Source organism: Mesorhizobium sp. M1E.F.Ca.ET.045.02.1.1 (genome assembly GCF_003952485.1).
Lineage (GTDB): Bacteria > Pseudomonadota > Alphaproteobacteria > Rhizobiales > Rhizobiaceae > Mesorhizobium.
The window spans coordinates 748,727-804,101 of the sequence record NZ_CP034447.1 but is presented as its reverse complement, the minus strand read 5'-3'; the positions used below and the strand labels follow the sequence as shown (position 1 = coordinate 804,101).

Below are 55,375 nucleotides of genomic sequence, written 5' to 3'. Positions count from 1 at the left end.
TGGGTGTTTCTCTGGAAAGGCACGTTCGGCTTTATCGAAAAAGGCGTTTCGATTCTCGGGCTGGTCACACTGTGTTTTGTGGTCGGCGCGGTGATGCTTAAGCCCGGTTGGGGTCAGGTCGCGGCGGGCGCTATTCCCACTGTGCCAAACCATGACGCGGCCAATTACTGGTTCATGGCCGTCAGCATTCTTGGGGCGTCAATTTCGCCTTATCTATTCATGTTTTACTCCTCGGGAGCGATCGAGGACCGGTGGGACGAAAGCTATCTCGGGGCCAATCGCGCCATTGCGGCGATGGGTATGAGCTTTGGCGGCACGATTTCCGTCAGCGTGCTGATCGTCGCCGCGCTTGTGCTTTCCCCACACGGCATAGACCAGGTGGACGACTACCATCAGTTGCCGCTGATCCTGATCCCGATATTCGGCTTCTGGGGCTTTGTCCTGTTCATTGCTTCGCTCGGTATAGCTTGCTTCGGTGCTGTGCTCGAAGTTGGACTGCAGCAGGCCTATCTCATGGCCCAAGGTTTCGGCTGGACATGGGGCGAGGACCAGAAACCGCGCGACAATCCTGGCTTCAGCACGGTTTACACGGTGGCGTTGTTTCTCAGCGCCCTACCGATTGCGGCCGGCCTTGACCCGCTGAAGCTCACGATCTTCTCAATGGCGCTGACGGCTGCCAGCCTGCCTCTCAGCGTGATTCCCTTCCTCTTCCTGATGAACGACAAGCGCTATGTCGGCAAGCATCGCAATGGGATGGTCTCGAATGCCGCGGTCATCTTTGTTATTGCGCTTGGCTTCGTGCTGGCGATTGTGGCGATCCCCTTGCAAATATTCGGAGGCACGTGATGGATCTGGTCCGCGACATTTTGGACAAGCAAGTGATCGACCGCGAGCAGGTCAAGATCGGCAAGGTCGATGGCCTGGTGGCGGAACTGAGGCCAGGCAAGCCACCAAGGATCGTTGCGATCGAACTAGGATCGATTGCGCTGGCACGCCGGCTAGGTGCACGGCCCGGACGCTGGATGGCGGGACTGTCGGCAAGGCTGGGCGGCAAACGCCACGGCGAGCCGCATCGGATCGCCTGGAACAAGGTGCGCGACATCGGCATCGATATCGAGTTCGACATCGACGTCCGCGAGACGGCAATCTTCGATTGGCAAAACTGGTTGCGCGACCACGTCGTCGGCCGCATCCCGGGAGCAGGCTGATGGCCACAACCATCAATCTCGAGCGGCTGGTTGGCCGATGCGTGTTATCGCCACGCGGGAAAAGCATCGGCTACATCGAGGAGATTCTCGCCGAAAAGGACGGGCACGATCTCGTCATTACCGAATTCCATATCGGCATCTACGCCGCATTCGAGCGACTTTCCGCTTCCGCGATAGGCGCGGCAGTGCTCGATGCATTTCGGTTACGCCGTGACGGTGGCTTTTATCGAATTCCTTGGGACAAGATCGATATATCCAACCCCACGCAGCCGAGGCTTTTGTGTCCGATGGCGGACCTTGCCCGCATGAAAGGGGACATCGGACAGTCGCAAGATCAAAAGAAGTCCCGCAAAAGCCAGGCAAAGCGCTAGCGCACGAGGCTCGCCACAACGAAGACCGCCGCTGCAATAAAAACCAACGCGGCAATCACCAGCAATGGCCAGTTGCTGCCGGGCCGGGCTTCGACTTCATCCTCCATCGGTCGCACGGCATCGGCAAAGCTAGCTTCGTTCTTGAATCGCGGAGCGTTCTCTGGAGGCTTATGTCCAGCGAGGTTTGGCGCATCTGCCGCTTCTGCGTCGGTACTGAGAGGCGCGGCGGCAGGGTCAAATCCCGGAGTCTTGTCAGGCCCAGCCTGAGCATGGGCATTCTCTGCCGGCGTTTGACGTGGCGGTGTTGCCATGGACGGCTCCTTTGCAGTCAAACTTCGGTTCGGCCCCGCGGTTCCAATCTCCTGCGAATATTTGAACCCGACCCCATGGAATTGCCGGAACATGCCTTTGGCGGGGGCGTTGAATTGCCGGACGACGACCCTCGAGGGGAGCTATTGAAAGATTAGCCGAATGTATCCCTTTGCTTCCTTCCATGATCTGGCCGCGGGCAGAGGCGACGGCCTTCGCCCCGAGCTTGTCCGAATGCTGAAGATACGCGCCGCGCTGGCAGGGTCAGATGTGCTGCAGCTTAACGCCAAGCGCGGGGACGGTTTCGAACAAGCGGGGCCAAATCCCGTTGGAGATATCGAAAGTGCGCTTCCGGACGGCGTTTTGCGTTATCCCGCCGACGTCAAGACGAAACATCCGTCGAAACGCCGGCGCCGATCTCGATGACGCGAAGCGGTGTCTGCTCCCGTCCACTTGTACGAATCCAGAGACCGGCCAGGAACAACGCTACTCCGCCATAAATCAGGCCAGACGGGATCCACATCACGAGGCCCGCAAGCTGCTGGTCTTCGAGGGGTGCAAGACCCCACAAGCTTGAGCCGACTGCATTTTCGGAATACCAAAGCCGCGGCGAGACCACAAGCAAGGCCCCGAGCAGGCCGGTATGCAACGAGGTCAAAAAAGATGTATGACCGCGCTGCCGCAAGCATGTCTTCGGCGCGGGTGAGGCAGCAGTGCCCACCAGAATAAAAGACCGGTGCCGAAAAAGCTGGCATGCTGCGCATAGTGCCAGAGACCGTTTTGCAATGCAGCCTCGAAAAGCGCCGGCACATGCCACACCCATATCGCGACGCCATGCAGAATGGTGGCGATTAGGGGTCGACTCATGAAGATCCAGATCGCCCCAAGCATGCGTATATGCCCGGCTGCGCGGAGCGCCTGGCGTAATCGCATGGGTAGGGCCCATATCATTGGCGCCGCTGGACATGAAGCAATTACGAGGGGCGCCGCCACCGCCATCAGCAATTCGTGTTCAATCATGTGAGCGGTGAACAGCCGCTCGCCCAATGCATGAAGCGGGCTCACCAAGGCTCCCACCAATGCGACCCAGCCGGCGGCGAACAGTAGGGCTTGCCGAAAACGCAAAGGGCGAGCGCGCCCGCTCCGTTGCCATAGCCGGATGGCGCCTACGACATAAAGCAATGCGACTGCCGCCAATGCAAAGATAATGGAAAGCGTGAACGTCCAGCCGGCATCTGGGCCGCCTGGGCCATAACAGAGCGAGGTCGAGAAGAGAGAATCGAAGCTCATCGCCTGCAGCCGTCAATGCTAGGGGGACAACCGTGAGCGCGGCGGCCGCCACGATATTTTTGTCGCAATCCGCAATGGGTCGGCGCCACTCTATGATTGGGAAGCCTGATCACCGTTCATCATCCTTGGCGCATTTGTTGAACACGCCTCAACGCGCGAAAGGCATAGAAGTGCCAAGCACAAAACACCGCCCTGGGGCGATTTCAGTCAGATCCAAACATGCAGGCTCCGCAGGGTAGGCTGCTAGCCTTGTCTGAAGGATCAAGCACGCGAACCAAGCGCCCTTGTCGACCTCGACGCCGGCAATGGCGGCGTCACCCCGGCCATCCGCTTAGCTATCGCCGAGCGCCACCAACATCGATCTGGAACTAGCAGCGCCATGTCGGGTTTTGATTGATGCGCGGTCACTGCATCGGGACCGAGTTCTTGGAGTAATGCGATGGGCGACATCGGCGCCGAACTCCGCGAAAAACAGACAATTAGGCTGGAAAAAGGGCCATTTCAGAGATATCTGCGCACAATTGGGCCCGGCGTTATTGCAGGCGCTGCAGACGATGATCCTTCGGGTATCGGCACTTACGGCCAAGCGGGTGCTCAGCTTGGGTTCAATATTGGCTGGACAATGATATTCACCTTTCCGCTCATGGCCGCGATCCAGGAGATTGCGGCGCGGATTGGCCGGACGACAGGTCGAGGTATCTCTGGAAACCTCTCTCGACACTATCCTGCAGAACTAATGTATTTTGTGGTCTCCTTGTTGTTCGTTGCCAATGTTATCAATATTGGCGCGGACCTGAGCGCGATGGCGGACGCGCTCCAATTGCTGGTGGGTGGCCCCAGTTCGCTCTACGTGGTTGGGTTCGGCTTGGCATCTATTGCTGCAATCGTCTTTCTCGACTACAGCCGGTATGTCACGGTGTTGAAATGGACGACGCTCAGCCTCTTCGCCTACGTTGTGGCCGCGTTCATGGCGCACATCCCCTGGAGAGAGGCGCTTAAAGGCATTCTCGTCCCGCACGTAGAATGGAATGGGTCCTTTTTCACCACGTTTCTTGCCATTCTGGGTACCACGATTTCCCCTTATCTTTTCTTCTGGCAGTCGTCGCAAGAGGTGGAAGAGGAGACGGTGGACCCGAAAGCCAAGCCGTTGAAATGCGCGCCATGGCAAGCATCTGGCGCCTTCCTGCGTATTCGCGCAGACACTTTGGTCGGCATGGCATTTTCGAACGTGATAGCGATCGCGATCATCGTTACAGCGGCCGCCACCTTACACAAGGCGGGAGTTACCGAGATCAATTCCTCGACCGACGCTGCCAAAGCGCTGGAGCCGGTTGCAGGCAAGTTCGCGCTTATGGTCTTCGCGACCGGCATCATTGGCACCGGACTACTTGCGGTGCCGATTCTCGCAGGTTCGGCGGCATTCGCCGTGGGCGAAGCGTGCCGATGGCCGGTGGGGCTGGAGCGACAGCCCAAGGAGGCGATTGCGTTTAATACGACATTGGCTGCGGCGGCCATGCTCGGAATGGCTATCATCTTCACACCGATCGATCCAATCAAGGCGCTGTATTGGAGTGCTGTCATCAACGGCATATGCGCGGTTCCGTTGATGGTCGTCATGATGCAAATGACTGGGCGCTCCGACGTGATGGGCGAGTTCCCTGTGCAGGGTTGGCTACGGGCTCTCGGATGGCTCGCGACCAGCACGATGGTCATTTCCGTGCTTGGCCTCGCGCTTCAATGGATAGTTTGAAATGGCGCTAACCGAGTCTCGCTTGCGCCTATGAATGCAACGTGGGGCCTGCTCGGGGCTCACTGCATGTTCGTTTGCTGCAGGGGGGTAGGACCGCCGCCACACGGTCGCGACGGCGGTCTCCCCACGATGCTTGACCGTCTCGGATTCCGCACAGCAGGTTTGGTTTCTCCTCCCGTGACGGGGCAAACCGCTGTTGCCTGGCGTACAAGCAACTTCCCTCCGTTTTCCGCGTTGGAACATCCGAGGGCACCTTTAAGGTTCGGAGAATCCCATGATCGTGTCCAGTGCCAGCGCGCTCGAAATCGAGTCAAGCCAGCCCACGCAACCGCATCAGTGCGGCACAGCAGCCTCCGATCTTTCCAATGAGCTAAATAGAGACCGTCGATGCCAGCCCTCGGAGTGACGCCCGGCCTTTCAACAGGAGTCAAACATGAGACATCAAACACTAAATCAGCTACAAGCAATTGCCGACGTTAACTCGCTGGCGCCAACATCAATTATGACCAGAACGCAACGGATTGAGCGCTGGGCAGATCTTCTTGATGAACGTCCCGTGCGAATCCTCGGAATGCTGACCGGCACCGAATATTTGCCAGCGGAGGCCCGAGAACTAGCACGGGCAGATGGTTCCCCCATTACCGTTGCATTCGAAGATCCTTTGCTGCGTGCTGCAGGTCTCAAAAATGACACTTATGGAGAAGCCAAGCGCTTCTTCGAACTGAGCGACTGGCAACTGCATGACATAGTCTGTAGTTGCCATGCTGGTACCCTGACAGAAGGCAAATCTGCCGCCGCGACGGTCCGGCGGAGCCTCAACGGGCGCAGATTTCTTGTTTGGCTGAGATATGTGCTCATGCACTGAGGGTGTCGCTGGATACGACATGTCGGCGTTGTCGGGCGCGGCGAGGATTAGGCCAAGGTCGGTTGAACCCTCTTTTGAAATAGGCGGGGTAAAACTCACTGATGCGAGGATCAGCGCGCGAACAACGGCAATCGCCACAACGGCGGTTCTTAATAGCAAGCCTGTAGCAGACTCGCGCGATAGGACCGGTCACTGAGATGCGCGGCCGGTCAATCGTTGCTCGCCACGGAATTTGGCCCCTGTCGTCCGTTCGCAGGGGAACTGTTCTTCCCTCTGCCGGTTATTTGAATCTCACCCAGCGGAGATGCGAGCCATGGACCACACAAACCACGTAAGGCTAACAAACGCCGAACTCACCCCGGACATCCTCGAAGGCGCAGCCATCTATGGGCCCCAGGACGAGAAGATCGGCTCTGTCGATCATGTCCACGGTAGCCAGGTCGTCATCGATGTCGGCGGCTTTCTCGGGATTGGCGCCAAGCCTGTTGCCGTTGCCGTAAACCAGCTCGACTTCATGCGCGACGAAGACGGTAACGTCCACGCTGTGACCTCGTGGACGAAGGACCAGCTCAAGGACATGCCGGAACACCGCGATTAGGAGGTCAATATGACTACCCCGCGCCACGGTGCTCCAGGCACCACCGAACAGAAACCGCGCTGGGAGGGCCCGCCGGAAAACCGGCCTCCGGGCTATCTGCCAGCCAAAGACGATCCAGACGAAGATCGCGATGCCGCCGGCGAAAACCTCAAGGACCCTGACAAACGCGATCTCGGAGATGCGCTGAAAACGAAACGAAACAAATAGGAGGCATGCATGCCACGCGGAGACAAGTCGAAATACACCGACAAGCAGGAACGCAAGGCCGATCATATCGCCGAAGGTTACGAGAAGCGCGGTATTTCGGAAAAGGAGGCCGAGCGGCGCGCCTGGGCGACCGTCAACAAGGACGATGGCGGTGGCAAAAAGGAAGGCGGCTCCGGCAGGGGCAAGCACACCGGAAATCCAGCCGCTCATAAGGGCGGAAGGAAGGGTGGCGCCGCCTCAGCCAATCGCTCGGCTTCCGAACGCTCGGCGTCAGCAAAGAAGGCGGCGAGAACAAGAGCGCATCAATGACGATCATGCTTCCCGCTGACGCCACCGCACTCGGAACGCAGCGTCTTCGACGATCTGAAAAGCCCCGGATACGACAAGGATCTCCTTGAGATCGCGGAACTCCTGATCGACAATAGCCGCCCAGAAACGTGCCGGGTGCCAATCCCTTTTCGTGGAGCGTGAAGCCACGCTTGAGCGCTTCGAAAACCAATAGCTTCATCGCGTTTGAGTTTTGGCCCGCGTCCACATTCTGCATTCGACCGGCACATAAGGAAAGCCCGTCGCCTATTGTGGGGAACGTTGGCGACGGGCTTTTGCTGCTTGAGGCGGCCACATCCTGAAGAAAAATCGACCGCTTGGTGGATCAATTCACAGGAGCGTTCTCGGTTCCATTTAATGAGTCGAATTTTCAACTGAGACACGCCGCGTCGGATGCTGAGATCGGGCGTCAGGGACATCCCGAAAAGCAGACGGTCGAGCCGCAACCGCAGCTTCGACTATTCCCTGGCGTGAGCGAAAAAGCGAATTGCCGGCCAACCGGCGATCGTCTCCCGCAGTTTGCTGAAAAGCTTTCCATCTTCGTTTGTGGCGGCCCGGACCTGCACGGCAACCCAGCTGGCTTTCATGGTGGCGCCGACATGACAATGGCAAACAATGGCATGCAACTGCCATTCCGATAGTTCGAAAAAACGCCTCGCCTCGCCATAGGTGTCCCCCTTCAAACCCTGCGCGCGCAAGATTGGATCAGCGAAAGCGATGCTAAGCGGAGATTCGGTACATTGTGCTTTGTCTCGTACATCCAGCCTCATGTACTCGGTGCCGGGCAGTGCTCCCAGGCACCGGTCGGGATCGCGCTCGAGAAGTGCGGCCCAGTGTTCCAATCGCTGGCTCCGCGTCATCGCCGGGCATGCTGCATCGATCTCCGCGACTGCATTTAGTTCTTCGCGTGTTTGGTGTCTCATGGCCGTCTCCTGTTCGTGAGCCGCTCTGCCTGCTGCAAAGCGCGCCACAGGTAGGAGTAGCCCAGTTCGTCCCTATGGCGCTCGAACCTCCATTTCATCGGAAAGTTCCCCGCCACAAAAAATTTGTTCCAGAGGAGCCCTAAGTGAAGCCATTTCATCCTGGCAGCCGCAGTCCCTAGCGGCGCCGTCTTCGTCGGCGAACACGGCAGTTGGAACCGCCATCGCTTCAACGTCTACGGCGTCGTCTTTTTCAGCGAGGGTCACCCGAACGGGATGGCGAGGGACGTGGTGACCAGCTTCCTCGACGACAAGGGCGAGGCGCGAGGTCGTCCGGTCGGTGTCGCCGTCAGAAGTTCGGTGCTGGCGGTGAGTCCACGACCTGGCGTAGACCACAGTCGCAGCGCAGGCCGAAGCCGGCAACCTGCCGGTTGGCAAAGGCCCTGGAAATCGCGGCTGACCGCTTCGGCTCCTTCGTCACGGGTCTCAATACCGGTTGATAGCGGAATCCTTCGGAAAGTTGTGGCCCGCCGAAAAGATCGCTTTGGGCGGCGGGCGCCGCAAGCATTGTACTAAACCTCGTCGAACTGGTTCCCTTCCTTTGACGGGTCTCGTGACAGCTCGCACTCCTCTTCCTCGTCGGGCAGGGCTTTGTCACTGTTCTGGTGGCGTTGTCGTCGTCTTCTTCGGGAAGCGTTCCTTCTGTTTCCCAAACCGCGACGACGCTGTCTGGAAGCACCTTGCTGCCTTCCAGGACGTCCCAGTCGTGGTGTTCGATGGTCGGGGCCTACCTCGCCCTGCTGCAGGGATCTTTGCTTGTTACGCGGTTCTATAAAAGTCTCCGACGATTGATGATTCGTGCGGTTAGCTCGATGGATGAATCCGCCCACCCGGCCGGTTCTTTCGTCCTCTGATCGGGGACGGTGGAACGGCAAGGCTTCGACCGACTTATGGTAGGGAAGTCGGGGGTTCCATGCAGCGTAAACTCGATCTCAGAAGCGGCACTCCTGTCTGGTCTGCCTACCGATCGCCGTCCGTGCCCATGGGCCGCCTAGCCCGCGACGTGAAAGCCGACGTGCTGATCGTCGGCATGGGGATCAGCGGCGCTATGATGGCCGAAGCGCTGACGCGTGATGCGCTTTCCGTCATCTGCATCGACAGGCGTGGGCCTTTGCAAGGATCGACGGCCGCGACAACTGCATTGGTACAGTTCGAAATCGATCAGCCGCTGACGAAGCTGTCGAAGATGATCGGCGGCGCTGCTGCCCAGCAGGCATGGCGGCGTTCGCGGCTTGCTGTGATCAACCTTGAAGGGCGGATAGCGGAACTCTGCATCCGCTGCAGCCAGGTGAGCACCCAGTCACTTTACCTGGCTGGCACTACGCTCGGTCCAACGGACCTGCGCAAGGAAGCTGAGGCACGTCGGCGAGCCGGTATCGGCGCATCGTTTCTAATCCGTGCACGGTTGCGGGATGAATTCGGCATTGATCGTGGCGGCGCCATTCTCAGCCACGACAATCTGGCGCTTGATCCGCGAAAGCTTACTGCCGGTCTGCTGCTGGCCGCGCTCAACAGAAAGGCGCGCTTGTACGCTCCAGCCGAGGCGATGGCGATCGAGCACAATCGCCTTGGCGTAGCCGTAGTCACGCGCCAGGGGCCCACAATCACAGCTCGCCATCTCATTCTGACGACCGGCTATGAGCTGCTCGATGTCGTGCCGGCCGTCAGCCACAAAATCATTTCGACATGGGCGATCGCGACCCGGCAACAACCAGGAAAGATTTGGCCAGGCGCTGCTATGATCTGGGAAGCCTCCGACCCGTATCTCTATGTCCGTGCGACGGACGATGGGCGTGTGATTTGCGGCGGCGAGGACGAGGATTTCACTGATGAAGAGCGCCGCAACGCACTAACGGACAAAAAGGCAGCGCAGCTCTCGAAGAAGCTCAAGCGGATTTTCCCGTTGCTCGACACCAAGGCGGAGTTCGCCTGGAGCGGATCGTTCGGCGCGATAGGCACCGGGCTGCCGATCATCGGTGCATTACCCGACCATCCTCGCATACATGCGGTGATGGGCTATGGCGGCAATGGCATCCTCTTTTCACAGATCGCTTCTGAGGTCGTCTCGGCGTCGATCAAGGGCGGAGAAGATACGGATGCGGACCTGTTCGCGTTCAAGGCTTAATTCCGGGATCACTGCCGACGCAATCACCGCCGCATTGGCGAGGGGCCTTTGATCGCGGTCTCGTCGATTTGTTCGAATGTGCACTGGCGAGGCGCCTTGTCCGGCCGCCACCGTAAGAGCTTGGTTCCGTGCCGGAAGCGCTCGCCAGTGATGTGGTCGAAGCGAACCTCGACGACCAACTCCGGCTGCACAGGTTCCCATTGCCCGCTGCGATCGGTGCTCCAGCGGCTCGGACCGCCCGGCGCCTTGCCGGTGAAACCTGGCTCGCCGCGCAACGCCTCGAGCTTCTCCGTTATCGCCGCACGCTCGTCATTGCCGATAGTCGCGGTGAAACCGACATGGTCAAGTAAACCGCGCTCATTATAGAGGCCAAGTAGCAGCGACCCGACCTGCCGCTTGCTGTTCAGGTAGCGAAACCCGCCCACCACGCAGTCGGCGGTGCGCAGCCGCTTGACCTTGACCATCGCGCGCTCACCCGGCTGATAGCGCTCGGCCAGCGCCTTGGCGACGACACCATCGGTCGAGCCATGACCAGCGCCTTGCAGCCATCGTTTTGCAGTCGCCAGAGCCGTAGTGGCGGGCGATAGTCGCAAAGAGTTCTTGTCTGCTTTCACCACGAAATCCTCGATTGCTGCTCTCCGCTCCACCAAGTCTTTCTCTATGAGGATCTTGCCGTCCGATGCGACGAGCATATCGAACAGGATCAGTTGCGCTGGCGTTTCCAAGCTCAGCTTGCGGATTCGACTTTGCGCAGGATGCAGTCGCATCTGCAGCGCATCGAACGAAGCATGCCCGTCGACCTCAATCACGATCTCGCCATCGACGACGAAATTTTCCGCGTCGAGGTCACCCAACAGCGCTGTCAATTCCGGGAAATACCGGCCCAGCGGCTTGCCGGATTTTGCCCTGAGATCCACGACCTTGCTGCCCTTGAAGGCGAGGCAACGAAAGCCATCCCATTTCGGCTCATACTGCCAAGATCCATTCCCTTCCGGCAGCGCATCGGCTGTCCGCGCCTCCATTGGAGGCGTGTCGAGAGGCAGAGGGAACCGGTTGCCGGACGCCTTTACCACCGCTCTTCGGTGTGGTGATGCGGCAGGTCGATGCCGAAGGCTGGGCTTGCCGTCGCCAGAAAGGCAGGCATCAATTGGGGAACTCTTCATCCAGGACTCGCAAACCCTCCTGGTATTTTGATGTCGCGGCTCCAGTCTGGCGCGCCTGCCGGAGATTGTCGACAAGGTCTGCCCGCTTGACCGGGAGTGCCAACGGATTGGCAGCTGCCCTACGTATGAAAGCGAGATCGTCTTCGTCGGATCTTCTGGTGAGCGCATCTACAGCCGACACGATCGATGGTCCGAGGCCGATCCTTTCGAGGCGATCGCGATTCCAGCCGTCGCCCTTCTCCAGAACATCACGCAGGTAGGCAACAGCCTTCTGATCAACCGTTTCGACGGCGTCCGCAACCCGGCGGCAATGTTCGATGAAGGGTTGTCCGGTCTTGTCTGTCTGACCAGCGTGAGCCTGTTCGGCGATTTTTGCCGCACGATAAAGCACGCTCATAGCTTCGATCCTGCATTTGCCTCTTGCATCTAACCGAGAATATGGCCGCCGGTTCCATACGCTGCACGGCTCGCATTTCCTTCCGAGGGAGAGCTGTCATCGCCGTTGCAGGAACGAAGCCCGGTGCATCGCGTTTGTCGGCAGAGCAGGACCGAAATGGGTAACCGCTATGGTCAAGGTTGAACGCCGGCGGCTAGCCGCCGCTCTGATTGCGCGCGCGACGGCGTCCTGATGTCTGCGCCCGGACTGGCCTACGGTCCGTTGGGTGACAGGTGCATGCATCTTTGCGTCGACATGCAGCGCCTCTTTGCCGAACCATCGCCTTGGGCGACGCCTTGGATCACCCGTGTCTTGCCGCGGGTCGAAAGTCTTGTCGAACGACGCGCCGCCCAGACCGTATTTACCCGTTTCCTCCCAGCTCGCAAACCAGGCCAAGGCATCGGTACCTGGAAGCGCTACTATCAACGTTGGGCGTCAATGACCCTGGGGGAGATTGGCTTCGAAATGGCCGATCTTCTGCCGTCGCTGGCGCACCACTGTCCACCCGCAGCCATTATTGACAAGCACGTCTACTCGCCTTGGTTCGAGGGCAAGCTCACGAGTCTTCTGACGGAGAGGAAAACTGACACGTTGGTGATCACCGGCGGCGAGACCGACGTATGTGTGCTCGCCACCGTATTGGGAGCGATCGACTTCGGCTTCCGTGTGGTGCTGGTAACCGACGCGCTGTGTAGCTCGTCCGACGCCACCCATGATGCACTGCTGACGGTCTATCACCAGCGGTTTGCACAGCAGGTCGAAACGGTGGAAATGGAGACGATCCTGTCAAGCTGGACTTGATGCAAAAGTCGAGATTCCGCCTCCCGGGCTGATTGCGAAACATTTTGACACGTCAATGCTTCGCGACCGCACGTGTCGACGGAGCGCAAAGGCGCTTGGAGTGTCTAGACGGCCCCGTGACTGTTGAAATCCAGTTGTCCGGTGCCGCTAAGCGCCTGCGGCGACCCGGTTGAGGACTACAAATCTCAAAACACGTCGCGTGAACCGTCCGGGTTCGGTTCGCCTAGTTCTCGCTACAGGCGACCGAGGAAAACCAGGATAATGATGATCAGCAACACCAATCCCAAACCTCCGCCCCCATAGTAACCGGTGCCGTAAAACGGACTGCCACCGAGGCTGCTGAAGCCGCCAATCAATAGAAGAATCAGTATAACTATCAAAATTGTGCCGAGACTCATGGGACTCTCTCTCTCTCTCTCTCTCTCTGTTTGCGCGCCCGTGCATCCTGAGCGCACTGCTTCACTGTTGATCAGAATATTAACTCAATGCGCGGTTGTGGGTGGCGCCATTTTCAATAGTCGCCGCCGAGCTGCTTTTGCACGCGCTTGCCCGGCCCGGATGCGGCTGCAAAGCGCAAGACTGACCGCGAGCCCGTGGTTGTCGTCGAGCATGGCCTTTGCCTGCTTAAGGGAGAGTTCGGCTCGCTTCGCGCGCAACCTTGCGACTGCCATTTCCAGGCTCAAAAGTTCAACCATCATGTATCCTCGTTGCTAGGCCTTCGATTAGAAAACCCTCACTTTCCGCTTAGGTTCCGCTTGCCGCGAGGGGGCGCATGTACGGCATCCCTCATAGCGTGCGGGATTGGATGGTTCCGAAAGTGACCACGACACCAAACGGGATTTAGAAGGGCGCTGTTTGTCCAGTCGACAGCACCGCTTCGTTTCAACAGCACCGGCGCCAGCCTGACGGGGGATCAGGCCCCGTGTCGAGCGCACTAGGAACTGTTTCCCCGTTCTCCAGTTTGGAAACTGAAGGGACATTTCCCCAAACAGGAGATCAGCATGAAACGGCTTCTTATCGCGTCAGCCATGATGGCGTTGTCCGCCGGCCTTGCTTTCGCGCAGTCGAGCAACTCGACGAGCGGATCCTCGTCCGCTACGACAACAATGCCGACCGACCAGAGTACGGATTCAACAACCACCAAGTCGACCAATCCGAATTCGGCGAAGGACTGCGCGCCCGGCCAGCAGACCGGCAGTGCGAAGCAAGCAGCGCCCGGCCAGCAGGATACCGACGCCAAGACGGCGGCGCCGGGCCAGATGAAAACGACGACAGAAGGTTGCTAACAGCGCTTTGTCGATTGCTTGAACAAACGCACTCGAGACGCGTTGAAGTAAACTCTGGCCACTCCCGCTGGCTCCGGCCGGCGGGCTTTCTTCTTGTTCGGAACAAGCAAATCGGATGGCTGTTGGTTTCTTAGCAGTGCGCGGGTGCCTAGGAGCGCGCTGCCTCGGGTCGCCTCTTGACGGCCCGAGAGCCCGACCGGTCCCTCAAACGGGCGGACTCGCCCACATTTAATCGAGGCGTTTGGCACATGTACTGAAAGAAAGACCGCCGGGCTGGGAACTCCAATCCTAGCCCGGCGAAGTTCCTGATCCCCATCAGGACACCGGTGGAGGAATACCTCTTCAGCGCAATACCGGTGCCAACATTCTGATCCCGACGTGGGACAGGCGAGCGCTCCGTTTCGGGGCCGTCTGGAAACAAAGGCTGGCGCGATCGCTTTGGCGTCATGCCCTCCACCTCGATTAGCAAAACTGCCTATGACCGGGAGAGCAGAACCTTGCCCGTGTGGTTTGTGGCCACTGGCAAGCGATACGACTTTGAAGGTGTACCGACGACGACTTTTGCGGCGCTGGATGCCTTGCCCCTGAAGCGGGAACGGCCGGCTGGCCAGCTCAGGAAAGCCGCCGGACCGACCGGCGCGGCGAGATTTATAAAACCGCGCGCGGTTGGCCGGATTTTTATTAACGCTCGCCAAACATTCCGTCATGCGAACGAAGGACCCTTCATAGATGATCACCGAAGTGCCATTTTTGGACGGATCCTGGCATTCATCTTGCAGCGCCATCCTTTTTCGGGAGGCTGATGCGATGGCTCTTTCACCTGAACTGTTCGACCAAGACATGATCCTTAATTGCCCAATCTGCAATCGGGCGATGGTCAGGAAGGGTTACTGGATCAAGAGCGTCAAGGCATTCACCTGCGACGGATGCCATAACGAGATGCGGCTTACCTACGGGCAGAAAATTGCAATCTTCGAGCGACCGGCAGGCGGCTGCCAAGCGCTAGCGGCCCTGCAATGCTGGCGGTAGGCCGATATGCGAAGCATGTGAACGAAGGACGCTGGCGCCCTCGGAATTCGCGGTTCTACCTATAGCTAGCCAAACTCCGCCTCGAGGTTCTGCTACAATCCCGAATGGCCGTCCGAATGGTAGTTGTCCTGGCGCTTCTTTTCGCCTTCGCATACGGATTCGCGAAACTCGTGGAACGCTATGGCGGCGTTTGGCGATCGGCCCCCGCCGTGTGAGCAATTGGCTGATTGCCCCAGCCCGAACGCGCCGCATCCAGAGCCCGAATCTAAGCCGAGTTAGCAGCCGGCCCTTAGCGGACGTCGTGGACTCTGAAACAAAAGCCGGGTCGGATCGTTTGCAATGCGCCAGACCACGGTTGCGCCATGCCATCTACCTCGATCAGCAAAACGGAATACGACCCGGCCAACAGAATTCTTTCGGTGTGGTTCGTGGCCAGCGGCAAACGCTACGCGTTTGAGGGTGTGCCACCAGAGACCGTCGCGGCATTCCGAGCAGCCTTCGCCAAGGGCCGCTTTTTCAACCGCCACATCCGCAATCACTTCCGGTATCGTCGAATTTCAGGCGATGATGATCCCTGATGCACGGGTCGCGACCCCTACTAGGCGTCCATCCCCAGCGGCTTGTGGCTCGGTTGCTCGTGCCAGATGGCCTGCCGTAGATCGGGCCGCTCAACCGCCTGACCAAAAACCGGGCACTTGTTGAAATGATCGGCTTCACTGCCCATTTCCCTTCCGTGCCGCGTTCCGATGATCGGTGGGTCAAGCTGCGAAAGGTTCGTCATGTTGCATTGTCCGAGAGAGGCGTCTTCTGCTTCGGCGGAACGTAGCGTGTTACAAGCCTGACGGTGTCAGCATTCACGGTGACTGGTATGCCCAGATTCACCGTGACCCTGCCTTCGTCGACGTGGGTGACATCGCCCACCAGTTCGATCGGCTGTCCCTTAGTCACCTTCGATGTTCGGTCAACAACGGAATGCGGCTGCCCGTAGGATGGGATCGATACGCTCACCCGATCTTCCGTGACCCGCTTGCGAACAGTTGCGATGATGGCGACCTCGTCGCCGACGTGGATGCTGTTCTTCGCCATGGACATGAGTCTGGCGCGGGCGGCCGCTTCGTCAAGCAGATGCTAATATTTTCGCATGTACATGGAACAGACCTCCGCGATTGCTGGTTGTAGCTGGCAGCGGTCATGTCCGCTCCTGGGTCGCTAGAGAAGCTCGTCGCCGTATGTCCGGCGACGGGCTTTTAAGCTAAGGCTAAAATTAGTAGTGCCAGTTTGAAAACCGGCGCATAATGGATGTCTGCCCCGCGATCCGGGGTAAGGGGCCCGGCCTGTACGTCCCCTAGTCAACCCCGACTCCCCGACAGGCCGGGTACCGTTGGCTCCCAGCTCCTTGGGCGGCCAGTTACGGCGCTTGTCATCTGGCAAGCAATGAGGAATATAATCCTCGCCGGTGCGGTGACCTCATTTCGGAGATCGCCTTGACGATGCAAGAAGCCAGGCACTGGCATGTCGGTCGATTGCCTACCTGTAGGCGGAAGGCTGTTGTTGAATCGCCGAACTGGTGAGGCGACTCAAAACGGACCAACCTTGCGTGCATTGGGATCGGCCCGGCACGGCTGGCGGGGTAGGCCAGCACACGCCGGACCTGACCAGCAAAGGCTCGCATCGCACCGGCTGAGGTGGAGGTTATCAGCCGCCGCCAATCTATCCGCCATACAAACGAAGGATACTTTAGCGCGAGAGTACGTAGATGGTGAGGGAATCACATTGACATTTGCAGCTGCGCTTTCTGGCTTTGCACATATCGATTATGCAACATCTGCGCATCTTCAGAACCGTAAGCCGAGCCGCCGGGTGAGCAAATCTTCAAGCTGGATGCTGCACCTTCGACCCATCCGTCAAAGATGAATCGCAATATATTATTCCCAATGCGCCCCTTATCGATGGCTTTGAGACTAAGGGCGAGAAGCCAGACTTCAGTCGCAACGCGAAGAGATTGGCCACAGGATCGACCGACGTCATCAGTTAGTTGACCAACCAACCCGCCATCGATCCTGCGCCCCAAAAGAAATGGAACCGACCACGCACCTCGGGCCTTTGCCTCTGAACGGACGCAGGAAGGAGCCTCATCATGAACCATCACGAAAACAGTGTCCTGGAAGCTGGCTGGCTCTTGGCGGTCCCGTTTTCGCTAGCCGTTGCCGTGTTGGTCGCAGGATTGGTGTTGAGCTAGTGAATAACACCAAGGACGCGCCCGCACACACCTAACCTAACAACGCTCGCCGGCCGTCAAAAAAACCCGGGGTCGCGCCTCTGCCGCGGTGCAGAATCAAGGCGGCCGCTACCGCCGCGCTTTCCGCCATGCCGCCGCGGCATCAGCCTCGCTACAAAATCAGCGCTCGCTACTACCCGTGGAAATCGCTATCCGGTCGTGACTCCTGACGCCGACTTTTCTCAAACAGGGCAAGCTTGGCCGCATAGCCAAGCCGCACCCTGGTCTTGCAGGCATCGCATCTGAACAGGCTCACTGCCTTGGTACGAACACAGCGGAGCCGATGTCTTCAGTTCGTCTGAAATTGCGTTGCTGCGCCGCGTATTCGACAGGTTGAAAGGTGAGCATCAATCTCTGGAGCGACGGGAAGCGCTCGCCTCCCGATCGTATCGCCCTCAAGGCACGGACAGATGGCCGTCGCATGCCGGAATCGCTCGCCACGGCAACGGCTCGCGGCTACGCGCGACCAGGGCGCGCCATGGAACCTAGTGCCCTTCGCCGACTTATGACTAAGGCGGGGGCGCGACCCACGAGTGCCATGGCCGACGTTCGAAACCGTATTTCATCTGCCCGCGAGAACGAGACAAGCTCGCCGAAAGGGGAGGCGCGTAACCGCTTCATCATTGTCATCGGCGCGTCGGCGGGCGGAGTCGAACCGCTGAAGAGGATCGTCGGCGACCTGCCCGCCGATCTGCCGGCAGCCGTGTTCGTCGTGCTGCATGTCGGCCAGGTCAGCTACCTGCCGGAAATCCTTGACCGCGCGGGTACGCTGAAGGCTTTGGTGGCCAAGAACGGCGCGACCTTCAGGACCGGCAATATCTATGTGGCGCCACCCGGCTTCCACCTCCTTCTGCATGGCGATCACATGATGCTGCGGCGGGGCCCGCGCGAAAACCTCGCCCGGCCAGCGATAGACCCGCTGTTCCGCTCGGCGGCGCTGAGCTACGGCGCCAGCGTCATCGGCGTGCTGCTCTCCGGTTCGCTCGCCGACGGCACCGCCGGCTTGAGGGCCATCAAGGCTGTCGGAGGGCTTACGGTCGTCCAGCACCCGAAGGACACGCTGGTTCCTTCCATGGTGGAGAGCGCGCTGCACTATGTCGAGGTCGACCATTGCCTGCCGGCCGCGAAGCTTGGCGGCTTGCTGGCGAACCTGGCCGCCGAACCAGCCGGTGAAACCCTCCCGGCGCCACCGGGGGTGAGGCTGGAAGCGGCAATCGCCGCTCAGGAGCATTCGACCATGAAAAATGAAGATCGACTTGGCGAACTGTCGGTGTTTACATGCCCGGAATGCCACGGGCCGCTGTGGGAGATCGAAGACGGTGACATGCTGCGCTATCGGTGCCATACCGGGCACGCCTTTACCGCCGACGCGGTGATGGAAGCGCAGGCGATCGAGGCCGACGAGATCTTGTGGAGCCTGCTGCGATCGCACCAGCAGCGGGCAGAGTTTGCCCGGCGCATGGCCGAGCGACAAAAGACGCAGCATCGCTCCGAACTCGCCAGCGAGTTTGGCAAGCGAGCCAAGGAATACGAAGCGGATGCCGCTCTGATCGAGCGTATTCTCGAAAGCAGGCGGGTGCAGGCAACAGACAATGGCGCAGGCGGCGAGGAAGGCAAGCACACGCAAAGCAAGGGCTAGCTTATGCGAGGCCGAGAAAGAGCCCGCGCCCATCATCGGCATCGGAGCGTCGGCGGGCGGCATCGGAGCACTGCAGACATTCTTTCCGGAAGTGCCGGCCGACAGCGGCTTTGCCTATGTCGTGATCCAGCATCTCGACGCCGAGCATGAAAGCGTTCTCGCCAGCATCATCCAGCGCTCAACCGCGATCGAGACGCAGACTGCGGCCGAGGGCTTGGAGATCAAGCCGAACCACATCTACGTGACCCCTCCCGGCGTCTCGGTGACGATCGAGAACCAGCGTTTTCACGTGGTCAGAATGACCACCACGCGCGCCAGACGCACGCCGATCGACGATTTCTTCACCTCGCTGGCGCAGGACCAGGCGGAGAATGCGGCCGGGATCATTCTTTCCGGAACGGGCAGCGACGGCACCATCGGCCTGAGGGCGATCAAGGAGCGCGACGGGCTGACGCTGGCGCAGGAAAGCGCCGAATATGACGGCATGATGCGCAGCGCCGTCCAGAGCGGCCTCGTCGACATGGTGCTTCCCGCGGAAGAAATGGCCGCGAAGCTGGTCGGCTATTTCAGCCATGCCAACCGCACCGAAAGCGAGCGCGACCGCCGCAAGCGCGAGGTGGCCGAACAGCTTTCGCGCATCGCGGCGCTGCTTCGCACACGCACCGGCCACGATTTCAGCGGCTACAAGGACAATACCATCCTGCGGCGCATCCAGCGCCGCATGCAGGTGCTGCAGATCGACGATCCGACCACCTTCTACGAGCGGCTTCGCGAAGAGCCGCAGCAGGTCGACCTTCTGTTCCAGGATCTGCTGATCGGCGTGACCAGCTTCTTCCGCGACACACAGGCCTTCGAATCGCTCGAACGCTTCGTCATCCCCAAACTTTTCGAGGATCGCAAGCCGGACGAGACGATCAGGGTTTGGGTTCCGGGCTGCGCCACCGGCGAGGAAGCCTATTCGATCGCCATGCTTTTGAAGGAGAGCGCGCCGCGCGGAGCTGCCTCCCCCAACCTGCAGATCTTTGCCACCGACATCGACGAGCGCGCGCTGGAAGTTGCGCGCGCCGGCCGCTATCCGGCGACGATCGCGACCGACGTGACGCCGAAGCGGCTGAAGGAATTCTTCTCGCGCGAGGACGGCACCTATCGCGTTTCCGCCGAATTGCGTGAAGTCTGCCTGTTTTCGGCGCACAATCTGTTGCGCGACCCGCCCTTTTCCAAGCTCGACCTGATCGCCTGCCGGAACCTCTTGATCTACATGGGACCGGAACTGCAGGAGAAGATCGTCCCGATCTTCCACTACGCGCTGCGCAACAACGGCTATCTCTTTCTTGGTTCCTCGGAAAACGTCACGCGCCACGCGCGCCTGTTCTCGACCATCGATAAGGCGAGCCGCATCTTCCAGAAGCGTGGCGGGGTCGCGATGCAGCGGCTGCCGGAGTTCCCGCTGGCTGCCGCTGCCAGGCAGGCGCCCCCTCTTGCGCGCCGGGGGGCCACGGCGGCAACCTTGCGAGAGGTTGCGGAACGGGTTCTCGTCGAACGCTATGCGCCCGCCTATGTGGTCATCAACGCCGACGGCGAGGTGATGCACAGCTCGGGAGGCACGGGCAAATATCTGGAGCTCGCGGCCGGCGCTCCCGATCACAACGTCTTCTCCATGGCGCGGCGCGGGCTGCGCATGGATCTAAGGGCGGCGCTCCACAAGGCGGTCAGCACCGGACACGTAGCCGTCCAGAACAAGATCAGCATCGGCACCAATGGCGGACGCCAGACGATCAGCCTCGCGGTGCAGCCGCTGCCGGCCGATGGCTCGTCCGAACCGCTCTACATGCTGGTCTTCCGGGATGTCGGCGGAATCACGCCGGAAACCGAGGACGAGCCCGTCCACACCACCGACGACGTCGAAAGCGCCAATGTCAGCCAGCTCGAAAAGGAGCTGCGGGAAACCAGGGAGCGGCTGCAGATCACCACGGAGGAGCTCGAGTCCTCCAATGAGGAGTTGAAGTCCTCCAACGAGGAGCTGTCCTCGATCAATGAGGAGCTGCAGTCGTCCAACGAGGAACTGGAAACCTCCAAGGAAGAGCTGCAGTCGATCAACGAGGAGCTGCAGACCGTCAATGCTGAGCTCAACATCCGCGTCGACGAGCTCAGCCGCGCCAACAACGACATGGCGAATCTGCTCGAAAGCACCCAGATCGCGACCGTGTTCCTCGATCGCGATTTGTGCATCAACAGCTTTACGCCGACGGCGCGCGATCTGTTCAGGCTGGTCGAAAGCGACGTCGGCCGGCCGCTTGCGCATGTGCGCCCGCGTTTCGCCGCCGACGGGTTGCAGGCCGACATGGAGCAGGTGCTGCATCGGCTCGGCACGATCGAGCGCCAGATCGAAGGCGCCGACAGCGGCAAGCGCTACATCATGCGCGTGCTGCCCTACCGTACCGTCGACAATGTCATCGCCGGCGTCGTCGTCACCTTCGTCGACGTCACCCAGATCGCGCGGGCGGAGGAAAAGATCAGCGTGCTGACCCACGACCTGCGCAACCGTGTCGAAAGCCTGGAGACCCTGCTGGACCTGGTGCCGGTGGGCATCTTCATCGCCGAGGACGGCAATGGCGAGGAAATCCGCGCCAACCGCCACGCGGTTGAGCTTTCCGGCCGGCGCGCCACGGACGGCAAGCTCAGTTCCATGCCTGCCGTGCTACCACTGATGTTGAACGGCACCCCGGTGGATGCCGCCGACCAGCCTTTGCTGAAGGCGATGCGAACAGGCAAGGCCATTCCCGGATATGAAGCGCGGATCATGCGGAGCAAGGGCGACGGCATCGATGTCATGATGTCGGCCAATCCGCTGTTCGACGAATTCGGCAAGGTGCGCGGCGCGATCGGTGCCCTGATCGACATATCAAGCCACAAGAACGCCGAGCGCAACCAGGAACGGCTGCTCCATGAATTGCAGCATCGCGTGAAGAACATCCTCGCCACCGTCACCGCGCTGACGTCACGTATGGTGCGTTCCTCGGAATCGCTCGACGATTTCGCGAGCGCCTTTCAGGCCCGTCTCCAGGCGATGGCTCGCACGCACGAATTGCTGGCCTCTTACCAATGGGGAGGCGCCGATCTCGAAGGGCTGGTGCGGGCGACGCTGTCTTCCTATGGCGGCAAGACGGGCCAGAACGTCGTCGTTCGGGGCGACCCGTTCCAGCTCAACGCGAGTGCGGCGGCCACGCTCGGCCTGGTCTTCTTCGAGCTGGCCAGCAACGCGACCAAATATGGCGCGTTCACCAGCGACAAAGGCCGGGTCGACATTTCTTGGCGCGTCGAAAAGCCGGGCACGCTGTCGATCGCCTGGAAGGAAATCGGCGGCCCCAAGGTGAAGGAGCCGACGAAGAGGAGTTTTGGAACCACTTTCATCCAGCAGAGTTTGGAATACGAGCTAGGCGGAAAGGTCAATCTGAGCTTCAAGCGGAACGGTTTGGAGTGTCTTTTGCAGATACCGTTGCCCAGGTCCGAAACGACCGATTACTTGTCGCCGCCTGCTCCAGGCAAGGTATGAATGAGCAAGCCTCCTTATCGGGTCTTCAGATCCTTATCGTCGAGGATGCTTTCCTGGTAGCGCTGGATCTCTCCGACCTGCTGACGGATTCGGGATGCCAGGTGGTCGGTCCCGCGGCTTCGGTGAAAGAGGCGCTGCAGCAGATCGACGGTATCGCGCTTGATGGAGCGGTGCTCGACGTCAACCTCAACGGAGAACGGAGTTTCCCCTTGGCCGAGTTGCTCGCCTCGCGGGGCATTCCCTTTCTTTTCGTCACCGGCTACGACAGTCCGACGATTTTTCCCGATGAGTTCCGGCAGGCGCCAAGGCTATCGAAGCCGGTCGACCCCAAGGAGCTGACCGCAGCCGTCGCGCGTTTTCGCCGATCGTAATGGAGCCGCCGGCGCCGGTGGCTCCACCTCTGTAAGAGGAGCCTACCTTCTCGTCCGGAACCCCAGCCCATCCATCTGCCGGTGTTCGGTGGCGTCTGCAAGGCGGTGGGGGGAAGCGATCTGGTCGCGCTCGTACCGAAACAATTCGCGCGCAAGTTGGCATCCGCCTGGGGCTGGCATCCACATTCTCCCCGTGCCGACCATTCGACACGGGAGCAGTCTGCAGGCCGAGGCGCTGGCTGAGATGTGCGACCCTAATCGTCGATCCTGTCTCACGGGCTTACGCGCTTTGCGCGGTCGCCAAGACATTGAAGAAATTGAGTAACAATTAGTTCCCGTCGACGGTCCGCGCGGGCGAAACAGAGAAGGCGGATGCAGCGAATAGGTAGGTGGCAGAACGGCTGCTCTGGTCAGCCAACCGACAGCCGACGGTTACGGCCCGGTCGGGAGATTCGCTTTGCTATCCGGCTCAGGCATTGCGCCCGCGACAGATCGCCGTCGCCTGTGCGGGTCGGCACGCGCGCAGGGCGAATTCACGCCTTCCTGGCAAATGCCCACACCATCAGCGGGTACTCCTCGTCATTACTCAGGTCTCTCCACAAGCCATAGGCCCTCACCGGCCCGCCGATATGCGCCTTGGCGCAGGCCTTGTTGCCCCAGCCGAACACCTGCACGTCCTCCTCCGCAAAGCCGCCCTCGACCATCAGCTGCTTCAGTCCTGCCGGCGTCCAGCGGTTGTAGTCGTGTGGTCGCGCATGCACGCGGAACAGGAACGGCGTCGCCACCATCGCCCAGCCGCCTGGCCTGGTCATCGCGTGGATGTTGGCGGCGGCCGCCAGTGGCCGCTGCACGTGCTCCAACACCTGGTCGGCAATCACAATGGAAAATTGCTCGTCGGTGCGGTCGCGGCAGATGTCGAAGTCTGGGAAATCGACCGAGCGGTAGTTTGGGCACATCGCCCGCCAGTAGCGGTTCCAGCCCGGCGAGATCTCGATCACATCGCGGGATTTGCGGTTCGCCGCCTCGAGGAATGTGGTGAAAGCTTCGATCTGGCGAATGCGCAGCCAGTTGCGGGAATCATACCCGATCAGCCGCTTCACCGCCCGCTTGCTACGGTCTTTCAGCGCGCCGGCAAGGCTCGTCGTCATTTCGACCTCCTCCGCAGCCCGCCGCAAGAATGATTCTATATCGAGAAGCGTACAAAAGCATGACGGACGAGGGGAGTCGGCGCAGAAAACCGCCGTCTCCCATAGTCAAAGACCCGGAGGTCAATAGTCGCCGTTATAATAGCGGTCGTCGCAGGGCGCGGTGTAAATGCGGCCGTAGCGATCCTGATAACGGCAGAGCTGCTCGCCACGCCGCTGCGGCGTCGTCGCGCTGCCGACGACGGCGCCGAGTAGCGCGCCACTCGCCGCACCGATGACGGTGCTCTTGGTGTTGCCACCGATGGCCTGGCCGACTAGTGCGCCGCCGGCGCCGCCGACCAGCGCGCCGGTGGTGGCCCGCTGCTGGCCTTCGGTTTGCGTCTCGCATCCGGCAAGTGCTGCGCTCATCAGCACCGCTACCAAAACCTTCTTGATCATCATCTCCAGAACTCCTTCGAAGCCCCAAAGACCAAAAGAAACAGGGGCGTACCTAGCCGCAGTGGGCTCGCATTGCGGCGGAACGGCGGCGCGCTTTCTCACGAAATGAGTCATGGTTTCCCGGCTGTTGAAGAGCATGGTCGCCAAACTGGAAAGACGGCCCGGACACCGAACGAGATTGATACCCCGCATCGGCGAGTGTGATGCCTTTCATAGCGCGGTGGCCGGGATCGGCGGAACGTTCGCCGGCGAATGATGTTCACAAGGAATTATTTTAGAAGAACCTTAATTTCCTTATGTTAATGTCGGCAAACGGCTGGTGGGGCCAGTCGACGTTCCCGTTTGGGGTTGGCCGCGTTGCAAGGCAACGCTGAAGGGGTCGGGGCAAATGAAACTGGCATTATCCGAAGGCAAGTGCCAAGGCTGCGACGGCACAGGTACGATGTTCGAATGTCCGAGATGGCAAAGCTCCAACGGCCATTGCTGCCCGGCGGGGACGCATCAGGACGGATGTCCCGGCGTCAGCGTGCGCTGCGCGGAGTGCGAAGGGACGGGCTCCGGCGCCGAGGGATACGCGAAGTTCAGCTCGGCCGACGTGGTAACTGCCTGACGTATCGAGCCTTCAGACGCACTTGGATAGTCGTGAGTGCGCCTCTATCGGTCACCACGCGCTCCGGTGACGTCGGCTCTGGAATGGGTTGGCCGTCCTCCATAAGTCCCTCGACGTGAAAAGCGAGCGCCTGCTCGGCGAGCTGACGCACCTCCAAGATCGTCCGGCCGGCCGTGACGACACCGGGGAAGTCGGGAAAAGAAAGCCCGAAGTCGCTGTTGCCCTCTTTGTGGATCACACCAACGTATCGGCGCATTCCATTCCCCATAGCTTGTCAGCCACGCCAGCGGACCTATTTCAAAGCCGCGGACAGGATCGGGCCGAATTCCAACCGGCTCACCTACCCTCAGGTGGCAAAGTCGCTGGATCAAGGCATCGGTACGACGGCGCGAAGCGATGGACAAGGCTGCAGCGGCCCGCAACACCCCTCAAGCGAGGCTGAGGGTTCGCGCTGCCCAGTATCTGCGGATGTCCACCGACCGACAGGCTTACTCCATTGCAGGCCTTCAGACGAGCACGCGCTAGGCGCATCACCAATGAGCAGATGCTGGTCGAGGCGGCCAATGTGCTGAAAGAGAGAGGGGCGTTGTCGGGCTCAATACTTACCGCCGCGCCCAACTGTCGATCGGCCAGCCATTACATGCACCGCTTCGGAACCCTCCAGGCGGTTCTTCGAGCCTCCCGGCGTCGAGGCCTTCCTCAATGTAAACTTGACCCTCATATGTGCCTCCCTGGACTTCAAACCGACCAACGACGCAGTTGGCAGCTTTAGCGTTAGGTGGAGCCGGAGTCACATCAGGGGCCGAAAAGCCACCCCGGGTCGTCGGCAACAATCTATCAAGCGCGCTAAGAACGATTTCTTGACTAACGCTCAGCGCTAGTAAAGACTTCTTTCCCAGAGAGGTCGCCAAGGAACGCTGTCGTTCCTTGCTCGCCTCGATCCGAACGAAGCTGTTCCCAATTGGGTCATGAAATGCCGAAGCGAACAACGGGCCGATACGAGAGCGTAACCGCAGGCGCAGAGAACGTCGATGCGTTCATCCCGTTCGATCTGCCGCCTGCGCGTCCGGCACTCTCTGTTGAGGGCAAGCTCGAACATCGTCTCCGGGAAGCCGAGCAGGCGCTCGTTCGTCTCGATCTCGCAGGCGATATGGTGCCTTCCCTCGATTGGTTCATCTATGCCTTCGTGCGCAAGGAGGCCGTGATCTCGTCGCAGATCGAGGGCACGCAGGCGTCACTCGTGGACCTTCTCGCTTTCGAGGCCGAAGAGGGGCCGGCACCCAATGCCGACGTGGAAGAGGTCACGAACTACCTCGACGCGCTCGCCTATGCCCGCGACCAGCTTGCGTCGAAGCAGGGGTTGCCAATTTCCATGCGGCTCCTGAACGAGGCGCACAAGCGGTTGATGCGCGGCGTGCGCGGTTCGAACAAGCAGCCCGGAGACGTGCGCCGCAGCCAGAACTGGATCGGGGGAAGCCGGCCAGGCAATGCGGTCTACGTTCCGCCGCCACCGGATAAGCTTCCCCAGCTTCTCAGCGAATTTGAGAAATACATCCACGTCGACGATCCGCTACCGAAGCTGATGCGGGCGGGTCTTCTCCACGTGCAGTTCGAGACCATTCATCCCTATCTCGACGGCAACGGGCGAATCGGGCGGCTCCTGATCGCGCTGCTCTTGGAGCACTGGGGCTTGCTGAAAGCGCCGCTCCTCTATCTCAGCCTGTTTTTCAAACGCCACCGGGAAGAGTACTACCGGCGCCTCAATCTGGTCCGGCTGGAAGGGAACTGGGAGGGCTGGATCGACTTCTTTCTCGATGGGGTCGCCACGATTTCCGATGAAGCCGTCACCTCGGCGCGGGAACTGTTCAATCTCGTCTCCGCGGACCGGGTGCGATTGCTCGAAGCCCATTCCGCCTCCGTCTCGGCAGTGAGACTGTTCGAGCAATTGCCGCGTCACCCAATCGTGAGCGTTGCCTCGGTCACAAAGTTGATCGGCGCAAGCAAGCCGACCGCGATCCGTGCGATCGAGGCGCTGACCGAAACCAATATTCTCGTGGAAACTACAGGAAAGAAGCGCGACCGCAGCTTCGCCTATCGCGCCTATCTTGAGTGCCTGCGAACCGGAACGGAATTGGACAGCGGCGGCTGATCGCTACCAACCGCGAAATCATGCCAAGCAAAGCCCACATCCTAGGAGCTTGCATGAAGCCCTATCCCGTGCCGCGCTCCTTTGCTTAGGCGCGGGACCATAGGGAGCGATACGGGAAGATTTCCTATTTTGGCCCACGAAAAAGACAATGAAATCAGAGATGTGAATACGTCCTCCGGGCCCACCATTGTCGTTATTTATCAATGATTTATAGGGCGGTTCGCCACGAGGTTCGCCAATAGGTTCGCCAAGCATCGGCTTGCGCGTGACCAGACGCACGACCCGGTCCATGCCCTGGACGGCCAAACGCACCCGTCACTCTGGTAAGCCCGCGATGCGCATGTGTGCGGCCCAGCGTTCGAACCGAACGGGGTCGGTGTATAAGTTCTCCCATTTCTTGCGTTGTTCGCGAATGGTATCGCCCGGCGAGTCCTTTAGAAAAACCGCAAGTGCTTCCTTTGCCTCCCGCTCCTTTCCCAGGCAAGCGTAGATCCCGGCAAGCATTCGGTGTGCGCCGCTCGGAATACTCGACATTTTCCGCATCTCCGTCAGCGCAGCCCCGCAATCATTCTTTTCGTAGAGCGCCCAGCCCATGTCCCAATGGTACCAGTCAGGGTAGAAAGGATCGATGCCCATGGCCTGCTTGATCCGATCGATCGCTTCATCGATGCGGCCGACGAAGAGCAGAGGGGCCGAGCTGGCTTCGAGGATCTCCGATTTGCTGGGGTTCAGGGCGATCGCTTGATCATACCGAGCAAGGGCCTGCTCCAACTCGCCGGCTTCGGTATGGATGCGGGCGCGAACATAATACGCGTCGGCGTCTTCAGGAGCGAGCAGGATAGCCTTGTCGGCGTACCAGGCGGCCCGCTTCAACGCCTCTTCGAAGGTGTATTCCTGCCGGTGCCACCCGAATACCGCGTCATTGCGATAGGAAAAGGCCAGCGCCATATAGCCGAATTGCGAGTTTGGATCCGCTTCGATTGCCTTCAGGTTCAGCTGCCGGAACAGATCGTTCCCCGCGGCAGAGAAATCCTTGTCAAGCTTGGAAAGCCCCATCAGGTGATAGTGGAGCGCGCTGACCCGGGCAGAGCTGCTCTCTGGCCAGGCGCGCTCGATCCTGTGCCCGACCCGGTCCGCAAGTGTGCGGATGATTTCTTCCTGGACGACGAAAAGATCGCCGATTTCACGATCGTAGGAATTGGCCCAGACATGTGATCCATCATGTGCATCCAGCAACTGGGCGGTCACTTTCAGCCGGTCTCCGACCTTCTGCTGGCTGCCTTCGAGCAGGTAGTCCACACCGAGGTCATCTCCAATTTGCCTGGCGTCGGTGGGCTTATCACGGTACCTGAAGCTCGAGTTCCGGGCGATGACGGCATAAGTCTTGCTCCGCGCCAGCTCGGTAATGACCCCGTCGGCAACGGCATCGCTGAGATATCCCTTATCGGCGCCTGTGCTCATGTCATCGAAGGGAAGGACGGCAATTCTCGGCATGTCGCTGGAACGAACCGGAGCAGCTCGCCACATCTCGGCTCCGTGGTACGCGCCGATCGCTGCCGCGACGAAAACGATCGTAGCGAGAATGAAGCCGGCTCGCGGGAATCGTGACCTGGCTCGTCCCGTGGCGGCGGCGGCGCCTGGAGCAGTTGCCGACGGATCGGCATTCAGCCGGTAACCTCTCTTGGGGAAGGTTTCCACGATCGCGTGCGCGTCCTCGCCCAACGCGCGGCGAATGTCGGCAATGCATTGCGTAAGACTGTCTTCGGTAACGAAGGTATCAGGCCAGACCGCCCGCATCAGCGTATCCTTGGACACGATCTCGCCCGCTCGCGCCGCGAGTGTTGAGAGCACCTCCGCGGACTGGCTGCGAAGATCGATCGCTTTGCCTTCAGCGGTCCGGAGTTCTCTCTTTTTCATCAGGAAAACAAAACCGCCGAACGTGATCGTTTCAGCAGATTTCGGGTCAATTTCAGGAGGCTTTCGGGACATTTCACGCCCCTGACGCGCTTCCTCAGTCTAGCCAATTCGGCCGTCGCTTCCAAGCGATTCCACAAGCACCGGATTGGAAGGAGGAAGACATGAATCGCATCGGCCTTATGACCGCTGTCGCGCTTCCTTTGGCAGCGCAAACGTCAGCAGAAGCGGATTCCCGCATCGCGAAACTCTGTGGCCCGGACCATGTCAGGGCGATTAGGGGATAGCGATGGAGAAGTTTCTTTTAATTACCCTTCTGTTGAATTTTGACGGCACTGTAGTAGCCGGAAATCATGAAAATGGCTTTCCTCCTAAGGTGTTGGCTTCAGAACCCGAATGCAAATATCTGAAACATCAAAATGAATTTATCTGGCCTCCTGTTGGTCTGAAATATCTTTCAACCGCTTATATATGTGTGAGAAAATAGATGATTATCGCGCTTGGTTTATCATGCTCAGGCGACGTTCCAACCCCAGCGGTTACTATCTCGCTAGCCTCAGGTCAGCGAAGGCGACCCTCGCATAATCCTGAGCACGAACGACGATTTCTATCTCGGCCAGACCGGCCGCGACCCCCGATATGGATCTACAAAGGCGCTGATGCTGCCCTGGGCTTGCGTTTTGCGGGCGCCTTTCGGGCCGGGGCAGGTTGCGGTTTGCGTCCGAGCCCCGCTGCCTTCGCGAGCGTTGACCTTTGGGCCGCGTAATTCGGCGCAATCTGGCTTCAATCCCCACTTTTCGCGGTATTCGTTTGGAGTGAGCCCGTAGTGTACCGCGAGATGACGTTTTAGCGATTTGAATTTCTTCCCGTCTTCCAGGCAGATGATGTAGTCCGGCGTTACCGACCTTTTCGGATTGGTTGCGGGTTCGTGCTTAGGCGGCTCGGCCATATTCGGCTGACCAAGGCCTGCCAGCGACGAATGGATCGACGCGATGAGATCTGGCAACCCAACGACGGGCAGGGGATTTTGGCTGACATAGGCAGAGACAATGTCTGCCGTCAGCCAGACGAGATCGGCCGTCAAGGCTTCGTTTTGATCGCTCAAGTATTCGCTCCTGGTAGGGGGTCAAATTCGCTTCGCCCATTTGTCGTATATCGCAATTTTGAGCGATGCCGAGATAAATAGCACTGCGGAAGTTGTGAGATTGGGCTCTGGCGATTGGCTAAGCCAAGAGGGCATTTAATCCGCCTGGGGTTCCTGGAAGCTTTTCGAACTTTCTGCGTCGCGCATCAGCCTGAATTGCGGGTGCTTATGGACAAAGTGGGACACTAGGTTCGGTATTTGGGCGTTGTGGATGGCAGCTTCGCGGCCCAAAATCGGTCATTCGAATGCGCCGTTGGAGATCTTAAAAGCGGACGTTTGTTCTGGCCTTGGGGGGAAGTCCGGAAAGGGTGCTGGCTGTGTGAAAACGGACGAGTCAGGTAGGGTTCTCGTGCGAGGATGCGGGAGGATCGGATGGGTCGTTTTGTCGAGGGAGCCGACCGCTCGCAGCTCTCCTTCCTTCCCGAATGTCTCGAAGACTTGGTGGACGAGGATAACCCGGTTCAGGTGATCGAGGCCTTTGTCGAGGCGTTGGACTTGCCGGCGCTCGGCTTCGACGGTGCGATGCCAGCGAACACGGGCCGGCCAGCCTACCATCCCGCCGTGCTGCTCAAGCTCTACATCTACGGCTATCTGAACCGGGTGCAGTCGAGCCGGCGGCTCGAGCGCGAGGCTGGGCGCAACGTCGAGCTGATGTGGCTTCTCGGCCGGCTGGTTCCCGATCACAAGACGATCGCCGACTTCCGCAAGGACAATGGTCGTGCCTTGCGCCAGGTCTGCGTTCGCTTCGTTGCGCTTTGCCGCCAGATGGGCCTGCTCGCCGGCGGCACGGTCGTGGTGGATGGGAGCAAGTTCAAGGCGGTTAACAACCGCGACAGGAACTTCACCCACGCCAAGATGGCCCGTCGTGTCGCGCAGATCGAGGAAAGCATCGCGCGCTACCTGCATCAGCTCGACAGCGCCGACCGGCAGGAGCCGAGCGAGGCGATCGCCACCAAGACGGCGCGGCTCAAGGAGAAGGTCAGCCGACTTAGGCAGGAGATGGACAGGCTCGCGGCGCTCGACGGACTGATGCGGCAGACGACCGACCAGCAAATCTCCCTGACCGACCCCGACTCCCGCTCGATGGCCACCAGCGGCCGGGGCTCCGGCGTGGTCGGCTACAACGTGCAGGTCGCGGTGGAGACCGAGCACCATCTGATCGTGACGCATGAGGTCACCAACGTCGGCAACGACCGCGCGCAGCTCGCGCCGATGGCGAAGGCCGCCCGCCAGACGCTCGGCGCCGAGGACCTCCACGTCATCGCCGACCGCGGCTACTTTGACGGCGACCAGATCAGGGAGTGCGTGGAGGCGGGCCTCACCGTCACCTTGCCCAAGCCGCAGACCTCAGGCGCGAAGGCCAATGGCCGCTTCGGCAAACAGGACTTCGCTTACCTGCCCGAGCAGGACGCCTATCGCTGCCCAGCCGGCGCCATCCTGCCCTATCACTACAGCAACGTCGAACACGGCATGGAACTGCGCCGCTACTGGTCGACGGCCGCCTGCCTCGCCTGCGCGATCAAGTGGCAGTGCACGCCCTCGAAGGAGCGCCGGATCACGCGCTGGGTTCATGAGCATCTGGTCGAGGACGTCCAGCGCAGGCTCGATGCAAACCCCTACCTAATGCGCGTCAGGCGCGAGACGGTCGAACATCCCTTTGGGACCATCAAGGCGCGGATGGGCGCGACCCACGTCCTGATGAAGCGTCTGCCCAACGTCGCCGCGGAGATGGCCTTGCACGTGCTCGCCTATAACCTGACCCGCGTGATGAACATCATCGGCCGGCGAGGCCTGATCGCCGCCATTAAGGCCGCGTGACGGCCCAATCGCGAGCTCATTCGAGCCCAACGGCGCTCCGAAGGCCCCTCCCGCGGCCGCTGGGGTCATCAGGAGCCACTGACACGGCGAAACGAAACGATCCGGAAGCGCTGCTCCTGTCGATCGTCAACCGCTCCGGTCCCGAAGCGTTTTGACACGGCCAAGGTGGAAAGCGGACATTGCGCCTACGGCAACGCCGACCTGCATAGCAGACGTTTTGCCGTGGCGCCGTTCGCAAAAAGGATGGCGTTTCAGGAAACGTTGTGCGCAGCTTTCAGTTCAGTCGGTATTACCCTTCGGCGGTCAACGTCGTCAGCCGTTTAAGCGGAGAACATCATGATTTCACCCTACATAATAAACATTTCTGACGAACGGCTCGCCACGATCAGAGCCAAGGTCGAGGCTTATGACTGGAGCCAGCTGCCGGATGCGGGAGGCTGGTCGGCGGGGGTCGGGGTTGATGACCTCAAGCGACTCGCCGGTTATTGGCGGGACAGCTACGACTGGCGTGCGGTCGAACGGCGCCTTAACGCGCTGCCCAACTTCACGGCCGACGTGGAAGGCGAGCACCTCCACTTCGTTCATGTGAAGGGTGACGGCTCCAAGCCGCCCGTACTGCTTCTCCACGGCTGGCCGGGCTCGTATCTCGAGTTCGAGCGGCTGTTGCAGCCGCTCGCAGCGGACGGGCACGATGTTGTCGTCCCCTCGCTTCCTGGCTTCGCGTTCTCCAACCCGATCACGCGCCCGATCGGCCCGCGGCGGGCTGCTGCGCTCGTGCATGGGCTGATGATCCAACTGTTCGGCGACGCGCGGTATTTCGTTCAAGGGGGCGATTGGGGCCACGGCATCGCGGCCTGGGCAGCGCATGATCGACCGGACGCTCTGCTCGGCATCCATATTAACATGATGACCGTGCGTGCGGAGGATGCCGCTCCGACGACCGACGAGGAGAAGTCCTTCGCCGCCAAGCGGGCCGCGATTGCCGATTGGGAGAGGGCCTACTTTCACGAGCAGGAAACACGTCCGCAGACGCTTGGCGTCGCGATGGCCGACAGCCCGGTCGGAGCGGCGGGCTGGATACTCGAAAAGTTCGGCAAGTGGGCCGATCTTCCGACAACCGCCGATGGCGCCCCGGACATATGGAGCAAGTTTTCCGAGGAGGAACTCCTCACCAACATCATGCTCTACATCGCGCCGGCATCGTTCGTGACTGCAACCTGGATCTACTACGGCAGCCGGATTGAGGGGTCGCTGATGCTTCCGGCCGGCACCCGCATCCAGGTGCCGACCGGCGTTGCGGCCTTTCCTGATCCGGTGTTCTTGCCGCCGCCGCGCTCGTTCGCGGAGAAAACCTACAACATCGTGCATTGGACCGACATGCCGCGAGGCGGGCATTTCGCCGCGCTGGAAGAGCCGGAACTGATGCTGGCCGACCTGCGAGCCTTTATCGCGACGGTGTCGGGAGCGCGCTTTGGCTGCTTTCGGGACCATGGATTGACTGCCTAAACGTCTCCAATTGGGCGCTTCCTGCCATTCGGAAGTGCCCGCCGCGCACGGCAGTTATCCAATCGCCAAGACCCGAAAGCTGACTGTCCGCTCACGGCCAAAATCCCAACCGAGTAGGTACCTGGGCGTTGCTCCCGTGGCCAATCATGGCCGAAGGAGAAACGAAATGGGACATTCTCACTATGACCTCACCGCTCCCGATCGCCGCGCGTGGAACGCGGGCAAGAAGATCGGAACGAAACGGCCGTTGAAACCTCGACAGATATGGGCGATCCGGTTCTTTCTCGACCGAGAGCGGCGATTGCGCGATCGAGTCCTCTTCGATCTAGCAATCGAAAGCAAGTTGCGCGGCTGCGATCTCGTCCAAGGTCAAGATTGGCACCTTGGTTCTCGTGCCGGACATTCGAACCCGCGACAGGGTCGTGCAACAGAAGACAGGCCGACTGGTTCAGTTGGAGTTAACGAGCGATGCACGCTCCAGTCTTCTCGTATGGCTAGAACGGCGCGGCGGCACGGTCGACGATTATGCGTTGCCGTTTCTTCCGCTGCCCGCAGAGGTGTGGCGGTGCAGGTCATAGCCAAAAGGCCGACTGCGTAACCGATTGCTGGGAGGTGCCGGTCCCGGACTTTTAAAATTGCGGCATCTCAGTTGCCTTCCACCGCAAAGAGGATGTTGGCGAACTCGCCCACGGTGTCCTTGCGCTGCCAGTCGCGCTGCAGTTGGCAGATGAGCTGAACCCAGCTGATCGGCCTGGCTCCGGCCTGCGCCATCCGCCGGGTCGCCAGATCGTGGGCTTCAGAAGAGGTGCCTTCGACCGCATCGATGATTGGATAGACTTCGTATCCGTCACGCAGGGCATCGAGCGTCGGAAAGCAAAGGCGACCTCGGTCCACAGCGCGGCGATCACCAGCTTGCGGCGGCCGGCCACAGCCGCGCGGAAGTCGTTGTCCTCCTACAAACATAGCTCAAATGCAGTTACCGCAACGCATCAACCGCAAAGGAGACGAGTTCCAGAGCTGAAATTTCGCAATGGTTCGGAGGCGTTGCACCGACAAATCTGGGGTCCCACAAGACGACGAGCGAGGCGCATAAGCAGGAGGCGGCCGCGTGCACATGTGTCGGTTGGAACTCCTTGGTGCGAATGCCGTCACGAATAAGCTCTCCCACGAGGCTGTGAAGCCGATTTCGATATTGTCTGTAGGACGGCCAGTTGCTGCTCGCGGTAAGGACAATCAGACCGTACATTTGCGGGTCGCCCTGCTGGGCCTGCAGCAGCAAGCGATGGTGGCCAAGCATCGTTTCTTTCAGTTGGTCTGTTGCGCGCGTCAAGTGGCCTGCACTGGATGGCTCGAAGCAGAGGTCACTTTCGTAGAAATCCGCTGCGATGGCGTCCCATATCTCTGCCTTCGAGGAGAATGTTCGGTACAGGCTTGCGGGAGATTTTCCGAGCAGTCGAGCGATGTCGGCGACTGTCGTTTTCGACGGGCCATACAGGCGACACGCCGCCGTGCCAGCTCGAATGATCCGCAATCTCTCAGCGGCAGAATGATCATTGCTCGCAATGCTGGGAAGGGCCATCGTTTCACTCTCGACGGTAAGCTCGGATCACCAATTCGCTTGAAGCCACGCGCGCGATCAGTAGGAAATCTGCCCGTCCAGTATCTGGCCCCCGTTTGAGGAAAGCTCCCGTTTCAAGATCTCGCGAGCCTTAGGGCTGATGACTGCGGCTGGGGCAGCAATGGCCAACCGCGCTGCGGAACCAGCGAGATCGGCGGTCGTCACCCCGATCTTATCCGCATACGTCGCCTCTTCTCCGGCCAGGCTTTGTCCTGCCAGCCGCCGCCCAAGAAGGCGCACAATGCCGGGGGTATCGGCAAACGCGCTGTGGCCGAGTGGATCGCGGGGTGTGATGTCGCTGGTGTCGATAACCGAAACGCCAAGCGCTTCGAGTATGGAAGCGTAGGGCCTCAGATCGGTTCCACCGACGCGTCGAACTCCTCCCGAAAGCAGCCGGGAGACTTGCAGGGCTTTGTCATTGGTTGACGTAAAGATCGTGAAATGCGGCCGGGTGGCGCCCATCTCGATGAACTGACGGCGAAACACGTCGATGTCGATATCCGGCGACGCGAAAACCACGTTCCTGACTTTCGTCGGGATGGCCTGGTTGCGCATGGCGATATCGCGCAGCGCCTCGGCCGTAAGCCATGCGCCCATTGAGTGAGCCAGGATCGTCACGTCGGCGACGTCGGGACTTCTTGTGGCCTGGAGGATCAGGTCTTCCAAGGCGCGACGTGAGTAGGTAGTGCTTTCCTTGTCATAGAGATAGTCGAATGGATTCCCGCGCGACGGCCATGTGAAGAGAATCGGCGCTGCATCGGTTCCGGTATCGTGAACGATCTGGGCGAAGCGGAAGACGGTATCGGCGTATGTGTTGTTGAAGCCATGCACGAAGATGAGCAACTGCCGCTTGCCGTTGCGATTCTTGCGAACCCACTCAAGAACTGCGCGTTGCGAGGCGATTTTGTCTACGCTGAGTACCGCAAACTCCTTTTCGGGATCGGGCTTCACGAGCAGAGGCCACTGGATCTCTCCGACCGTGCGGTTCCGATCCGGAGGAATGGAGACGACTATCCTATTGAGCGAGATCGCCGCTCCGCGATCGCCACTATAAAGCTGGCCGCGATCGTCAGATGGCTTGCGCGTCGTCGCGACCAGCATGTCGACGTGGCCAGCATCACTGGCGGCAAAGGGGAGAGGTTGAAAGACGTTTTCGGGTCGAGCGGCGCAGCTGATCAGCAGGCACAGCATCGCGGGAACAAGCAGGCCTCGCCACCAAAGCACATGAAACCTCAGCCTCGGCCAAGCGTGACGTTCTCTTCTCATCGGACGACGGCCAGACTTCGCAGAAACTGATCGGCTGCGAGGACGATGAAAGCGACGACGGTCATCATCAGAGCGCGCCGGAAGCGCGTCTGCTTGATGATCCTAACTCGAGACACCTTGAGCAGTTCGGCGGCAAGAACCGCGGTCCAATCGGAGGTCAGCGCCTCGCGGACGAAGTCCCCGAGATTGGCGAATGTGCTGGGGTCGACGTAATAAACGCGCTGCTCGGAGTCACAGAACTTCTTCGCGACAAGATCCTTTTCCGCGCGGGTCCGGCTCGGGTGAATCACCTGCCCGAACTGCAGAATCGGCATTATGAGAACGCCCCAGACGCCTGCGAAGAACAGTGGCCCGAGAGGCGCGTGCGTCGGCAGGAGATCGCCGAAATGGAGCACCAGATTTAGCGCCAGGATGTAGCCCACGCCGACGATTTGCGCCTTTGTGTCATAGGCGCGTACCGTGGTCTGCGCTTCCTGCAGAGCCGCGAGCAGCATCTTGTCGGTGTAGTCGCGGGTGTTGCCTCGTCCGGGCATCGTGGAATCCATTTGAAGAATGTGGTTGGAGGGCCCTGTATCCCTCCGAGCTTCGTTCTTTTCGCAGCCATCACCCCGGGGATGACCCGGTCGCCAGCTACTCATGAACCTGCCGTGGCTGACGATCGCCGACTGGCCGTCACAGACCCACTCGGCATCATCTGCTCGGGCTCGGGCCGGATGACGTGCCGGTGCGCACATCGACCGCGCCAATGCTGAACCGCATCTCCCCCGAACTGTCATGTCATACTCCGAGGAATCATGTTCGCCGCGTGATCGGCCGCTGGCTGCACCTTTGGCGCGCTGATCGCCTCGAGAAACCCGGCCACCATCGGCATTGTGCTTGTTGTGAGCTCAAACTGTCCGGGAGCGCGGAGCCAATCGAGAACCGATCCATTGACCAAAAGCAGGAGCGCGCGCGCTGCCAATTCTGGTGAGAGGGCGGGCGCGAGCCGGCCGCGGGTTGCCGCGAGTGCTATCACGGACTCGAACAATTTCTGGAGCGCCAGGTCCGCTTCCCGCTGACGCATCACCACCGGCAGCATGTCCTCGGAATATTCGCAACGCAGCCAGAGTATTGTAAGGATGCGGGAACGTTCCGGATGGGTTTCGAATGCCTGCAGCCCGTCCCGGATTACGTCGGCCAGCTCGCGCAATGGATCAAGATCAGGCTGAGTGGCGAGGCGAGCCGTAAGGCGATCGCCAAACTCCTCGTTCGGCATATTGGCCCGCCGCTCCAGCGCCGTGAAGATCTCCTGCTTGTCGCGGAAATGCCAGTAGACAGCCCCGCGTGTTACGCCTGCGGCACTTGCGATCTGTTCCAAGGTAGCACGGGTCACGCCGCGCTCGAGGAAGACGTCGATCGCCGCGGCCAAGACGGCCTCGCGTGTCTGTTCGGCCTCGGCCTTGGTGCGTCTCATCAGTGAAGTCCTTCCTCTGCGTCAATTTTTACATACATTCACGACTTTCCCTATTTACATACATACATGAATGTATATAAGCAAGCCCGAAATTGGCGAGGCCGGCGACGAATTTCGTCGGACTGGCCACAACAGAGGGTCTGTCATGAAGTCCGCATCCACGATTGCCTGCCTGGGATTAGCCGTCTTTGCGTGCGTTGGTGCGTCCGCGCCGCCACCACCGGAGGTCCGCCCTGTGCGAACCGTGGTCGCCTCCGCCAGCACGGAAGGGGAGCCCGTTTCGCTCACGGGCCATGTCCGCGCACGCACCGAGGAGAACCTTGCCTTCCGCATTGACGGCCGGATGATTAGCCGCAAGGCCAGTGTGGGGCAGGTGGTCCAGCCGGGCGACGTTGTCGCCGAAATCGATCCGCAGCCCCAGCAGGATGGACTGCATGCCGCACAGGCGCAGAACGAAGCAGCACAAGCGGCCGTCCACGAAGCCGCCAACACTCTGGAGCGTCAAAGGACTCTGCTCGGGCAGGGCTGGACCACCCGGGCCCAGTTCGATGCCGCTGAGAGGGCATTTCTTAACGCCAAAGCCCAGGTGGATTCCACGGCGGCCGTATTGCACACGGCCCAGGACCAGTTCGGCTACACCAAACTGGTCGCCGACGCGCCCGGCACCGTGATCGCCACCGGGGCGGAGGCCGGGGAGGTTGTCAGGGCAGGTCAGACGATTGTCACGGTCGCGCACGGTGACGGTGCCGACGCGGTATTCGACGTGCCCGCGAGCCTCATGCGCCAGGTCGCCCCTGACGCGTCGATCGACATCGCGCTGACCGATGATCCGTCGGTGCGCGCCGTTGGCCAGGTCCGTGAGGTGGCGCCACAGGCGGATCCCGTCACCCGGAGCTACCGGGTTAAAGTTGCGCTTAGCGCCTGGCCGAAGGCGATGCGCCTTGGAGCAACAGTGACCGGTCAGACGCATATGCAGGTGGCGAGCGGCATAGAGCTGCCAGCGACTGCCCTGACCACAGCAGGGGACCGGCCGGCGGTCTGGATCGTCGACGGCAAAACGCAGCAAGTCTCGCTTCGAACCGTCGACCTGCTTCGACAGGATTCCTCCCGCATCGTGATATCGCGAGGGGTCGAGAGCGGCGAAATCGTAGTGACCGCCGGCGTGCATGCGCTGAGGCCCGGCCAGAACGTCCGGTTGCTGGGAGCTTCCCGATGAACCGCTTCAATCTCTCCGCTTGGGCGCTCGCGCATCGCTCGGTCGTCTACTACCTGATGCTGGCTATCCTTGTCCTAGGGATCGGGGCTTACCTGCAACTGGGGCGCAACGAGGATCCCACGTTCACCATCAAGACCATGGTGGTGCAGGCGAGATGGCCTGGCGCCACGCTCGACGACACCCTGCACCAGGTAACCGAACGCTTGGAGCGCAAGCTTCAGGAAACGCCTCATCTCGACTACCTGAAGAGCTACACCAAGGCCGGCGAGTCCACGGTCTTCGTATACCTGAAAGGATCGACGCCCCCGAAGACGGTGGCGGATACCTGGTATCAGGTGCGCAAGAAAATTGAAGACATCAGGCTGACCTTGCCGCAGGGCGTGATCGGCCCGGTAGCCGATGATGAGTTCGGCGATACCTACGGCATCATCTATGGTTTCACCGCCGACGGCTACACCAACCGCGAGTTACGAGACTACGTGGAAAACGTCCGTTCTCGGCTCTTGCAGGTGCCCGATGTCGCCAAGGTAAATTTGATCGGCGCGCAGCCTGAGCGCATCTACATCGAGTTCTCGCCTCAAAAGCTCGCGGGCTACGGCCTTACCGCGGAAGCTCTGACAACAGCGCTGCAGGCTCAAAACGTCGTGGTTCCCTCGGGTGAGATCGTCACCGATCAGGAAGGCATCAAACTGCAGGTAAGCGGGGCGCTGAAATCCGAGAAGGATATCCTCGCCGTCAACTTTGCCGTGGGCGATCGCATCATTCGCCTTGCCGACATCGCTCAAGTGCGCCGCGAGGATGCCAACCCGCCAGATCCGATCTTTCGCATCAACGGCAAGCCTGGCCTGGGCCTCGGGATCTCCATGCGCGACGGCGGCGACGTCCTGGCGCTCGGTCGCAACGTCGAAGAAACGGTAAAGGAACTTAGGAAGGACTTGCCGGTCGGCATCGAGCCCACAATGATCGCGAACCAGCCGGAGACGGTCAGCCATGCGATCGGCGAGTTCATGGAAGCGCTGTGGGAAGCGATCGCCATCGTCCTCGTTGTGAGCGTTTTGAGCCTCGGCTTCCGCGCCGGCTCCGTTGTCGCGATCTCGATTCCGCTGGTCCTCGCAGTCGTTTTCGCGGCAATGCTGGCCTTGGGCATCGACCTTCAGCGTATCTCGCTTGGCGCCCTCATCATCGCTCTCGGCCTGTTGGTCGATGATGCCATGATCACCATCGAGACCATGGTGAGCCGCCTCGAACGTGGCGACGACAAGCCGACCGCGGCCGTCTTCGCCTACGCTTCGACTGCCATGCCGCGGCTTGCCGGGACGCTCGTCACCGTCGCTGGCTTTGTGCCAGTTGGTTTTGCACGCAGTGACGCGGGCGAATACACTTTCTCACTCTTCGCCGTGGTGGCGCTGTCCCTAATCGCTTCCTGGGTGGTGTCGGGCCTCTTTGCCCCTGTCGTGGGCGTTGCGCTCCTGGGAAAGCCAAAGCATTCGCATAGTGAAATGCTGAGCGCGCCGATGCGCTTGTTCAAGCGTGCCCTGTTGGCTGCAATGCGCGCCAAATGGATCACCATCCTTGTGACGGCGGGTCTCTTCGCTGCAGCCCTGGCCGGAGCCCGTCTCATCCCGCAGCAGTTCTTTCCGTCCTCCGATCGGCCTGAGTTATTGGTGGATTTGAAGCTGCAAGACAACGCCTCGATTCTTGCGACAAACGAGGTCGTGCAACAGTTCGACGAGATCGTCGCCGCCGATCCTGACGTCGAGCATTTCTCGACCTATGTCGGTCAGGGCGCCATTCGCTTTTATTTGCCGCTCGACGTAGCCCTGCCGAATCCCTTCTTCGCGCAGTCAGTCATTGTCACCAAAGGACTTAAGGAACGCGAGCAGGTTCGCGCGCGTCTCGAGAAGGCTTTGGCGACGCGGTTCCCGCAGGTCGTCGCGCGCGTCAATCCGCTGGAACTCGGTCCCCCTGTCGGCTGGCCGGTGAAATACCGGGTGGACGGACCAGACCCGGCCCAAGTTCGCTCCATTGCTCTCGAGGTTGCCGATGCCCTAGGCAAGACTGCGGGCCTCCGCAACGTCAACTTCGACTGGGTCGAGCCATCACGGATTATGCGTGTCCGCGTCGATCAGGACCAGGCGAGACAGCTGGGCCTTAGCTCCGCCGTGGTGGCCACCGCGCTCAATGCCATTGTCTCCGGCACGACGGTGACGCAGGTTCGCGACGATATTTATCTGGTCGACGTGGTCGCGCGCGCCGAGCAGACAGAGCGGACCTCTCTTGAATCGCTTCGCTCATTGCAGATCCCGCTTCCGGGCGGGCGGGTGGTTCCACTGAGGCAGATCGCAACCTTTGACTATTCCCAGGAATACCCAATCGTCTGGCGGCGCGATCGCGTTCCGACCCTGACCGTGCAGGCCGACGTGGTGCCTGGTATGCTGCCGGCAACGGCCGTCAAGGCCTTTGAGCCTCAACTCGACAAACTGGTGGCGGCGCTGCCGAGCGGCTATCATATCTCGACTGGCGGCTCGGTGGAGGAGAGTGGCAAGGCCCAAGGCTCGGTTATGGCGGTGCTGCCGGCCATGGGTCTTCTTGTGCTGACGATCCTGATGTTCCAGCTACAGAGCTTCCAGCGCATGTTCCTGGTCTTGAGTGTTGCTCCGCTCGGCATCATTGGTGTGGTGGCGGCCCTGCTGCTTGCACAAGCTCCGCTCGGCTTCGTCGCGATCCTGGGTGTGCTGGCGCTGACCGGCATGATCGCGCGCAATTCGGTCATCCTGATCGATCAGATCGAGACCGAAAGGAGGACCGGCGCCCATCCGTGGGACGCCGTCGTCACAGCCGCGCTCCACCGGACACGTCCGATCCTGCTCACGGCGGCCGCCGCGACACTCGGCATGGTGCCGATCGCGCCGACTGTCTTCTGGGGGCCAATGGCCTTCGCCATCATTGGCGGCCTGGCCATCGCTACGGTTCTCACCCTGATCTTCCTGCCGGCTCTTTATGTCGCCTGGTTCCGAATCAGTGAACCGCGACCAAGCGAGGTCCACGTGGACGCCGCCGAGATAGGAGACCTTGCATTGCAAGCTTGATTCATTGGCGAGCCGTGGACTGAACCATGGCTCGCCTCATGGCGCTTCAGGAGTGGCTTGCCCCAGCTGCAGGCCGGAACCCCATCGTATGCGCGGCCGGGGCCCACTCCAGTGGATCCCGCGGGATGATTTGGTTTGCGCCTACGCGCGTCGCGATCTTTCAGATTCGCTCCATGCGCTTTAGGTTTTTGATTTTGCGCATGTCTTTGTCCCGAAACCGGTTACCACTTTCGGGAGACATGCCTTAAAAGCGCGTCGCTGGTGGACTCTCGCACATGGTTGGGACGGGTCCTGGCCGCCAGCTGCTTACTGTCCCGTGTTGACTGGACCGGTAGCCAGATCTTGCCCTGGCAGCGATTGCTCTCCACCCTGCGAGATGCTGACGCCGAGGCCCCGCTCCTCGCTCGTTCGCTGCAGGATTCGCGGTCCTACCCAAACGTCGGAGGGCAGGGCAGGAATTCCCGCCGCCAATCCGTCGATCATTGTGTTCACCGCGCGAACGGCCAGGTTGTCGGACCGCGCGCTCGGGCCGACAAGGCGATCGATCAGCAGCAAGGTAAGGCCGTGAATTTGCGACCAATAGCTCAACACTGCGCTGTCTATCTTTGACGTGTTGCGCCGGCTCCTGGGGACGGGGCTTCCTAGAGCGCCGTCGATGACGGCTCCCTCGATAAGCGCTCTCAGTTTCTCGGCTGCTGCCATTTCGATTGTAGGCCGGCCATCGCCCGCAACGCCAAGCAACCCACCGAACATCAGTCTATAGAGCGCAGGATTTTCGATACCCTGCCGCACATGGCTGCGGGCCATTGCAGTAAGGCGCGTACGCGGATTGCTGCGTCCCCGTCCCGCATCGCTCATTCGATCGGCAAGCTGATCGAAGCCCGCTGCGGACACGGCGCCCAACAATTCTCGCTTATCTGCGAAGTGCTTGTAAGGCGCGTTATGGCTCACACCGGCACGTCGGGCCAGTTCTCGCAGGGAGAATTCGGTGCTTTGCGTCTCGCGCAGGACGTCGATCGCTGCATTGACGATGGCGCGCTGAAGATCGCCATGGTGATACGCACGATCAGGGTGTTCGGGTTTAGCTGTGTTCATGCTGGCTATCCTAGCAGCTGAGTGGCCAGCGTCAACTTCGGCCTGTCGCAAATTTTCTGGACTCGGTCGATTTAAGTTGACACCGCCAACTCGCGGCAGTAAGTAGGCACTGTCAACAACAAAGTGGCTATTGCCAACATCAGGTTGGGTTGCCACATATTTGGAGAATGAGAATGAACCCCGACAAATCCGCCAATTCCGCCGTCGAGTGGGACCTGCGTCATCCCGGCCTCATTTTGAAGGACGGCGACGGTGTGGTGCACGAGTTCACGGGCATGTGGCCTCTCAAGCCCGATGCCGACCTTGTGAAATTCACCAACAAGCTCGCCTTCCGCGAATTCTGGAACCCGCCGGAACTGACCTTTGCCGAAGCGACCACTCTCCTCGGCCTGATACGTGCCGCGCGGTGGTTCGTCGGCACGAGCACCGAGTTCGGTTCGACGCTCTACTTCGTCACGCAGTTCGATAGCAGCCTCGAGAAGTACTTCGATGACTTTGTGCTCAACGGAAAGGAGAACCTCGAGGCGATTTGGGGTGAGTGCATCGGATGTCCGACCGGCCCCGAGGCGACGGCGCGCGACATCGTCCAGTACATTGCGCGCGGTCAGATGAAGACGCTCGCGCTTTATGATGCCTTCCCGAGCCTCAGCAACAGCCAGATCGAGAAGCAGGCCGACGTCTACGCGAAGACCCAGAAGTTCCAGCGTGCCGTCGCGAAGCGCGAAGGCAAGTTAGAGGACCTGGTCGACAGCTTTCTTGTCGAACTCGCAAAGCCTTTCGATCACGTGCGCAGCGGCGCGGCTATCGACACCGACGCCGGCAAGGAGCCGCAATTTACGAACGTTCCCGAGCGGCTCGGTCTCAAGAAGGCCGCCTAATCCAACGTCAGACTTCGAAGTTGGCCGACCTTGGGTGCTTCATCCAACGCGCCGGCCAACTCCAGCCGGTGCGCTCGACAACAGAGAGGATCCCTTCAAATGAGCACTGCTGCAATGACACGCGCTTTGACCGCCGCCGATTTGAGGGCGAATCTCAGCGACATTCAGGACAATGTCGTTGCGCCGATCCTCATGAGATACGGGCGCCATATCTTCCTGAAATTCCATGACGGCGCAAAGGCACGTGAATGGATGCGCGTCATGATCGCGCGCGTGAATGCTCGGCCGCAGGAGCACGGGACATGCTTCACCGTGAACGTCGGCTTCACGTTTGAAGGACTAGCAGCGCTCGGCCTGTCGAAACGTTCGCTTGACAGTTTTCCGCAGGCCTTTCGGATGGGCGCCCGCGCCCGTGCCGAGGCGATCGGCGACACGGGCTTGCACGCCCCAGAGCATTGGGAGGGCGGTCTCGGCGGTCCCGACATTCACGCGATGGCGTGGATCCGGACCGATTCCGATCAAGGCCGCGAACTGGCGACTGAGATCGTCCGTGCCGAAATGGAAGAGATCGGGGGAATAGAGGTCCGCTTCCTCCAGGACACGATGGCGCTCGCGCATGCGAACGGGATCGGTTCCGAGGGCGAGCATTTTGGATTTGCCGACCCGATCTCCCAGCCTCCGATCGAGGGTGCCGACGCGCCTTGGTATCCTGGCGACGGCGTGCAGGAGCCGGATGGGTCCTGGCGTCCTTTGAAAGCCGGCGAGTTTGTGCTGGGTTACGAAGACGAGGCTGGCCCTGCGGGCGTCATGGGTCCGGAACCGTTCGAGCTGCGGGTGAATGGGACGTACATGGTCTTCCGCAAGCTCCATCAGGATGTGGCTGCCTTCCGCAGATTTCTGCAAACCGCGGCCAAGTCGCTTTACGGTTCCGACGACGAGTATCAACAGGAACGCGTGGCAGCGAAGATGATGGGCCGGTGGCGCAGCGGCTGCCCCGTGGATCTGTCGCCGGACAAGGATGACCTTGCCATCGCTGCGGACCCGGAGCGCCGCAACAACTTCAGCTATGCAGGCGACGACCAGGGACTGCGGTGCCCAGTCGGCGCGCACCTACGCAGAACCAATCCACGCGCCACTGCCCTCAAGCGCGCGACCACGGTGCGAAGGCATCGCCTGATCCGACGCGGCGTCGAATATGGGCCGCACCTCGAGGACGGCGCGCTCAACGACGACGGCGTCGATCGCGGGCTGATCAACCTCTTCATCCAGGCCGACATCGAGAGGCAATTCGAGTTCGTCCAAAAGGAATGGATGAAAGGCGGTGAGTTCATCGGACTCGGCGCAAACGAGCAGGACCCGATCAACGGCGTGGGGGGTGAAGGCTCTCAGATGATGGTACCGGGCGCTAAGCAGCCGTTCCTGTTCGATCTTCCCAGCTTCGTCACGGTCAAGGGAGGCGAATATCTGTTCGTACCCGGACTGAAGGCGCTCGAAGGCCTGATCCAGCAGCGATTCTAACGGGCGATATCGGAGCTTGCGACAATGGCCATCCGCCTGCGCACCACCAATTCCGGCAGAGGTCGCCGGACACTCTTTGTGAAGAACTTCGGCAGGCTTATTGCGCTTATATTGGTGTTCGCCGCGACAGTCTCGGCAGCCTCGGCGCAGGGCGTCGCCGCGCCTGCGCTTCGTCCCGGAGCACTCTCCGCATGGACCTTCGGTGAAGTTTTTACGTTCCTCTTCGTTACCCTCGGCCCGCTCAACGTCATCCTGCCATTTCTTGGGATGACGCAGGGCCGCAGTGCTGCCTTCAAGCGCCAGGCGGCCTTCACGGCATTCAGTGTTGCATTGATCGGACTGCTCGTCGTAGCGGCGATCGGCGCGGCAACGCTTAAGGCCTGGGGCATTTCTATCGGCGCACTCCTCCTTACGGGAGGCGCCATCCTTGTTCTCGTTGCGCTACGGCCCGTGTTGGCAGGCTATAGCCCGCGCGCAGGTGAACCGTCATCAGCGGCTAACCCGGCCAGCGCGACCGAACTGGCGTTTTCGCCGCTCGCTTTTCCCACCATCGTCACACCCTACGGCCTCGCGCTGCTGGTCCTGCTGGTCACGCTTTACCCGGCAAGTTCGGAAGGACTGTGGGTTCTGGCCATGGCGGCCTTGGTGCTCGCCCTCGACTTGATCGTCATGCTGGCCGCCGACCGCATTGCGAAGATCCCTCTCGTCAATCCAGGCCTCAATATTCTCGGATGCGTGATGAACGTCCTCTTGATTGCGCTGGGCGTGCAAGCGGTCGCCGACGGCCTACGCCTAATCGCAGAGCAGAGATTCTGAACAAACGAAAGGAAAAACGACCGTGTCAGATCATTTCAGCGGGCCAGCCATTATGGGCGATCCAGCAGTCGACATTTCGGACTTTTTTGCGTTCCCTAGCCCCGAGCGGCCGGGAAACCTGGTTCTCATCATGGACGTATTCCCGCTCGCGACGCCGGATTCACGGTTCAGCAACGTCGTCACGCATCGATTCCGGCTACGGCCATTGGCGCGCTCCGAGCGCCACATCGTCACCGGCGCGAACGAATACACCATCGACGTCCGGTTCAGCGATGTTCCCGAGGGGACTGCAGTCCAGAAGGGGCAGATCATCACGTCGGATGGCCTGAAGGCAAGCTTCACAGTCGGAGAGCAGGTCGAAGAAGAAAGCATGCGCGTGTTTGCGGGACTGGTCAGCGATCCGTTCTTCATGGATGTCGAGGCTACGCTCCGGACGGATTTCTCCGGCAAGATGTCGTTCGACACCGCGGCGAATACGGTACAGTTTCGCGACGTCCTCTCGATCGTGGTCGAAATCCCTTTTCGATCAATCGTGGAACGTTTCGGCGGCGCGACATTGATCGCCGCCGTTTCGGAAACAGTGGTGACAGTCAACGGTAAGCCACTGCGGCTCGAGCACGTCGGACGGCCAGAGACCAAGAACGTGCTGATGGCGAATCCGACACGCGATCCGCGCGCGAAAAACATCGAGTTGCGTGACTTGTACAATCGCGAGGACACGTTCACGCTCTCAGACGTCTACCGCCCGCTATACGAGACACGCCTCGACGCGAATTTGGCTTACTGGGACGAGTTGGACGGGGCGACCGAGTGGCCCGTTGAAGAAGATGGTCGTCACCCGCTGCGCGACCTGTTCCTGGGTGATTTTCTGATTGTCGATCTCGCGAACCCGTTCTCCGCAGGGAGCTTCCTCGAGATCGAGCGCGCGCTGATGGATGATCGAGCGCACAATAGCGCCGGTGGCCGATGGCTCGATGACGACATCCTCGACGATATGCTCTCGATGATCGTGAATGGAGGGCGGGGCAAGCGTGTCGGAGATGGCGTGGATATGCCGACGAAGCCCGCAGCCCGCACTTTCCCCTACGTGCGCGAACCGAATCTGCGCTCTGACCTGCCGCTACCAGCATTTCTGAAAGGCTAAGAAATGAACGAGTTGATTGGAAAATCAGCAGTCGTCACCGGCGCGGCATCCGGCATCGGAAACGCGATCGCGACGCATTTCATCGCCGCCGGCGCGAGCGTGCTGCTCTGCGACATCAATAGAGGGGCGGTTGAGGAAGCAGCGCGCGAGCTGGGCCGTCTCGCGAAACCCCGCGTGACCGATGTGTCTGACGAAAGCCAAGTCGAAAGCGCGATCACCGAAGCTGCTAAGGAGTTCGGAGCCGTGGACATCGTGGTTAACGTCGCAGGCTTCGGCGCGATTGCTCCGATAACCGAAATCACGGCTGAAAAGTGGAACGCCGTTCAAGCCGTTACTCTGACGGGCGTGTTCTACGGAGTGAAGCACGGCGCCCGGCAGATGTTAAGGCAGGGTCGCGCCGGCGTCATCATCAATATCTCCTCAGTCAACGCACAACACCCCGGTGAAGGCCAGGCGGCTTATTGCGCCGCCAAGGCCGGCGTCGACATGATCACGCGCGTTGGAGCTCTCGAACTCGGTCCCAAGGGCATCCGCGTGGTCGGCATCGCGCCGGGTCTCGTGGAAACGCCTTTGACGAAGCACGAACTCGAAAATCCTGCGATGCGCGAGCTCTTCATGGCGATCATCCCGATGAACCGGGCGGTTGCAGCCAAGGAGATTGGAGATGCTGCCGTTTTCCTTGCATCCGATCGCGCAAGCTCGATCACCGGCGCGACCCTCGTGATTGATGGTGGATCGCTGACGCGCGGCTATCCGGCAGTCCTGACAGGACTGAGGAAAGCATCATGATCGAGCCGGAACGTTACACAAGCGGCAAGATCGCTCTCGTCAACCTTTCTGCCTCAATTGATGCGCTCGAATCCAGGCGTACCCATTCCGCTACCTTCGATGAGCTAGTCGGTCTTTCCAAGCTATTGTTCGTGCGTGGAGACGTGTTGGGCTGCATAGCCGATCATGATCGAGCGGAATCGATTGCGAATGAAGCGGTAGCGATGTGCGCCGGCACAGCGGGCGCGCTCCATGTATCGGCGAAACTGGCCGCCCGCTTCCATCGATTTCGCGAAGCCGAGAACCTGCTTAATCAGGCGCTCGCCATGCGTCACCCGCGCAATGAGATTGACGCTCAAAGAGCTGCGCTGCTCCAGGCAACCGGGCGCTTCGAAGAGGCCTTGATGCTGCGCGAACGGCTCGCGGAACAAGATCCGAGCATTCAGACGATCGGAGCGCTTGCGTCGCTGCTTGCCGAAATGGGCCAGTGGACGGCGGCAGAACAAAGCTATTCGAACGCGCTCGGAACGGATGATGGCGTGTCGCCATTTCCCGCTGCCCAGTTGCTGTTCGAGTGGGGTGTGAGCGCGATGCGCCGCGGTAAGCTCGACAAGGCGGAAACCGTTCTTGCTGAACTCGGCGTGATCCTGCCGGCCCATGTGCCCGGCCGCGGACACCGCGCCGAAATAGCGCTCGCGCGCGGTGACCTGGATCGTGCGATGGCCTTAATTGCGCCCCTCATCGAGACATCCGACGATCCTGAATATCGCGCGATATATGCGGAGATCCTGGCCGCTGGCGGTGACGATAGGACGGATGACGAAGCCGAACACGCAGTTCGAGATTACGAGATGCTGCTCGCGCGGCGACCGGCGGCTTATGCCGATCACGCGGCCGCCTTCTTCATGGGTGTCGGCAAGCGGCCGCAACGTGCGCTCGAGCTTGCCTCTGCCAATTGGAAACTTCGCAACACTCCCCGGTCGCGAAGCCTTCTCGCGAAGGCGCGGCGGAGCGCGCGAGCAGCCTCGACGCTGACGGAGTACCGGGCATGTTAGTCGTCCTAGCAGCGCTGCTCGCCGGGTTCCTTCATGTCCTGTCGGGCCCCGATCACATGGCAGCGATAGCGCCTTACGCCATACAAGGAAAAGCGCGCGCCTGGCGCACCGGCGTTCGGTGGGGCTTCGGGCACAGCGCAGGTGTCCTCGGTGTCGGGCTCCTCCTACTCACGTTGCGCGACCGCATCGGAATCGAGGCGCTCTCGTCATGGGGCGAGCGCGGCGTCGGCCTCATGCTCATTGCAATCGGGCTCTGGGGGCTTCGCAAGGCGATCGACGTGCGGCGCGCCAAAATAGATCACGAAAACCATAAGCATTCGGTTCATGGGCATATAGCTTTTGGCGTCGGAACGATTCACGGTCTGGCAGGCAGCTCGCATCTGCTGGGAATCGTTCCAGCTCTCCTCTTGCCCTCCGCCACGGCTGCCGCTGCTTACCTGATTTTCTTCGGCGTCGGGACGATTGCTGCGATGGGGGGATTTGCGTTCGCGGTCGGATCGATCGCCGTGCCTCCTGTTGCTCGCGGCGCTGCCGGACAAAGTGCCCTGATGGGCGTGTGCTCCGTCCTTGCTCTCGGTGTCGGCGCATTCTGGCTGATTTCGGCTTTTGGGATCCACACGGCCGCAAGCCTAGTCGCTTTGGTAACACCATGACTGAATCCAATCGCAGCATCCCCGCGCGTACGGCAACGAATTTCGACGTCCTCGTCATTGGCGCAGGCCCGGCAGGCGCCATGGCCGCCCTTCGGGCAGCAGACCTCGGGGCGCGAACAGCGCTGGTCACCAGCGCCCAATTCGGGGGCATGGCCGCACACGACGGCCCCGTCCCGGTGCGTACACTCGCACGCGCCGCTCGGCTGATCAGCGAAGCTCGACGGCTGAAAGAGTACGGCATCGAGGTGGGTAACCCAGCGCTCGACTACCAGCGCCTGCTAGCGCGGGTGCGCGAGGTTGTCGATGACGTCGTCGCGCATTCTTCTTCGCGCGAGCAGCTCGAGATGCTTGGAGTGAGCGTCATTGAGCACGCCGGCACCGTGCGGTTTAACGATCCTCATACCGTCGTCACCTCGGCAGGACTGCGGCTGCGGGCGGATAAAATCATTCTCTGTGTTGGGGGGGTCACCAGACAACTGCCGGTCCCTGGGTTTGAGCTGACAAGCGACCATACAAGCGTTTTCGGTGCGACTTCCGCACCCGACTCGATGCTGGTTGTCGGCGGTGGCTCGACGGCTGTGCAAATCGCCTCGATATTCTGTGCGTTCGGCTCCCGCGTTCAGGTGTTCGAGGCGGGTCCCCGCATCCTCGCAAACGAGGATGACGATGTGTCGGCCGCGATTGCCGCAGCATTCCGAAAGGTCGGGGTCGTGGTCAGCCAAGACTTTGGCGCGATCGTGTCCTTCGAAAAGACCCCCACCGGAGTGCGAATGAACTTCGCGAAGGGCGGCAAACAGTCGAGCGCGGAGGCCGCGATTGCCGTCGCGGCGATCGGCAGGGCTGCGGACACCAGAGGACTTAACCTCTCGTCGGCGGGAGTCCTGCTCGACGGTCGAGGATTCGTAAAGGTCGATGACTACTTGCGGACTTCCACGCCGCATATCCTCGCGGCCGGCGATGTCACGGGCCGACTGATGGTGGTTCCGTCGGCGATACGGGACGGCTTCGTCGCTGCGACCAACGCCCTGCGCGGCGCGGGTGAAAGGGCTTCGGAGCGCATCGACGTCAGCGCCAGCTTTACGCATCCGGAATATGCGCGGGCTGGCCTTACAGAAGTTGAGGCACGTCGTGAGCACGATGTGTTGACCTCTACCGTCCGCTTTGACTCGACCATGCGCACGATCATCGACGGCCGCAAGGACGGGTTTTGCAAGCTGGTCGTAGATCGCAGAACCGCGAAAATACTCGGTTGTCACTGCGTCGGTGAGTTGGCCGGGGAACTCGCTCAGACCGCTGCCGTCGCGATTTCCGCGGGCATGCGGGTGGACGAACTGGTGCGGGTCCAAATGGCGTTCCCCACATATGTCGGGAACCTCGCTTACGCCGCCGCGGACGCTGCCCGCCAACTCGAGTTGGGTGTTGGCAACCAGCACATTGGAACAAGAGGTGATCTCTACGAGAATCTTCGCCAATGGGATGATCGGCGCAAGATTGTGGAGGTTGCTGTATGAGGGGCCGCCTTCTTGCGCTCGCGCTCATTTTCTCCGCGTCGGCAGCTTCGGCTCAGGACCCTGCTCGCAGCAGCAGTGCCAGCGACACGACCTCGACCGACCCCACAAGGCGCGTCTTCCAACTCGTGTTGCCAGCGGACCACAGGTTGGGCGACTGGGCCGGGCTGCGGCAAACACTCGAAAACGCCGGGATCACAGCCAATCTAGGCTTGGTTACCGACTTAGCGGGCAATCCCAGTGGCGGCCGTTCCAAGGGCGTGACCGCCCCGACAAGCGTCGAGCTTAGCCTCTTGGCTGACCTCGATAAGATCGCGGGGATAAGCGGCGGCTCACTCTTCATGTCGACCTCCGAGCGATGGGGTCGAAGCCTGTCCGCGGATTATGTAGGAAACGTCTTCAGCGCACAGCAGATCTACGGATTCCAAACCTGGCGATTGATCGATCTTTCCTATCAGCAGCAGCTGTTCGACGACCGCCTCGAGCTTCGTCTTGGACGCTTCGCCGCGACGGATGACTTCATGGTTTCAGCCTACAGCTGCGGTTTGGTTTCCAACGCCTTTTGCGGCAACCCATTCGGCATCCTGATCGATGCGCCAGGAATTAGCGCCTACACAGGGGCTTGGGGGGCTCTGGCGAAGGTCAAGCCGACGCCGCGCAGCTATATTATGGGCGCCGTATACAATGGCGATCCAGAGGTCCGCGCCGACGAGCACCACGGTCTCGACTTTTCTATACACGGGCCGGCTTTTGCGATGGCCGAGGTTGGTTATCAGATCAACGGACAGCCGGGCGATAGTCAATTCCTTGGAAATTACAAGCTCGGAGCCTGGTATGATGGCAATCGGCTTACGGAGTTCCAGTCGGGAGATCCGGTTCACGGGAGTTGGGGTTTTTACGGCATTTTCGACCAAGTGATTGTGCCGTTCGGCGCTCCGGGCAGCAATCGTGGCCTCGGTGTGTTCGGTTCGTTGACGTTGGCGCCGAGTCCTAACAAGCAGCCGTTATCAGCTTTTTTCACGGCGGGTATTTCGGCGCGCGGTTTCTTTGACAGCCGACCGCGAGACGCTATTAGCCTAGGCTTTGCATACGGTCGCTTCAGTGACGACCTGCGCCGGGCTCAACGCGAGGGGCAATTGCCTGGTCCTATCGGCGGTCAAGGCCGTGAGGGCGTTCTGGAGGCCAGTTACCGTATCGACGTCAGGGACGGTGCGATGTTTGTCCAGCCCGACATTCAATATATCATGCATCCGGGAGGCACCGACGCTGTCAAGAACGCGGTGGTAGTGGGCGCGCAGGTCGGTATCAATTTCTGAGTAACGTCAATTCATTCGTTCCGGCAGGTACACGCGCCTGAGATCTGGCAGCGTAACCCAACGCTCTGCCTTCCCACGCCCGCGGCCAGGTCTCGATCGCTTGGTTGCAAACATCTTGCCGTGCTCACGAACTAATGAGCGTATTTGCTATGCTTGCCAGGCGCAGCAGTTAGCTCGGGTGCGCTCGCAAGGATTTCACGGGACCGCTCTATGAGCCGGCGGTTGTTCGATGAGCTCCTGAGTTTCCGTTATGCGGCTGACGCTTTGCCGCTCCCTTTCATCGAGGGGCTTAACCAGCTTTTCGGACTTGTTAATCTGTAGCATCGCGATGCCCCTCAAATAAGCAACGGGACGCCTAGAAACCCGCGAGGCGGGAAACGGTTCCCTCGCATGACGAATGATGATAGCGGCCAAGCGCCACGACACTGGCCATAGAACTGGCGGCCGACGTATACTGTTGGGGAATGGGTACTTGAAAACGTTGGCCGCCGGCACTCGGGCGGCTACGCCATATCGCTGGCGCATACTGAGGTTCAGGCGTGATTGGGTCGCCTTCAATCAGATTGCCGGCTTGTGGCGGAGGCTTTGCCCGATCACTATGTCGCAGACACCAAGGTGGGTCGCCTCTTTTGCGAGGTGCAGTGCCAGCTTTGGGCGGTGCGCTATGCTATCACCAGAGGATGTCGCAACCGCATCGAACGTCTATCAGGGTCAGCACGTCGCATCCCCAGGTTTATCGTCCGTGTCGGTCTTCCCTCTACTACAAGCGGACCGTGCAGGTGACGCCGGATTTATTTGAACCTGAAATGCGCGGGGCGGTACGCGACGAAGTGTTTGCCACAATGGGTCCTCTTCCGGCACCACAGGTTCCAACTGCGCACGGCTCCCGAACAATACGCCGCTTCGCTGGTAGGCAGATCGCACGAAAACACATCCTCCAGGGCTACCACTCCGCCGCCGCCAGCTTTGCCCGTGCCTGCTCTCGCCGGGCGCAAGCAGCACGTCAGACAAAATCATCAGCACAAGCCATCCACCGACGGACGCCAGCTTGTGAACCGCTGCGATCATCTGAGAGCTCATGACTGATTGGCCCGTATAAACAGGCACTCGTGCGCGGCGAGCCCTGGGCTCACTCCGCGGCACGTGGCCATTGGTGCACCGATGTTGATCGAGTCGGCAGTCACTTAATGCCAAGAGCGTCCTTGAGTTCTGCCAGTTTTTTCATGCACCCTTGTTCGTCTCCAGCTTGGGCCATCTTACGGGCTTCAGCCATCAGTTCGCTGGGATGTTCGGCGCTTTGGGCGCTGCGGTTGCCAGTCACCTGCTCCTGATGAGGTGTTGTTGGCTTCACAGCTCCCGCCGTTGATCCAGTGACCTCAGTATTGCCGCCCTGCTGCTTGCCGGCCAGGACCTCGGCTTGGTGCTTCGTCGCCGGAATACCCGACTTGTTAGTGACTGCGCCCGTTTCGGCAGTGATGACGTTTGGCTCGAGTGCTTTCAACTCCTGTGTCCCCCAACAACGGCGTGCGCCTCGATGCCTTCCTCTTCCAGTCGCTGGATCCCCTTGGTGGAGATGGCTAGACGAGCGCCGATGGAGGGAGGCGGATGACGCAAGCGGAAAACTGTCCCATTCTGAAGGACAGCCGACACTCTGTTCATCTGACCGGCGATTTGCGGGAGCCTGCGGGACCACTTCATAAATACGTGTTCCTTAGGACCTACAAAAACCAGAGCGAACGGATGCGGTGTTTCATCCGAGAGGCGAATGCGTCACGGGAGCGCCTGGACAGCGTCGTCGAAGCGCTCCGGGAGCTGCTGGCTATTGACGCGTTTCGGGCACTGCTGAAAGCGGAAGGCTTCGCGATGATGCCAAGAACACTTGCGGACAGAATTCTGGGCGAACAACCGGCTACCCGAATTGCCGAAGCAAGGCCGGACCACGCCGTAACCGCGAGACATCAGATTGTCGGAGGAATCTGTCAGGAAGTCCTCGACCTCTTGCAGGATTGCGTCGTACCGCCGAAAATGTTCGGTCTGTTGCGCCAGGTCGTGCCAGGTCGGCAGAGCGAGATTGCCCGGCTCATGCTCGCGCTGGAAAGGGTGAAGCTCAATACTGCAAGGGTTTTCATCGCACTCACGCCGCAGTCACAGCTCGTGGACACTTCGACCCCCCGCAACCAGTTCGCAGGCATCGCTGCCGCCCAACTGTCGGCAATGGAAACAGAGCTTGCCGGGTTGAGCCAAGAGTTTCTGCTCAGTGCCGGGCGCCACGGGTTGTGGAACCTCGAACATGTGGCGGCACAAGGGTTTCTCAACCGACTGATGGATAGCCCCAGGGTGGTGCGGTATCTCGCCCAGAAATTCCCGGCGCATCTGGCGGAATTCCAAAACGTTTTGGAAGCAGCTCCGCGCAACTGACGGTCAGCAGGCGGACGTTCCCGACCTCAGGTTCGGACATTTTTGCGCACGAACGACTCCGATCCATGGAGATTGCGGCCGGTTTGCTTGGCAAGATAGAGCGCCGAATCTGGCTGACGCTGAATTTCGTCTGGCGACGTGGCCTCGTTCGCATGGTCCTGAACCGCAACACCGATGCTGACGCCGACCCCGGGGGCAGCCCAGACAGAGGGAGTGATCAGAATTCCACTCGCGATCCAAGGCCTCGTTCGGTC

57 protein-coding genes and 2 pseudogenes (2 of these 59 cut by a window edge) are annotated in these 55,375 nt (G+C 60.4%); 35 read left to right on the top strand and 24 right to left on the bottom strand.

Going from position 1 to position 55,375, the window contains the following annotated elements; all coding sequences use genetic code 11:
- The 3 genes in view from EJ070_RS03775 to EJ070_RS03765 are tightly spaced (each overlapping or abutting the next) and all read left to right on the top strand, a layout consistent with a single transcriptional unit that may run on beyond the window.
- Positions 1-846 carry the 3' portion of a divalent metal cation transporter gene (locus EJ070_RS03775; RefSeq protein ID WP_126090118.1) on the top strand. The gene continues 375 nt to the left of window position 1, outside the view, so the window shows 846 of its 1,221 coding nt (coding positions 376-1,221); its start codon lies off the left edge, out of view; its stop codon occupies positions 844-846.
- Positions 846-1,208, top strand: coding sequence for a hypothetical protein (locus EJ070_RS03770; protein ID WP_126090117.1), 363 nt, complete (start codon positions 846-848; stop codon positions 1,206-1,208). The genes EJ070_RS03775 and EJ070_RS03770 overlap by 1 nt, the downstream gene beginning before the upstream one ends.
- On the top strand, positions 1,208-1,579 hold the full coding sequence (locus EJ070_RS03765) for a hypothetical protein (protein WP_126090116.1): 372 nt from the start codon (positions 1,208-1,210) through the stop codon (positions 1,577-1,579). The genes EJ070_RS03770 and EJ070_RS03765 overlap by 1 nt, the downstream gene beginning before the upstream one ends.
- Here the strand turns inward: EJ070_RS03765 and EJ070_RS03760 are convergent.
- Positions 1,576-1,890 (bottom strand): hypothetical protein, encoded by a 315-nt coding sequence (locus EJ070_RS03760; RefSeq protein ID WP_126090115.1) that lies wholly within the window; start codon positions 1,888-1,890, stop codon positions 1,576-1,578. The two genes, EJ070_RS03765 and EJ070_RS03760, sit on opposite strands and share 4 nt — an antisense overlap.
- Positions 1,891-2,122: 232 nt before the next feature.
- Between EJ070_RS03760 and EJ070_RS36140 the strand changes: the two genes are divergently transcribed.
- Complete coding sequence (locus EJ070_RS36140) at positions 2,123-2,314, top strand: hypothetical protein (protein ID WP_189350765.1); 192 nt, start codon at positions 2,123-2,125, stop codon at positions 2,312-2,314.
- On the opposite strand, the gene EJ070_RS37415 is transcribed toward EJ070_RS36140, so the two are convergent.
- Positions 2,271-2,609 (bottom strand): cytochrome c oxidase assembly protein, encoded by a 339-nt coding sequence (locus EJ070_RS37415; RefSeq protein WP_348639586.1) that lies wholly within the window; start codon positions 2,607-2,609, stop codon positions 2,271-2,273. The two genes, EJ070_RS36140 and EJ070_RS37415, sit on opposite strands and share 44 nt — an antisense overlap.
- Positions 2,543-3,178, bottom strand: a complete 636-nt coding sequence (locus EJ070_RS03755) for a cytochrome c oxidase assembly protein (RefSeq protein WP_245464806.1) — start codon at positions 3,176-3,178, stop codon at positions 2,543-2,545. The genes EJ070_RS37415 and EJ070_RS03755 overlap by 67 nt, the downstream gene beginning before the upstream one ends.
- Before the next feature lie 439 nt (positions 3,179-3,617).
- Here EJ070_RS03755 and EJ070_RS03750 point away from each other — a divergent pair, with 439 nt between their 5' ends.
- The 5 genes from EJ070_RS03750 (at position 3,618) to EJ070_RS03730 (ending at position 6,907) form a co-directional block, all read left to right on the top strand.
- Positions 3,618-4,928: a divalent metal cation transporter gene (locus tag EJ070_RS03750; RefSeq protein WP_126090114.1), complete on the top strand. Its 1,311-nt coding sequence runs from the start codon at positions 3,618-3,620 to the stop codon at positions 4,926-4,928.
- Between the two features lie 433 nt (positions 4,929-5,361).
- A complete protein-coding gene (locus EJ070_RS03745; protein ID WP_126090113.1) occupies positions 5,362-5,793 on the top strand; it encodes a hypothetical protein in 432 nt (143 codons plus the stop codon).
- Positions 5,794-6,106: 313 nt separating this feature from the next.
- Entirely contained in the window at positions 6,107-6,391 is a 285-nt protein-coding gene (locus tag EJ070_RS03740; protein WP_126090112.1) for a PRC-barrel domain containing protein, read from the top strand.
- A 9-nt stretch (positions 6,392-6,400) separates the two neighbouring features.
- On the top strand, positions 6,401-6,598 hold the full coding sequence (locus tag EJ070_RS03735) for a hypothetical protein (protein ID WP_126090111.1): 198 nt from the start codon (positions 6,401-6,403) through the stop codon (positions 6,596-6,598).
- Positions 6,599-6,607: 9 nt separating this feature from the next.
- A complete protein-coding gene (locus EJ070_RS03730; protein WP_126090110.1) occupies positions 6,608-6,907 on the top strand; it encodes a plasmid stabilization protein in 300 nt (99 codons plus the stop codon).
- Between the two features lie 476 nt (positions 6,908-7,383).
- Here EJ070_RS03730 and EJ070_RS03725 read toward each other — a convergent pair whose 3' ends face one another.
- Positions 7,384-7,848: a hypothetical protein gene (locus EJ070_RS03725; RefSeq protein ID WP_126090109.1), complete on the bottom strand. Its 465-nt coding sequence runs from the start codon at positions 7,846-7,848 to the stop codon at positions 7,384-7,386.
- Positions 7,849-8,818: 970 nt separating this feature from the next.
- Here EJ070_RS03725 and EJ070_RS03715 point away from each other — a divergent pair.
- Positions 8,819-10,030, top strand: coding sequence for an FAD-binding oxidoreductase (locus EJ070_RS03715; RefSeq protein WP_126090108.1), 1,212 nt, complete (start codon positions 8,819-8,821; stop codon positions 10,028-10,030).
- 23 nt (positions 10,031-10,053) lie between these two features.
- On the opposite strand, the gene EJ070_RS03710 is transcribed toward EJ070_RS03715, so the two are convergent.
- Both EJ070_RS03710 and EJ070_RS03705 read right to left on the bottom strand, forming a co-directional pair.
- A complete protein-coding gene (locus EJ070_RS03710; RefSeq protein WP_281059661.1) occupies positions 10,054-11,103 on the bottom strand; it encodes an ATP-dependent DNA ligase in 1,050 nt (349 codons plus the stop codon).
- Positions 11,104-11,173: 70 nt separating this feature from the next.
- Positions 11,174-11,590, bottom strand: a complete 417-nt coding sequence (locus tag EJ070_RS03705; protein ID WP_126090106.1) for an HD domain-containing protein — start codon at positions 11,588-11,590, stop codon at positions 11,174-11,176.
- 231 nt (positions 11,591-11,821) lie between these two features.
- Here EJ070_RS03705 and EJ070_RS03700 point away from each other — a divergent pair, with 231 nt between their 5' ends.
- Positions 11,822-12,430 (top strand): isochorismatase family cysteine hydrolase, encoded by a 609-nt coding sequence (locus EJ070_RS03700; RefSeq protein WP_126090105.1) that lies wholly within the window; start codon positions 11,822-11,824, stop codon positions 12,428-12,430.
- 233 nt (positions 12,431-12,663) lie between these two features.
- Here the strand turns inward: EJ070_RS03700 and EJ070_RS03695 are convergent, their stop codons facing one another.
- Together EJ070_RS03695 and EJ070_RS03690 are read right to left on the bottom strand one after the other, a co-directional pair.
- Positions 12,664-12,828, bottom strand: coding sequence for a DUF3309 family protein (locus EJ070_RS03695; RefSeq protein ID WP_126090104.1), 165 nt, complete (start codon positions 12,826-12,828; stop codon positions 12,664-12,666).
- An 84-nt stretch (positions 12,829-12,912) separates the two neighbouring features.
- Entirely contained in the window at positions 12,913-13,128 is a 216-nt protein-coding gene (locus EJ070_RS03690; RefSeq protein ID WP_245464804.1) for a hypothetical protein, read from the bottom strand.
- A gap of 303 nt (positions 13,129-13,431) precedes the next feature.
- Between EJ070_RS03690 and EJ070_RS03685 the strand changes: the two genes are divergently transcribed.
- The 4 genes from EJ070_RS03685 (at position 13,432) to EJ070_RS03675 (ending at position 15,323) form a co-directional block, all read left to right on the top strand.
- Positions 13,432-13,716, top strand: a complete 285-nt coding sequence (locus EJ070_RS03685; RefSeq protein ID WP_126090103.1) for a hypothetical protein — start codon at positions 13,432-13,434, stop codon at positions 13,714-13,716.
- Positions 13,717-14,162: 446 nt separating this feature from the next.
- Positions 14,163-14,519, top strand: a complete 357-nt coding sequence (locus EJ070_RS03680) for a KTSC domain-containing protein (protein WP_126090102.1) — start codon at positions 14,163-14,165, stop codon at positions 14,517-14,519.
- Complete coding sequence (locus EJ070_RS36135) at positions 14,446-14,745, top strand: hypothetical protein (protein ID WP_189350763.1); 300 nt, start codon at positions 14,446-14,448, stop codon at positions 14,743-14,745. Before EJ070_RS03680 ends, EJ070_RS36135 begins: the two co-directional genes overlap by 74 nt.
- A 362-nt stretch (positions 14,746-15,107) precedes the next feature.
- Positions 15,108-15,323 carry a KTSC domain-containing protein gene (locus EJ070_RS03675; protein WP_126090101.1) on the top strand — a complete coding sequence of 72 codons (216 nt, stop codon included), beginning with the start codon at positions 15,108-15,110 and terminating at the stop codon, positions 15,321-15,323.
- A 20-nt stretch (positions 15,324-15,343) separates the two neighbouring features.
- On the opposite strand, the gene EJ070_RS03670 is transcribed toward EJ070_RS03675, so the two are convergent.
- From EJ070_RS03670 to EJ070_RS36130, 3 genes are all read right to left on the bottom strand, one after another.
- Positions 15,344-15,526, bottom strand: coding sequence for a hypothetical protein (locus EJ070_RS03670; RefSeq protein WP_126090100.1), 183 nt, complete (start codon positions 15,524-15,526; stop codon positions 15,344-15,346).
- Positions 15,523-15,831, bottom strand: coding sequence for a hypothetical protein (locus EJ070_RS03665; RefSeq protein ID WP_126090099.1), 309 nt, complete (start codon positions 15,829-15,831; stop codon positions 15,523-15,525). Before EJ070_RS03665 ends, EJ070_RS03670 begins: the two co-directional genes overlap by 4 nt.
- A gap of 682 nt (positions 15,832-16,513) precedes the next feature.
- On the bottom strand, positions 16,514-16,894 hold the full coding sequence (locus EJ070_RS36130; protein ID WP_189350353.1) for a hypothetical protein: 381 nt from the start codon (positions 16,892-16,894) through the stop codon (positions 16,514-16,516).
- Between the two features lie 550 nt (positions 16,895-17,444).
- On the opposite strand from EJ070_RS36130, the gene EJ070_RS03660 reads away from it, so the two are divergent.
- The 3 genes from EJ070_RS03660 to EJ070_RS03650 are packed head-to-tail and all read left to right on the top strand — an operon-like array spanning position 17,445 to position 22,586.
- Positions 17,445-18,662, top strand: coding sequence for a chemotaxis protein CheB (locus EJ070_RS03660; protein ID WP_245464803.1), 1,218 nt, complete (start codon positions 17,445-17,447; stop codon positions 18,660-18,662).
- Positions 18,616-22,215 (top strand): CheR family methyltransferase, encoded by a 3,600-nt coding sequence (locus tag EJ070_RS03655; protein WP_126090098.1) that lies wholly within the window; start codon positions 18,616-18,618, stop codon positions 22,213-22,215. Before EJ070_RS03660 ends, EJ070_RS03655 begins: the two co-directional genes overlap by 47 nt.
- A complete protein-coding gene (locus EJ070_RS03650; protein WP_126090097.1) occupies positions 22,212-22,586 on the top strand; it encodes a response regulator in 375 nt (124 codons plus the stop codon). Before EJ070_RS03655 ends, EJ070_RS03650 begins: the two co-directional genes overlap by 4 nt.
- A 533-nt stretch (positions 22,587-23,119) precedes the next feature.
- On the opposite strand, the gene EJ070_RS03645 is transcribed toward EJ070_RS03650, so the two are convergent.
- The 3 genes from EJ070_RS03645 to EJ070_RS03635 form a co-directional block, all read right to left on the bottom strand.
- Complete coding sequence (locus EJ070_RS03645; protein WP_126090096.1) at positions 23,120-23,734, bottom strand: methyltransferase domain-containing protein; 615 nt, start codon at positions 23,732-23,734, stop codon at positions 23,120-23,122.
- Positions 23,735-23,854: 120 nt separating this feature from the next.
- Entirely contained in the window at positions 23,855-24,172 is a 318-nt protein-coding gene (locus tag EJ070_RS03640) for a YMGG-like glycine zipper-containing protein (RefSeq protein WP_126090095.1), read from the bottom strand.
- Positions 24,173-24,750: 578 nt separating this feature from the next.
- Entirely contained in the window at positions 24,751-25,035 is a 285-nt protein-coding gene (locus EJ070_RS03635) for a type II toxin-antitoxin system HicB family antitoxin (protein WP_126090094.1), read from the bottom strand.
- Positions 25,036-25,752: 717 nt separating this feature from the next.
- On the opposite strand from EJ070_RS03635, the gene EJ070_RS03630 reads away from it, so the two are divergent.
- A complete protein-coding gene (locus tag EJ070_RS03630; RefSeq protein ID WP_126090093.1) occupies positions 25,753-26,928 on the top strand; it encodes a Fic family protein in 1,176 nt (391 codons plus the stop codon).
- A 315-nt stretch (positions 26,929-27,243) separates the two neighbouring features.
- Here EJ070_RS03630 and EJ070_RS03620 read toward each other — a convergent pair whose 3' ends face one another.
- A complete protein-coding gene (locus EJ070_RS03620; protein WP_126090092.1) occupies positions 27,244-28,917 on the bottom strand; it encodes a winged helix-turn-helix domain-containing protein in 1,674 nt (557 codons plus the stop codon).
- Between the two features lie 214 nt (positions 28,918-29,131).
- On the opposite strand from EJ070_RS03620, the gene EJ070_RS03615 reads away from it, so the two are divergent.
- A complete protein-coding gene (locus tag EJ070_RS03615) occupies positions 29,132-29,329 on the top strand; it encodes a hypothetical protein (protein ID WP_126090091.1) in 198 nt (65 codons plus the stop codon).
- 158 nt (positions 29,330-29,487) lie between these two features.
- Here the strand turns inward: EJ070_RS03615 and EJ070_RS03610 are convergent.
- A pseudogene (locus EJ070_RS03610) lies at positions 29,488-29,947 on the bottom strand (MucR family transcriptional regulator).
- A gap of 411 nt (positions 29,948-30,358) precedes the next feature.
- On the opposite strand from EJ070_RS03610, the gene EJ070_RS03605 reads away from it, so the two are divergent.
- From EJ070_RS03605 to EJ070_RS36955, 3 genes and pseudogenes are all read left to right on the top strand, one after another.
- Positions 30,359-31,804, top strand: coding sequence for an IS1182 family transposase (locus tag EJ070_RS03605; protein WP_126090090.1), 1,446 nt, complete (start codon positions 30,359-30,361; stop codon positions 31,802-31,804).
- A gap of 336 nt (positions 31,805-32,140) precedes the next feature.
- A complete protein-coding gene (locus tag EJ070_RS03600; RefSeq protein ID WP_126090089.1) occupies positions 32,141-33,310 on the top strand; it encodes an epoxide hydrolase family protein in 1,170 nt (389 codons plus the stop codon).
- Positions 33,311-33,476: 166 nt separating this feature from the next.
- A pseudogene (locus EJ070_RS36955) lies at positions 33,477-33,846 on the top strand (integrase); the annotation flags it as partial.
- Between the two features lie 109 nt (positions 33,847-33,955).
- Here EJ070_RS36955 and EJ070_RS03590 read toward each other — a convergent pair.
- From EJ070_RS03590 to EJ070_RS03570, 5 genes are all read right to left on the bottom strand, one after another.
- Entirely contained in the window at positions 33,956-34,204 is a 249-nt protein-coding gene (locus EJ070_RS03590) for an isochorismatase family protein (protein ID WP_245464802.1), read from the bottom strand.
- Between the two features lie 82 nt (positions 34,205-34,286).
- Positions 34,287-34,889: a TetR/AcrR family transcriptional regulator gene (locus EJ070_RS03585; RefSeq protein ID WP_126090088.1), complete on the bottom strand. Its 603-nt coding sequence runs from the start codon at positions 34,887-34,889 to the stop codon at positions 34,287-34,289.
- A 57-nt stretch (positions 34,890-34,946) separates the two neighbouring features.
- Complete coding sequence (locus EJ070_RS03580) at positions 34,947-36,119, bottom strand: alpha/beta hydrolase (protein WP_245464918.1); 1,173 nt, start codon at positions 36,117-36,119, stop codon at positions 34,947-34,949.
- Between the two features lie 71 nt (positions 36,120-36,190).
- On the bottom strand, positions 36,191-36,928 hold the full coding sequence (locus tag EJ070_RS03575; protein ID WP_245464801.1) for a hypothetical protein: 738 nt from the start codon (positions 36,926-36,928) through the stop codon (positions 36,191-36,193).
- A gap of 38 nt (positions 36,929-36,966) precedes the next feature.
- Positions 36,967-37,647, bottom strand: a complete 681-nt coding sequence (locus tag EJ070_RS03570) for a TetR family transcriptional regulator (protein ID WP_126090086.1) — start codon at positions 37,645-37,647, stop codon at positions 36,967-36,969.
- Between the two features lie 145 nt (positions 37,648-37,792).
- Here EJ070_RS03570 and EJ070_RS03565 point away from each other — a divergent pair, with 145 nt between their 5' ends.
- Positions 37,793-38,863 carry an efflux RND transporter periplasmic adaptor subunit gene (locus tag EJ070_RS03565; protein ID WP_189350351.1) on the top strand — a complete coding sequence of 357 codons (1,071 nt, stop codon included), beginning with the start codon at positions 37,793-37,795 and terminating at the stop codon, positions 38,861-38,863.
- Positions 38,860-41,952, top strand: a complete 3,093-nt coding sequence (locus tag EJ070_RS03560; RefSeq protein WP_126090084.1) for an efflux RND transporter permease subunit — start codon at positions 38,860-38,862, stop codon at positions 41,950-41,952. Before EJ070_RS03565 ends, EJ070_RS03560 begins: the two co-directional genes overlap by 4 nt.
- A 306-nt stretch (positions 41,953-42,258) precedes the next feature.
- Here the strand turns inward: EJ070_RS03560 and EJ070_RS03555 are convergent, their stop codons facing one another.
- Positions 42,259-43,047 (bottom strand): TetR/AcrR family transcriptional regulator, encoded by a 789-nt coding sequence (locus tag EJ070_RS03555; RefSeq protein ID WP_126090083.1) that lies wholly within the window; start codon positions 43,045-43,047, stop codon positions 42,259-42,261.
- Between the two features lie 173 nt (positions 43,048-43,220).
- Here EJ070_RS03555 and EJ070_RS03550 point away from each other — a divergent pair, with 173 nt between their 5' ends.
- The 9 genes from EJ070_RS03550 (at position 43,221) to EJ070_RS03510 (ending at position 52,703) form a co-directional block, all read left to right on the top strand.
- A complete protein-coding gene (locus tag EJ070_RS03550) occupies positions 43,221-43,925 on the top strand; it encodes a hypothetical protein (RefSeq protein WP_245464800.1) in 705 nt (234 codons plus the stop codon).
- Positions 43,926-44,024: 99 nt separating this feature from the next.
- On the top strand, positions 44,025-45,443 hold the full coding sequence (locus tag EJ070_RS03545) for a Dyp-type peroxidase (RefSeq protein WP_245464799.1): 1,419 nt from the start codon (positions 44,025-44,027) through the stop codon (positions 45,441-45,443).
- A gap of 24 nt (positions 45,444-45,467) precedes the next feature.
- Positions 45,468-46,259: a MarC family protein gene (locus EJ070_RS03540; protein ID WP_126090081.1), complete on the top strand. Its 792-nt coding sequence runs from the start codon at positions 45,468-45,470 to the stop codon at positions 46,257-46,259.
- Positions 46,260-46,281: 22 nt separating this feature from the next.
- Positions 46,282-47,403, top strand: a complete 1,122-nt coding sequence (locus tag EJ070_RS03535; protein WP_126090080.1) for a DUF4331 family protein — start codon at positions 46,282-46,284, stop codon at positions 47,401-47,403.
- Between the two features lie 3 nt (positions 47,404-47,406).
- Positions 47,407-48,192, top strand: coding sequence for an SDR family NAD(P)-dependent oxidoreductase (locus tag EJ070_RS03530; protein WP_126090079.1), 786 nt, complete (start codon positions 47,407-47,409; stop codon positions 48,190-48,192).
- Positions 48,189-49,226 (top strand): tetratricopeptide repeat protein, encoded by a 1,038-nt coding sequence (locus tag EJ070_RS03525; RefSeq protein ID WP_245464798.1) that lies wholly within the window; start codon positions 48,189-48,191, stop codon positions 49,224-49,226. The genes EJ070_RS03530 and EJ070_RS03525 overlap by 4 nt, the downstream gene beginning before the upstream one ends.
- Positions 49,220-49,879, top strand: a complete 660-nt coding sequence (locus EJ070_RS03520; protein WP_189350349.1) for a High-affinity nickel transporter — start codon at positions 49,220-49,222, stop codon at positions 49,877-49,879. Before EJ070_RS03525 ends, EJ070_RS03520 begins: the two co-directional genes overlap by 7 nt.
- A complete protein-coding gene (locus EJ070_RS03515) occupies positions 49,876-51,390 on the top strand; it encodes an NAD(P)/FAD-dependent oxidoreductase (protein ID WP_126090077.1) in 1,515 nt (504 codons plus the stop codon). Before EJ070_RS03520 ends, EJ070_RS03515 begins: the two co-directional genes overlap by 4 nt.
- Positions 51,387-52,703 carry a carbohydrate porin gene (locus EJ070_RS03510; protein ID WP_126090076.1) on the top strand — a complete coding sequence of 439 codons (1,317 nt, stop codon included), beginning with the start codon at positions 51,387-51,389 and terminating at the stop codon, positions 52,701-52,703. Before EJ070_RS03515 ends, EJ070_RS03510 begins: the two co-directional genes overlap by 4 nt.
- A gap of 1,180 nt (positions 52,704-53,883) precedes the next feature.
- On the opposite strand, the gene EJ070_RS03505 is transcribed toward EJ070_RS03510, so the two are convergent.
- Positions 53,884-54,204, bottom strand: coding sequence for a hypothetical protein (locus EJ070_RS03505; protein ID WP_126090075.1), 321 nt, complete (start codon positions 54,202-54,204; stop codon positions 53,884-53,886).
- Between the two features lie 104 nt (positions 54,205-54,308).
- Here EJ070_RS03505 and EJ070_RS03500 point away from each other — a divergent pair, with 104 nt between their 5' ends.
- Positions 54,309-55,121, top strand: a complete 813-nt coding sequence (locus EJ070_RS03500) for a plasmid partitioning protein RepB C-terminal domain-containing protein (protein ID WP_126090074.1) — start codon at positions 54,309-54,311, stop codon at positions 55,119-55,121.
- A 217-nt stretch (positions 55,122-55,338) separates the two neighbouring features.
- Here EJ070_RS03500 and EJ070_RS03495 read toward each other — a convergent pair whose 3' ends face one another.
- Positions 55,339-55,375 carry the end of an ornithine cyclodeaminase family protein gene (locus EJ070_RS03495; RefSeq protein ID WP_126090073.1) on the bottom strand. 935 nt of this gene lie beyond the right edge of the window, so only the last 37 of its 972 coding nucleotides appear in the window; its start codon lies off the right edge, out of view; its stop codon occupies positions 55,339-55,341.

Excerpts from the sequence above, each read along its gene's own strand:
- EJ070_RS03635 (WP_126090094.1), bottom strand. The coding sequence starts at position 25,035 with ATGCGCCGATACGTTGGTGTGATCCACAAAGAGGGCAACAGCGACTTC.
- EJ070_RS03725 (WP_126090109.1), bottom strand. The coding sequence starts at position 7,848 with ATGAGACACCAAACACGCGAAGAACTAAATGCAGTCGCGGAGATCGAT.
- EJ070_RS03545 (WP_245464799.1), top strand. The coding sequence starts at position 44,025 with ATGAGCACTGCTGCAATGACACGCGCTTTGACCGCCGCCGATTTGAGG.
- EJ070_RS03650 (WP_126090097.1), top strand. The coding sequence starts at position 22,212 with ATGAATGAGCAAGCCTCCTTATCGGGTCTTCAGATCCTTATCGTCGAG.
- EJ070_RS03705 (WP_126090106.1), bottom strand. The coding sequence starts at position 11,590 with ATGAGCGTGCTTTATCGTGCGGCAAAAATCGCCGAACAGGCTCACGCT.
- EJ070_RS03715 (WP_126090108.1), top strand. The coding sequence starts at position 8,819 with ATGCAGCGTAAACTCGATCTCAGAAGCGGCACTCCTGTCTGGTCTGCC.
- EJ070_RS03510 (WP_126090076.1), top strand. The coding sequence starts at position 51,387 with ATGAGGGGCCGCCTTCTTGCGCTCGCGCTCATTTTCTCCGCGTCGGCA.
- EJ070_RS03565 (WP_189350351.1), top strand. The coding sequence starts at position 37,793 with ATGAAGTCCGCATCCACGATTGCCTGCCTGGGATTAGCCGTCTTTGCG.
- EJ070_RS03680 (WP_126090102.1), top strand. The coding sequence starts at position 14,163 with ATGCCCTCCACCTCGATTAGCAAAACTGCCTATGACCGGGAGAGCAGA.
- EJ070_RS03655 (WP_126090098.1), top strand. The coding sequence starts at position 18,616 with ATGGCGCAGGCGGCGAGGAAGGCAAGCACACGCAAAGCAAGGGCTAGC.
- EJ070_RS03530 (WP_126090079.1), top strand. The coding sequence starts at position 47,407 with ATGAACGAGTTGATTGGAAAATCAGCAGTCGTCACCGGCGCGGCATCC.
- EJ070_RS03515 (WP_126090077.1), top strand. The coding sequence starts at position 49,876 with ATGACTGAATCCAATCGCAGCATCCCCGCGCGTACGGCAACGAATTTC.
- EJ070_RS03670 (WP_126090100.1), bottom strand. The coding sequence starts at position 15,526 with ATGACGAACCTTTCGCAGCTTGACCCACCGATCATCGGAACGCGGCAC.
- EJ070_RS03770 (WP_126090117.1), top strand. The coding sequence starts at position 846 with ATGGATCTGGTCCGCGACATTTTGGACAAGCAAGTGATCGACCGCGAG.
- EJ070_RS36140 (WP_189350765.1), top strand. The coding sequence starts at position 2,123 with ATGCTGAAGATACGCGCCGCGCTGGCAGGGTCAGATGTGCTGCAGCTT.
- EJ070_RS03700 (WP_126090105.1), top strand. The coding sequence starts at position 11,822 with ATGTCTGCGCCCGGACTGGCCTACGGTCCGTTGGGTGACAGGTGCATG.
- EJ070_RS03640 (WP_126090095.1), bottom strand. The coding sequence starts at position 24,172 with ATGATGATCAAGAAGGTTTTGGTAGCGGTGCTGATGAGCGCAGCACTT.
- EJ070_RS03585 (WP_126090088.1), bottom strand. The coding sequence starts at position 34,889 with ATGGCCCTTCCCAGCATTGCGAGCAATGATCATTCTGCCGCTGAGAGA.
- EJ070_RS03570 (WP_126090086.1), bottom strand. The coding sequence starts at position 37,647 with ATGAGACGCACCAAGGCCGAGGCCGAACAGACACGCGAGGCCGTCTTG.
- EJ070_RS03550 (WP_245464800.1), top strand. The coding sequence starts at position 43,221 with ATGAACCCCGACAAATCCGCCAATTCCGCCGTCGAGTGGGACCTGCGT.
- EJ070_RS03580 (WP_245464918.1), bottom strand. The coding sequence starts at position 36,119 with ATGCTGTGCCTGCTGATCAGCTGCGCCGCTCGACCCGAAAACGTCTTT.
- EJ070_RS36135 (WP_189350763.1), top strand. The coding sequence starts at position 14,446 with ATGATCACCGAAGTGCCATTTTTGGACGGATCCTGGCATTCATCTTGC.
- EJ070_RS03615 (WP_126090091.1), top strand. The coding sequence starts at position 29,132 with ATGGAGAAGTTTCTTTTAATTACCCTTCTGTTGAATTTTGACGGCACT.
- EJ070_RS03675 (WP_126090101.1), top strand. The coding sequence starts at position 15,108 with ATGCCATCTACCTCGATCAGCAAAACGGAATACGACCCGGCCAACAGA.
- EJ070_RS03750 (WP_126090114.1), top strand. The coding sequence starts at position 3,618 with ATGGGCGACATCGGCGCCGAACTCCGCGAAAAACAGACAATTAGGCTG.
- EJ070_RS03560 (WP_126090084.1), top strand. The coding sequence starts at position 38,860 with ATGAACCGCTTCAATCTCTCCGCTTGGGCGCTCGCGCATCGCTCGGTC.
- EJ070_RS03660 (WP_245464803.1), top strand. The coding sequence starts at position 17,445 with ATGCCGGAATCGCTCGCCACGGCAACGGCTCGCGGCTACGCGCGACCA.
- EJ070_RS03695 (WP_126090104.1), bottom strand. The coding sequence starts at position 12,828 with ATGAGTCTCGGCACAATTTTGATAGTTATACTGATTCTTCTATTGATT.
- EJ070_RS03630 (WP_126090093.1), top strand. The coding sequence starts at position 25,753 with ATGCCGAAGCGAACAACGGGCCGATACGAGAGCGTAACCGCAGGCGCA.
- EJ070_RS03540 (WP_126090081.1), top strand. The coding sequence starts at position 45,468 with ATGGCCATCCGCCTGCGCACCACCAATTCCGGCAGAGGTCGCCGGACA.
- EJ070_RS03600 (WP_126090089.1), top strand. The coding sequence starts at position 32,141 with ATGATTTCACCCTACATAATAAACATTTCTGACGAACGGCTCGCCACG.
- EJ070_RS03730 (WP_126090110.1), top strand. The coding sequence starts at position 6,608 with ATGCCACGCGGAGACAAGTCGAAATACACCGACAAGCAGGAACGCAAG.
- EJ070_RS03760 (WP_126090115.1), bottom strand. The coding sequence starts at position 1,890 with ATGGCAACACCGCCACGTCAAACGCCGGCAGAGAATGCCCATGCTCAG.
- EJ070_RS03555 (WP_126090083.1), bottom strand. The coding sequence starts at position 43,047 with ATGAACACAGCTAAACCCGAACACCCTGATCGTGCGTATCACCATGGC.
- EJ070_RS03605 (WP_126090090.1), top strand. The coding sequence starts at position 30,359 with ATGGGTCGTTTTGTCGAGGGAGCCGACCGCTCGCAGCTCTCCTTCCTT.
- EJ070_RS03740 (WP_126090112.1), top strand. The coding sequence starts at position 6,107 with ATGGACCACACAAACCACGTAAGGCTAACAAACGCCGAACTCACCCCG.
- EJ070_RS03525 (WP_245464798.1), top strand. The coding sequence starts at position 48,189 with ATGATCGAGCCGGAACGTTACACAAGCGGCAAGATCGCTCTCGTCAAC.
- EJ070_RS03765 (WP_126090116.1), top strand. The coding sequence starts at position 1,208 with ATGGCCACAACCATCAATCTCGAGCGGCTGGTTGGCCGATGCGTGTTA.
- EJ070_RS03500 (WP_126090074.1), top strand. The coding sequence starts at position 54,309 with ATGACGCAAGCGGAAAACTGTCCCATTCTGAAGGACAGCCGACACTCT.
- EJ070_RS03755 (WP_245464806.1), bottom strand. The coding sequence starts at position 3,178 with ATGAGCTTCGATTCTCTCTTCTCGACCTCGCTCTGTTATGGCCCAGGC.
- EJ070_RS03690 (WP_245464804.1), bottom strand. The coding sequence starts at position 13,128 with ATGATGGTTGAACTTTTGAGCCTGGAAATGGCAGTCGCAAGGTTGCGC.
- EJ070_RS03735 (WP_126090111.1), top strand. The coding sequence starts at position 6,401 with ATGACTACCCCGCGCCACGGTGCTCCAGGCACCACCGAACAGAAACCG.
- EJ070_RS03645 (WP_126090096.1), bottom strand. The coding sequence starts at position 23,734 with ATGACGACGAGCCTTGCCGGCGCGCTGAAAGACCGTAGCAAGCGGGCG.
- EJ070_RS03520 (WP_189350349.1), top strand. The coding sequence starts at position 49,220 with ATGTTAGTCGTCCTAGCAGCGCTGCTCGCCGGGTTCCTTCATGTCCTG.
- EJ070_RS03745 (WP_126090113.1), top strand. The coding sequence starts at position 5,362 with ATGAGACATCAAACACTAAATCAGCTACAAGCAATTGCCGACGTTAAC.
- EJ070_RS03575 (WP_245464801.1), bottom strand. The coding sequence starts at position 36,928 with ATGTGCGCACCGGCACGTCATCCGGCCCGAGCCCGAGCAGATGATGCC.
- EJ070_RS03685 (WP_126090103.1), top strand. The coding sequence starts at position 13,432 with ATGAAACGGCTTCTTATCGCGTCAGCCATGATGGCGTTGTCCGCCGGC.
- EJ070_RS03665 (WP_126090099.1), bottom strand. The coding sequence starts at position 15,831 with ATGGCGAAGAACAGCATCCACGTCGGCGACGAGGTCGCCATCATCGCA.
- EJ070_RS03620 (WP_126090092.1), bottom strand. The coding sequence starts at position 28,917 with ATGTCCCGAAAGCCTCCTGAAATTGACCCGAAATCTGCTGAAACGATC.